Raw genomic sequence first — 57671 nt, forward strand, 5'->3', positions numbered from 1 at the left:
CCCGAGAAGAAGCTCGGCATCAAGGGCTCGCCGACCCGCGAGGTCTACCTCGACAACGTCCGCATCCCCGCCGACCGCATGATCGGCGCGGAGGGCACCGGCTTCGCCACCGCCATGAAGACCCTGGACCACACCCGGGTCACCATCGCCGCGCAGGCCGTCGGCATCGCGCAGGGCGCGCTCGACTACGCCAAGGGGTACGTGCAGGAGCGCAAGCAGTTCGGCAAGGCGGTCGCCGAGTTCCAGGGCGTCCAGTTCATGCTCGCCGACATGGGCATGAAGCTGGAGGCGGCCCGCCAGTTGACGTACGCCGCCGCCGGCAGGTCCGAGCGGGGCGACGCCGACCTGACCTACTTCGGCGCGGCGGCCAAGTGCTTCGCCTCCGACGCCGCCATGGAGATCACCACCGACGCCGTGCAACTGCTCGGTGGGTACGGCTACACCCGCGACTACCCGGTCGAGCGGATGATGCGCGACGCCAAGATCACCCAGATCTACGAGGGCACCAACCAGGTCCAGCGCATCGTGATGGCCCGCCAGCTCCTCGGCGGCTGACCCGGCCGGCGACTCCCCGGCCGGCGGCCCTGCCGACGCCTGACCGGCGGCCGGCCCGGCCGGCGGTCAGGCGTAGAGGCCCTCCAGCACCATCGCGCTGAACTGGCGCGCCACCTCGTCGACGCTGAGCGGGCCGCCGACGTTGAGCCACTGGTACGCCCAGGCGCACATGCCGACCAGCCCGAACGTGGCGATGCGCGGGTCGACGTCGGAGCGGAACGCCCCCCGGGCGACGCCGTCGGCGATCATCCCGGCGAAGGCCGACTCCACCAGGCCCCGCTTGCGGGTCACCTCGGCGAACAGGTCGGCGGTGAGGTTGCGCCGCTCCTGGTAGAAGATCGTCACGTGCGCCCGGTATTCGGCGACGCTGGTCAGGCTGAACCGGATCAGCTCGGCCACCCGCACCTTCGGGTCGTCGCTGCCGGCCTCGATCTTCGCGATCGCGGCGAGCTGCGCCTCCAGGTACTCCTCCTGGATGTGGCGCAGCAGGTCGTCCTTGCTCTCGAAGTGGTGGTAGAAGGCACCCTTGGTGAGCTTGGCCCGGTCGGCGATCTCCTGCACCGACGTGCGGTCGAAGCCGCGCCTCTCGAACAGCTCCAGCGCGCTGGCGATCAACGACTTGCGGGTGTTCTCCGGGTCGTAGCCGTCGGGCCACCGCTGCCGGCGACGGGTCGACTCCGGCCGGTTGGACGTGGCACGCACCATTGATGGCCTCCTATAGCCTGCGCAGCCCCACAATGCTACCGTCCGGTCGGAAGGAATGGGGTACGCGGCCCAGGGCGGTTCGCGCCGCGCCCCGTCGGTCAGGCCGCGCCCCCGTTGACGTACACCACCTGGCCATTGATCCAGCGGGCCGGGCCGGCCAGGAACGCCACCACCTCGGCGGTGTCGGCCGGGTCGCCGAGCCGCCCCATCGGCGACATCGCCGCCATCGCGGCGATCTTCTGCTCGTCCTTGCCCGCCAGGAACAGGGCCGTGCCGGTGGCGCCCGGCGCGACCGCGTTCACCGTGACGTCACGCCCGCGAAGCTCCCGGGCCAGGATCAACGTGATCGCGTCCACCGCCGCCTTGCTGGAGGCGTACGCGGCGTAGCCGGGCATGGACAGCCGGGGCGTCGTGCTGGAGATGTTGACCAGCGCGCCGCCGGGCCGGATCCGGCGGGCCGCCTGCTGGTCGACCACGAAGGTGCCACGCACGTTGACGCGGTGCACGCGGTCCAGCTCCGCCAGATCCAGCTCGGCCACCGAGGCGTACGACGCCACCCCGGCCGAGTGCACGACGACGTCGATCCCCCCGTACGTCCGCTCGGCGACGTCGAACAGCTCCGCCACCGCCACCTCGTCGGCGACGTCGGCCCGCACCGCTACGGCGTCCCCACCGGCGGCGACGATCCCCGCCACGACCTGCTCCGCCACGGACTTGCCGGTGACGAAGTTGACCACCACCGCGAAGCCGTCCGCCGCCAGCCGCTGCGCGATGCGCCGGCCGATGCCCTGGGAACCACCGGTCACGATGGCGACACGCTGCGGGACGGTCATGACGGTTCTCCTGGTCCTCACGGGGCCGGGACGGCGACGGCCGCCCCGGAGATCGAATTAGATCAGACGGCGTACGTCAAACGCTGCCCCCACGGTCGCCCCGCACCAGGCGCCGTGGGGGCAGCGGTCCACGCCGGGGCCGCCCACGGATCAGCCGGTCGCCGGCGCCACCCAGGAGGACCTGATCAGTTCCCGCTCGGTGGCGGCGAGGTGGGCGGTCGCGGCGAGCCAGGCCCAGGCGTACCGGTCCGGGTCGGGGTCGGTGAGTCGCCCGAACGCGTCCCGGCCGCGCCGGTCCGACTCCGCCACCAGCGCCGACGCCACCGCGGCGGCGGTGGCGAAGCCGGCCCGGCGCAACGGCGCCGCCAGCGAGGCGGCCTCGTCGCGGGCCGCCTCGGCCACCGCCCGGCGGCCACCCGAGACAGCCAGCTCCACCAGCCGACGCACCCGCCACAGCGGGGACTCCGCGACCGCGTCGACGGCCGGCGCCGACTGCGCCGCACCGGCCTGCGCACGGGGCGGCAGGTGCGAGCCCTGGATCTGGTCGTAGCCCAGGTCCGCCCGCCCGTGCCACTCGGGCGGCAGCCGCAGGGTCTCGGTGGCACCCGGCACCGCGCCGACCGCGAGCGGGCGCAGCGTGCCGGCCCGGTCGGGGTCCAGCCGGCCGACCGCCCGGATCCGCAGGCCCGGCCAGGACGCCAGCCGCCGCAGGTTGGCCACGTGCGCCAGCACCGGGTGCGGGTTGGCCGGCGCCAACCGGATCACCGGCCCGTCCGGCACCGGCGCCCGGTCCGCCCCCGCGCCGGGGGCCAGCTCGCGGGCCAGCACCTGGTCGCCGACCGCGCCGACCACCACCAGGTCGGCGCCGAGCAGCGCCGTGCCGGCCCGCCCCGCATCGGCCGGGTCGTCGACGGCGAGCTGCCCGGTCACCACCTCCGCCAGCGGCCGGGCGAACAGCTCCGCCAGCGCGCCGGTGGACCAGTCGGCCCCGGTGAGGGGGGTGGCCCGCACCCCCGCGCCGGCACCGAGCCGGCCGTCCGAAGAGACCGTGCTGCCGGTGATCCGCAGGCCGCCCCGGGCCAGCGCCGCGTGGTCGACCGAGGCCGCGCCCATCTCCGTGACCGCGTGGGCGCAGTCCCTGGCGCGGTTCGGGCCGCCCGGCTTCACGTCGGCGAACGAGAGCCGACGGCCGTCGGCGGCGACCAGGTGGGTGACCACGCCGGCGTACCCGGTCGCGCTGATCACCGGTTCCCGGCAGACGCCGTACACCTCCAGCGTGCCGTCCGGCTCGTAGGCCCGCCGCAGCACGCCGACCAGCGCCGGATCGGGATCGCCGGCGGCGAGCCGACCCGCCGCGTACAGCAGGTCGTGCAGCACCTCGACCAGGTCGGCGAGCCGGTGGCCGGTCTGCCGGGACCGGTGCGCGCGCAGGCCGCGCACCAGGCGCAGCGCGGCGGCCTCGGCGCGCGGCAGGCCGGCCAGGCGGGCGCCGTGCGCGGCGCGCAGCAGATCGGCCTGACCGACCGCGCCGGCGGCCGGGACACCGGAGGCGAGCACCGCGGCGGCGGCCCGCCACAGGGCGCTGGCGGCGGCCCGCTGCGCCTTCGTCGGCGCGCCACCGGCGACGGCCGGGCCGGCCGCGCCCGCCCGCCCGGCCCTTCTGGCCCGCCCGGTGCCGTCCGGGGTGGACGGCGCGGCGGGTGCCGGATCGGGGTGGCTGGCCGGGTCGGCGACCGGGCAGGCGGCCAGGACCGCCGCGAGGTGCAGGCAGCGGGGTGCCAGCAGGCAGTCGCACCGGGCCTGCTCCGGGCCGGTGACCGCGCCGGTCGGGCCGGGCCGCAGCACGACCAGGGCCTCCGGCCCACAGTCGACCGACACGCCGCCGTCGACCTGGCCGACCGGCAGCGCGGCCAGCCGCTCGACGGTGGCGTCCAGCCGCCGGCGCAGCCGCGACGGCAGGGCCGCCACCGCCGCGGCGGCGACCGCCGGCGACACCGGCGGCAACCGGTCCGCGGCCACGGCGGTGGGGGTACGGTTCGTCAACGTGATCCTCCCCGGACACGGTCGCCCACCCAGCGGGCGAGTTCGAGCGGGCTGAGCGCGGCGACCGGCATCCCGGCCGCGACGAGCTGCTCGGCGACCGGCACCGAGTAGCAGGGCAACCCCCGGTCGTTGAGCGCGGCGCAGCCCAGCAGGTGCACGCCGGCCGACGCCAGGGTGCGGACCTCGCCGAGCAGCCCGGCCAGCGGGTAGCCCTCCTCGAAGTCGCTGACCACGGCGACGATGGTGCGGCTCGGCACGGTCACCAGCGAGCGGGCGTGGGCCAGCCCGGCGGCGATGTGCGTGCCGCCGCCGACGCGCACCTCCAGCAGCAGCGACAGCGGGTCGTCGACCCGGTCGGTCAGGTCGACCACCTCGGTGGAGAAGGCGAGGAAGTGGGTCGACAGGGTGGGCACCCCGGCCAGCACGGCGGCGGTCAGCGCCGACCACACCACCGACGCCTCCATCGAGCCGGACACGTCGACCACCAGCACCAGCCGCCAGTCGGCCTCCCGGCGGGTGCGGGTGTGGAACACCGGGCGCTGCGGCACGACCACCGTCCGGCCGTCGCCGAGCCGCCGGGTGTGTGCCAGGTTCGCCCGCAGCGTACGGGCGAGGTTGATCCGCCCACCGGGGCGGCGGGTCGGGCGCGGGCTGGTCAGCCCGGTCAACGCCGGCCGCGCCTGGTTGGCCAACCGCGCGGTCAGCTCCTCGACCAGTCGCCGCACCAGGGGCCGCAACGCGGCCAGCTTCGCCTCGGGCAGGCCGCCCGCCAGCGACAGCACCGACGCCAGCAGCTCCACCGAGGGGCGCACCGAGGCCGGGTCGAGTTCGCTGAGCACGTCGGTGCGGCCGTTCTCGGCGGCCCGGGCGATGACCTCCTCGCGCACCGTCGTGCCGAACAGCGCCTCCAGTTCGTCGGCCCACTCGCGGGCCGTCGGGAAGGCGGGCTCCTGCCCACCGCCTGCCGAGGGGCCGAGGTCGATGCCACCCTCGCCGCGCCCCGCCCCGTACAACTCGTCGAGGGCGCGGGCGTAACGGCGGGCGTCGGCCGGCAGCCGGTCGGGTTGCCGGCCGAGCAGCAGCCGCCACCGGTCGGCCGGGGTCAGCCCGCCGCCCGGCGCAGCCGCCGCCCGGTCCCCGCCGCCGACGGGGGCGTCGACGGCACCGGCGTCCGGGCCCGGGAGCGGCAGGGCGCGGGCGAGTAGCACGGCCCGGCCGGCCGCGTCGGCGGTGGCCCACCGGGCCAGCAGCTCGGGCGGGGCGGACAGGGACAGGTCGAGCCGGTCGCCCAGCCGTTCGGCGACGGTGTCCAGCAGCCGCTCCCGGGCCGCCGGGGTGAGCGCGTCGAACCCGCCCCGCAGCGCGGGCAGCCGGTCCAGGAACTCGGGGTCGGTGAGTCGTTCGACCCGGTCCAGCAGCGGGTCCAGCGCGGCGGGCGCGGACTGCAGCAGGGGGTGCGCTGCGGTGAGCAGGCCGCCGAGCAGCCGGTGCAGGTGCCGTCGCGTGTCCGGCCCGGTGGCCGCGTCGACCCAGCCGGCCACGCGGGTGCCCAGGGTCGCCAGGTCGGTCAGGTCGAGCAGCACCCGGGCGGCCAGGGCGGCGCCCTGCATCAGCGCCGAGCCCGACCGGGTCAGGTCGTCGAGGGCGGCGTCCAGGCGCAGGCCGATCCGGTTCTGCCCGGCCCGCACGGCGAGGTCGACCAGGGCGGCCGCGTCGTCCGCGGCGTCGCTGCCGGCCAGGCCGGGCAGCCCGCGCACCGCCGCGTCCAGCAGCACGACGGCCAGCTCGGCCGCCCGGTCCCGGCTCTCGGCGGTGGTGCCGGGCAGGTGCTGCCGGCGCAGCGCCTCCAGCAGGTCCAGTGCGGCCAGCAGCTCCGGCAGCGTGCCGGTGGCGGGCAGCACGGCGGCGGCCAGGTCGAGCCGGTCGGCGACCAGCTCGGGCAGGTCGCACCGGGCGGCGTCGCGGAGCCCGGCGAGCAGCTGCGCGGCGGTGGGCCCGCCGTCGGCGACCTCGCGGCGGAACCGCTCCCGCAGCGTGCCGGTCGCGGCCAGCGCCGCGGTGACCCCGCGCACGCCGACCAGGTCCAGGCGGGCCGCCACGGACGGGGTCCAGGCCAGCTGCCAGCGGGTGGTCAGGGCGGCCCCGTCGCCGGTGCCGGTCACCGCGACGGGTTCGCCGTAGCCGACACCGCAGACGTGCAGGCGGTGCAGCAGGACCTCCCGCCGCCGGTCCAGGTCGGTGCGCAGCGGGTCCAGGCGGACCTCGCGGGCCTTCGGGCTGTCGGGGTGGGGCAGGCGCAGCGCGGCCAGCGCCGCCTCGACCGCCGGGCCGAGCCCGGAGCGGGGCGTGCCGGGGGCCGTCCGGCCCCGGTCGGCGCCGACCAGCACGGTCTCCAGCGCACGGGCCAGGGCGCGGCCCCGGCCGAGCAGCTCGCCCTGGCCGAGCACGGTGGTGACCGCCTCCAGCACCTCGCCCCGGCCGGGGGCGGGCAGGCCGCGCAGCCGGGCCAGGTCGTCGGCGAGCCGCACCGCCTCGGCGGCCTCGCCGGTGCCGGCGGTGTGCCCGGCCGCGCGCAGCTCCCGGCACACGTCGGTGACGGCGCGGGCGGCGGCGGCCCGGATCCGGTCCGGGTCACCGGCGGCGGCGAGGACGGCCTGCTGCCAGCGCGGGTCGCGGATCCCGGCCGGGTAGCCGGACCGGGAGTCGAGCAGGTCGAACGCGTAGGGCACCAGCGAGGTGGCGACGGCGTCGCCGGGTGGGGCGCTCGACCGGTCGGCCGCCCCGCCCAGCGGGCCGTCGGTCGACCGGGCCGGGCCGCCGGTGGCGGGGCCGGCGTGACCGGCGGCGTCGGGCGCGAGCAGGGCCGGGGCGTGGAAGGCGCCGACGACGGCGGCGACCCGCCGGCCGTCCGCGCCCGCGTCGGCCAGCACCCGGCGCATGTGCTCCTCGCGGGCCAGGTCCCGCGCCGGTACGCCCTCGTCGCCGGCGCTGTCGGCGCGCATCGCCCAGCCCACCCCGAGGGCGGCCCGGCGCACGGCCTCCGGCGGGCAGCCCGGGGCGCGTACCTCGACCACCCGGTCCCACATGTCGTCGCCGTCGCGGCCGGTGCCGCTGGCGCCGAGCCCGGCGGCGTAGCGCGCCGGGCGGGGGCCGGGCACGCCCTGGTCCGCGTCGGCACCGCCGACGGTCGTCGGAGCCGCGCCGGTGGCCGTCCAGCCGGGATCGGCCAACGGCAGGTCGCAGCAGATCACCTCGACGCCGCGCTGCCGGGCCCAGCGGATCGCCGCCAGCTCCGGCGAGAAGTCGGCGAACGGGTAGAAGCCCATCGGCCCGTCCGCGCCGTGGCTGCCGACCACGGCCAGCGGCGCCCGGGCGGCCGGGTCGGACAGGTACGGCAGCCAGTGCTGGAAGTCCGCCGGCAGCTCGACGGCGACCACCTCGGCCCCGGCGGCGTCCAGCAGGGCGGGGACCACCGACGCCAGGGCGGGGCTGTGGTGCCGCACCCCGATCAGGTAGGGCCGCGCCGAGGCGGCGAGGGCGTCGACCACGGCGCGCGGGTCGGCGGCCGACAGGTCGGTCGCGGCCGGGCCGCCTGCCGGCGGGTCGAGCACGGCCGGTGCGCCGGCCGGGCCGGCGGGTTCGCGGGACGGTGGCGTCACCGCAGGCTCGCCCGCAGGTCCCAGAGCCGACGCCACATCGCCGAGCCGTCCTCGGCGCGGCGGCGGACCGGGCCGTCCCAGTAGCCGAGCAGCCGGGCGTGGTCGTTCTCGTCGTCCTTGCGGACCACCCCCAGCAGGTGCCCGGGGACCAGGTCGAGCGGGTCACCGCCGGGCAGGTACGCGGCGGCCAGCCCGAGCGACGCCGCCACCTGCACCGCCTCGGCGGTGGACATCACGGTGCCGGGCCGCTCCACGTCCCAGCCCTCGCCCGACCGGCCGGTGCGCAGGTCACGGAACACCGTGATCAGGGCGTCGAGCACCGCGTCGTCCACCGTGTACGGTGCTCCGGCGCGCTCGACGGCGGCGGTGGCCTGCCGGCGGACCAGGTCGGTCTCGGTGCCCGCGTCGGCGATCGGGTGGACCGTCTCGAAGTTGAACCGGCGCTTGAGGGCCGAGGACATCTCCGACACGCCCCGGTCGCGCAGGTTGGCGGTGGCGATCACGGTGAACCCGGGCGTCGCACGGATCAGGCCGTCCCCGGTGCCGGACAGCTCCGGCACGTTCATCCGCCGGTCGGACAGGATGGACACCAGGGCGTCCTGCACCTCGGGCAGGCAGCGGGTGACCTCCTCGATCCGGGCCACCCGGCCGGTGCGCATCGCGGTCAGCACCGGCGAGTCGACCAGGGCCTGCGGGGTGGGGCCCTGGGCGAGCAGCAGCGCGTAGTTCCAGCCGTACCGGAAGGCGTCCTCGGTGGTGCCGGCGGTGCCCTGCACGGTCAGGGCGCTGGTGCCGCAGATGGCGGCGGCCAGCAGCTCCGAGAGCATCGACTTGGCGGTGCCGGGCTCGCCGACGAGCAGCAGGCCCCGCTCGCCGGCCAGGGTGACCACGCACCGCTCGACCAGGCTGCGCTCGCCGACGAACTTCGGCGCGATGGTCATGCTCGCCGGCAGCTCCACGCCGCCGGGGCGGCTACGCCGGTCGGCCGGCAGCGACAGCGCCTCGCCGTCGCTGCCCCGGATGAAGGTGACCACCGCGCGCGGGGTCAGCGCCCAGCCCGGCGGCCGGGCCCCGTCGTCGTACGCGGCCAGGAAGGCCAGCTCGGCGGCGTACCGCTGCTCGGCGGAGAGCACCTGGGCGGCGGCGTTGTCCGGCGCCGCGGTGGGGCGGACGTGTTCCGTCACGGTCACGGGGTTCCTCGATCTCTCACTGGTGTCGGACGTGCGGGAGGTCGGTGGTGGGGCCGGCGGCCCCACCACCGACGCGGGGATCAGCGCGGGGCGCGGGTGGCCGGGGCGTCGAGGCGGGGCGGGTCGCCGTCGCACGACCGCCGCCAGGCCCGCCGGTACAGGTCGGCGACCGGCTCGCCGGGCACGGTGACGCCGAGCGCGGCCGTGCCGTCGGGGGCCAGGTCGAACAGGGTGGCCTTCCAGCCCTCGATGGGGGCCTGCCCGCCACCGCGGGCCAGCCACGGGCCGGGCAGGAACAGCGACCGACCGGCCCGGGGCCGGCTGGCCGCGACGACCAGGCCGGTGCCGGCCAGCTCGGCGCGGGCGGCCTTGAGCCGGGCCGGCTTCCAGCCGGTCCACGTCGCCGTGTTGCGGTCGGTCGGGTCCGGCATGGCCAGCAGCATCAGGTACACCGCCGCCGCGTCGGCGCCCAGGCCGTGCGCCGTGGCCACCTCGGCGACGAGGTCGGGCACGGACCGGGTCGGGTCCTGCGGCCACCACGTCCCGTCGGCGGCCCGCTCGCCGCCGGCCGGGTCGCCGGGGTCGGCGAGCAGCGCCGCGAACCGCGGGTCGCGGACCAGCCGCAGGGCCACCTCCATCGGGTACGGCCGGGCCGCGTCGTAGCGCAGCGTCGGCAGGTACGGGTCCGTCCCGTCGGCGTCGAGCAGGTCCGGTCGCAGCGCGGGCGAGGGCTGGTCGTCGTGGGTGGCCAGCACGATCGCGCCGTAGCGTTCCCAGCCCTTCCCGGTCTCCGACGGGGTGCCCGCCACCTGGCGGAAGTTGGGCAGGGAGACGTACCGGTCGAGGTCGAGCAGCAGCTCCGGGTTGGCCAGCCGGTCCCGGATCGCGGCCAGGGCGGCCGGCAGCGCGGCCCGGCACGCGTCGCCGGCCGGCGTGTGGTGGGCGACCCAGGCGGTCAGGGCGACCGTCGAGGTCAGCACCGCGCCGGTGAAGCCGGTGGCCCGCTCGTCGACCGGCCGGGCCCGGTCGCCGCTGATCCGGAAGGCCAGGTCGGTGCTCAGCGCGACCGACCGGGCCGGGTCGAGCAGCGCCGGCAACGCCTGGGCGGGGCTCCAGGCCGCACGGACCGCGCGCACCGCCGCGGCGAGCAGGTGCTCGGGCACCACGACCCGGCGGCCGAGGGCGGCGTTCCAGACCGCCGCCGCCGCGTCGACGTCCGGCCCGTCGGTCCACAGCCGGGCCGGGTCGGCGGGCAGCAGGGCCGCGACCACGGCCCGGCGCAGCGGCGCGGCGGCCTCGTTGAGCACGCCGAAGGCCAGCTTGACCTCGGCGACCTGCCGGATGCCGAGCGCCCGGCGTGCCTCGACCGGCACGGGGGTCGCCGAGTCCGCGTGCGGCAGGCCGGCCAGCACCAGCTTCGCGGCGGTGGGGGTGACGCCGGTCAGCTCGGCGAACCGTTCGGCTGCCTCCGGCCGCCACGGCAGTGGGCCGCGCGCGGCCCACTCGGTGCGGAAGCGGGCCAGCCAGCCGGCCGGCCGGGCGTCGCCGACCGGGGTCGAGGCGTCCACCGTGTACGGCTCGGGCACGGCGAACACGCCGGCCGGGTCGTGGTACAGCGCGTCGAGGTGGTAGCCGGTGCGGGTGCCGCTGGCGGCGAGGACGGCGAGGAACGCCCCGTCGGGCAGCGGCAGGATGCCCGGCCGGGGATGCCGGCGCTTGCCCTGCGCGTCGTTCAGGTCGTCGTCGAGCAGGTGCAGCCGCAGCCGACGCCACCGGACGGGTTCGGTGGCGGTGGTCAGGTCGAGCCGGTCGAGTTCGGTGAGCAGGGCGGCCAGGTCCTCCCGCTGCTCGTCGGGGGTGACCGCCGCGACGGCCCGGTAGGCGACGGCCGCGACGCCGTCGAGCACCGGCCACCAGTGCAGGGCGCCGGGCAGCACCGGCCCGTCGATGTGCAGGCGCACCCCGGGGTCGACGCCGCCGGTGGCGGAGCGCTGGGCGTCCAGCGCCTGGAACTGGGTGAAGGCGTGGGCCAGGTCGGCCTCCCCGTAGGCCGTGCCGCGCAGCCCGTCGAGCGCCGCGCTGAGCCGCCGGTCGGTGGGGCCGGCGGCGGTGGCCACCGGGGCCTGCGCCGGCGCGGAGAGCGCCCGGGTGAGCCGCCCGGTCGCCGCGTCCAGGTCGGTGCGGACGCGGGCGGCCATCCGCAGCACCCCGGCGACCCCGGCGAGCAGGGCCTCGTGGCTGATCGCCGGCACCGCCGACCGGATCAGCGCGACCAGCGGGTCAGGGGCGGTGGTGGCCGGCCCGCCGGCCCGTGCCGGGGCGGTCGCGCCGGGGCGGCTGGCCGCCGCCTGCGTCGCCGCCGCGTCGGCCAGCTGGGCGCGTCGTTCGTCGACGGCGGCGGCGAGCAGACCGGCGACGGCGTCCCGGTCGATCCGGCGCAGGGCGGCGGAGCCGGCCTGGTCCCGGGGCAGCAGGTTGCCGAGGAAGTCCACGCCGGGCAGCGGCACCGCGCCGGGGGTGTAGTCCCGGCCGGACTCCCCGGCCACGGCCGACGCGACGCCGTCCGGGCCGAGCAGGGCGAGGTTGCCGAGCACAGCGCGGGGCCGCTCGTCGCCGGGCAGCACCAGCGCGGCGACCGGCTCCTGTCCCGCCGGCACGGTGGCGGCGCGGCCGGCCAGGTCCTCGCCGCGCACGGAGCCGTCGGGCCGGGTGACGACCCGCCAGCCGAGCAGGCCGTCCACCGGCGCGGCGGCCGGGGTCGCCTGCGGCGACAGGGCGGGCCGCAGCCAGCTCGTCCGCTCCGTGAGGCGCTCCCCGGCGGGCAGGTCGGCCAGGAACCGGGGCAGGCTGCGCCGGCCGTGGGCGCCGCTGGCCGGGTCGTGCTCGCGCCAGCCGTGGTCGCCGTCGTCGTCCCTGCGGTAGACCCAGCAGGTGACGCCGTCGGTGATGACCGGCAGCTCGTCGGGGACGGCGGTGTCCCCGGCGTGCAGCACGCCGCCGCCGGTGGTCCGCCCGCCGCCGGCCAGGGGCAGGGTGATCGTGTTGCGTCGCGGCTGGCTGCCGCGGGTGCGGCCCTGGAGAGGCTGCGGCTCGTCGGGGGCCGTGTGCCAGTAGCCGCGCAGGTTGTAGTCGAGCTCCTGGGAGCGCCAGAAGACCAGCAGGCGGCCGTCGACGTAGTGGTAGCCGGGCTCACCCCACCGGTCGCCGGCGGGGATGCGCAGGTCGTGGCGGAGCACGATGCCCTCGGCGCCGATGACGCGGACGGTGGTGGGGCCGCCGAGGATCACGTAGGGCCAGGCTTCCTGCCGGGTCGTCTCGATTCGGTGGTCGCCGCCGGTCACCTCCTGCCAGGCCGTCTCCCACTCCGGCCAGCCCAGCTCGTCGAAGATGCCGCCGCGCAGGCTGGCGGCGACCTGCTCGGCGAGGTCGACGCCGAGGGCCCACCCGAGGTCGCCACCAGGGCCGGCGTCGGGCCCGTCGGCGTCGTCGGTGACCAGTCGCAGCGCCTCGGCCGGGAGCCCGCCCAGCCAGCCCACCGACTCCCGCAGGTACGGCAGCCCGGCGGTGAACCGGTCGCGGACGCGGCCCCGCAGCCAGTCGGCCAGCAGGGGCCGCAGGCCCGGCGTGTCGGCCAGCCGGCGCAGCGTCTCCGACTCGTTGTCGAGCCGGGCCAGCCCCCGGCGCAAGGGCTCGGTGAACCGGTCGTCGCCGGCCAGCGCGCGCAGGTCCCGTTCTCCCCCGGTCCTGGCCCACTGCGCCAGGTCCAGGGTCTCGCGCTGCCGCGGCGCGGCAACCGGCAGGTCGAGGGCGAGCAGCAGGTCGAGCAGGTCCAGGTCCTCGCCGATGGCGAGGGTCTCGCCGCTGTCGGCCAGCTCGGCGCGCAACCGGTCGGCCATCCGTTCGACCAGCGGATACAGCGCCGCAAGCCGAGGGGGACGGTAGCCGGAGGTGGCCCGGTCGAGGAAGCGGCGCAGCCACCCGGCGGCACCGTCGCGGGGGCGGGCCGCGTCCGGCACGTCGGGGTTCCACAGCCCGGTGAGGGCGCCGGTCTCGGTCAGCAGGGCCAGCCAGGAGACCAGGTCGTCCCGGTCGGTGGGCATCAGGTCGAGCAGGTTGCCGCGCACCGCCGGCTCCCGGCCGGCCAGCGCCGCCACCGCGGGCAGGTGCGCCCGCCACCAGCCGGCCGGCGCCCCGGCGACGGCGGGCAGCCGGAGCAGCTCGGTCAGGTAGGCGGCCACCCGGTCGGCGGCGCCGGCGTCGGCCTTGCCGGCGGCTCGGGCCAGCCGGTTGACCGCGGTGGCCGACTGGGTGGACGGCACCACGCCGGTGGTGGCGGCCCGCAGCGCCAGCCGGCAGAACCGGTCCAGGGCCTCGCCGGGCGGCAACTGGGCGGACAGCTCCCGCGCGTAGCCGGCCAGCGCGGCGCCGGACACCACCTTGGCGGACGCGAACTCCAGGTAGACCTCGTCGAGCCGGTTCAGGTCGATGGGCAGGCCGTGCTGCGCCTCCGCCCGGCGCGCCTTGTTGAACAGCTGCGTCGCGTAGGTGTCCTGCCCGACGGCCAGGAACACCCGCGCCGCCTGCTCGAAGAACGTCGGCAGCACGTGCGGCAGCGTGCGGGCGAACCGCTCGGCGACGGCCAGGTGCCCGTCCAGGGCGACCTTGGGCCGGGACCGGGCCTGCCGGGCGAGCTTGCGCAGCTCGGGCACCACCGCCAGGACGTGCCGGCCGTCGGCCGGGTGGTGGACCAGCACCCACTCGGGGAACGCCAACGGACGGCGGGGGCCGAGCCCGACGACGGCCGGCTCGGCGGCCGGGGCGAGGCCGAGGAAGCCCACGGCGGCGTCCTCGCCCTCGCCGAGGGCGGCGTCGACCAGCCGTACGACCGGCCGGTCACCGAGGACCGGGTGCCCGTAGCTGCGGGCGGTCAGCGGCACCGCGACGTCGCCGGCCCCGGCGGCGCCGGTCGGCAGCACCGCCCCGGCGGCCAGCAGGCTCTCCGCCGACGGCGGGGCCGCGGTGGTGGTGGTCGCGGTGGTGGTCGCGGTCATGCCGTCCTCCCCGTGGTGGTCGCGGCGCCGGACAGGGCCGTGGCCATGCGCATCCCCTCCGACCAGGCGACCGGCCCGACCTCGGCCAGCCGCAGGGTCGGCCCGTCCACGACCGTCCAGGACAGGCCGCCCAGCGTCGCCTCGGAGTCCCAGTAGTCCTCGTCGAAGCCCAGGGCGGCCTCGACCGTGTGGCCGCCCTCCCAGACGCGGCACCTGACCTGCGAGCCGGAGACCCGGAAGCCGAACGTGGCGGCCCGGACGGCCAACCGGTTGGGCACCTTCGTGCCCCGGAAGTCGATGACGGTGGTGTCCCGGTCGGTCTGGGTCGCGGGCCGGGACCAGGTGCCCCGGTGCAGTTGCTCGACGCGCTGGGTGATGTCGAGTTCGTCGGCGAACTCGCGCAGGTCGGCCAGGGCGGGCAGGTGCGCCGGGTGGGGCAGCCGGGCAGTGGTCGGCGACAGCCGGACGGTCTCCCCGTCGAGGTCGACCATCCGCAGGTCGCCGCCGTCGGTGACGTCACGCAGGAAGCCCGGCGCGGCCGGGTCGTCGCCGAGCACCACGAGGTCGCGCAGCGCGTCCCGCCAGGCCGGGTCCGGCCAGACCCGGGCCAGCAGCGCGGTCGGCACCGGCAGCGAGGACACCACCCAGGCGTCGACCCGGGCCAGGCACTCGGCGGCGTGCCGGTCCAGCCACTGGGCGAGCTGCCGCAGCCGGTCGACCTCCGGGTCGTCCCGCAACGCCTTGGGGAGGGTCTTCAGTGGACGCCCGGTGGCCCGTGGGCCGGCCGACCGGGCCGCCACCTTTCCGTCCACGAGGGAGATCTCGTACGAGTCTCCCACCGCTAGCCAGCCCATCAGGAACACCCTCCGCAATGGCGAAATCACCAGATTCCCCAAGGAATCCGTCATGATCGACGACGCACGGAGGCTAACAGTAGCGACCGACAAGATCGCTGGGGTCGGTCAGGGAGCGGTGCCGGACCAGGCCCGGGCGACGCCGGGAGCGGTTGTTGCGCCGGCCAGCCGGGCGAACGCGCCACCGGCGGCCAGCAGCACCCCGGGCGGCCCGCACTCCACCAACCGGCCCCCGTCGAGGACCAGCACCAGGTCGGCGTCGGCGACCGTGGAGAGCCGGTGCGCGATCACCACCCGGGTCATGGGCAGCGCGCGCAGGCCGGCCTCGACCGCCGCCTCGGTCACCGTGTCCAGCGCGCTCGTCGCCTCGTCCAGGATCAGCAGGGCAGGTTCGGCCAGCAGGGCCCGGGCGAGCGCGACCCGCTGCCGTTGCCCGCCGGACAGGCCGGCCCCGCCGTCACCGAGGCGGGTCTGCAACCCCATCGGCAGGGCCGCCACGTCGTCGTGCAGCGCGGCCAGCCGGATCGCGCGGGCGATCGCCGCGTCGGAGGCGTCGGGCCGGGACAGGGTCAGCGCCTCGCGCAGGGTGCCCGCGCCGACGTACGTCTCCTGCAACACCACGCCGATCTGCCGGCGCACCGAGGCCAGCTCCAGCGTGGTCAGGTCGACGCCGTCGAACCGGATCTGGCCCTCCGTCGGCGCGTACAGCCCGGTCAGCAGGCCGACCAGGGTGCTCTTGCCGCTGCCCGAGCCGCCGACCACGGCGACCTTCTCCCCCGGCCGGAACACGGCGGTCACCCCCCGCAGCGCCCAGGGGGAGCGCCGGTCGTACCGGAAGCCCACCCCGGTGAGGGTGACCAGGCCGATCAGCGCGGGCGCGGGCCGCCCCGGGGCGGGCTGTTCGACGGGTGCCTGGGCGATGTCGGCCAGCCGGTCCACCGTGGGCGTCAGCAGCGTGAACGACGGCAGCCGCTGCGCCAGCGCCACCGCCGGGGTGATCGCGGCGACCGCGAGCGCGGCCAGCCCGGCCGCCCGCCCGGGTGAGTCGGCCAGCCGGGCCGCCACCAGGAGCATGAGCACCGGGCTGGCCACCGACCACGCGGCGAGCAGCGCCTCCCCGGCCGCCGAGAGCCGGGCCAGCCGGTACGCCGCGTCGACGCCCCGGTCGAACGACTCCTGCCACCGCCGCAGCACCCGCCGCTGCGCCCCGGCGACCCGGATCGCCGCCATGCCCTGCAGCGCGTCGGTCAGCCGGGCCGCCTCCTCGCCCGAGGCCAGCAGCTCCTCCCGTTGCAGGGCGCTGGCGCGGCTGCCGATCCACGCCGCCGTGCCGACCTGCACGGCGATGACGCCGGCGGCCACCAGGCCCAGCAGCGGGGCCAGCACGGCCACCACGGTCAGGTAGCCGACGACCAGCAGCGCGTCGAGCGCCGTGGCCACCAGCGACGACGCCAGCAGGTCCCGCACGGAGCCGACCGCGCGCACCCGGTCGATCAGGTCGCCGGCCGAGCGGCGTTGGAAGTACCGGTAGACCACCTCAAAGAGCCGGGTCACCGTGTCGATGCCGAGCCGGGTGCCGATGCGGCGTTGCAGGGCGGTCACGGCCAGGCCCCGCGCCAGCGACAGCGTGCCGGTGACCGCCGCGAGCACGGCGACGGCGGCGAGCCACGACGCCTGCGGGGGCGCCGCGGCGTCGATGATGGCCGCCGTCGCCCACGGCACGGCCAGCCCCGCCACGGTGATCAGCAGCGACGCCGCCGCCAGCACGGCGAGCAGCCCGGTGTGCCGGCGGAGCACCGGCGCGAGCAGCTGCCGCACCGGCCCTGGGGTGGGGGTGACCGGCGGCGCGGGGCCGGCGGGCTCGGCCAGCAGCACCACCCCGGTCGAGCCGGCGCAGAACTGGGCGGGCGTCAGCCGCCGCCGCCCGACGGCCGGGTCGACGACGTCGACGCCGCGCCGGCCGACGCCTTCCACCACCACGTAGTGGTCGCCGTTCCAGTGCGCCACCAGGGGCAGCGGCAGCTCCCGCAGACGGGTCGCGTCCTGCCGCAGGGCCGGCAGCGCGATCGCCCGGCAGCGCAGCCCGAACTCGTGCGCCGCGTCCCGCAGGTCGCGCAGGCTCAGCCCGTCGCGGCCGACGTCGAGGTGGGCCCGCAGTCTCGCCACGGGCACCGTCCGGCCCGACGCGGCCAGCAGCATGGCCAGCGCGCTGGGGCCGCAGTCGGTGGCGGCGACCTGGAGCACCACGGGCACCCGCCGCCGGCCGGTCACCGGGGTCGCGCCGTCCGGTCCCGGGGCAGCCAGAACCACTCGACGTCCGTGGCCGCCCGCCGGTCGGCCAGCCACCCGTCGAACACGGCCCGCTCGACCAGCGGCCGGACGGCGTCGTCCAGTTCGGCGGGCTCCCGGGCCACCACGACGGCCGTCACCCGCGTGCCGGCGACGACGGTCGGCACCGGCCCGCAGGCGGCGCGCACCTCCGGGGCCGCCGCGGTGGCGACCGTCCGCAGCACCCCGGCGGCCCGGCCGGCGCGCACCGCCCCGGCCACCGCCGCGAGGGCCGCCTCCGGTTCGGCGGGCAGCGCCGCGTCGGCGGCCCAGGCGACGACGAGGGTGTCGAAGTCCGACCGGTGCCGGGCGAACCAGGCCGGCAGCCGGTCGGCCACCACCCGCTCGCGCAGCCGGGCGACCGCCACCGTGTGGGCGACCAGGTCGGCGAAGTCCGCGGCGGACAACCCCCGCTCCGCCAGCCACCGCGCGGTCGACGCCGGGTCGAGCAGGCCCTTCGCCCGGCGGTACGCGTCGGCCGCCGCCTGCAGCTCGTCGTCGGTGACCGCCACGGGGTGCAGTTCCAGCTCGGCGGCGAGCACGCCGGTGTCGACCAGCCGGGCGAGCACGTCGTGGTCGTACCAGAGGAAGTCGAGCGCGGCCAGGGCCTCCCCCACCAGCAGCGTCCGGGTGCCGACCCGGACGAGGTGGTGTTCGGAGTGCCGGATCGCCCCGCGCAGCGGCCACGGCAGCGCCGGGGCCGGGCTGTACGCGACGGAGACCGTGCCGGCGGGCTCGCGCAGCAGCACGTCGAAGGAGACCGAGCCGTCGCTGCTCTCCTCGTCCCGCACGAGCGCGGGGTCGGCCTGCGGCCAGCGGTGTCGCAGGGACGCGAGCCGGTGCTGCCCGTCGCGCAGGCTGGCCCGGGTGCGGGTCAGCTCCCGCGCCAGGGTGAGGGCCTCGTCGAGCAGGGCCGGGTCCAGGGTGCTCATGCGGCGGCTCCGGTGGTGGACGCGACCCCGGTGAGCAGGTCGACCACGGCTGCCGTGATGGGCAGCCCGGTCTCCTCCTCGACCCACAGGTACTGGCCGCTGGGATTGATCTCGATGTACACGTACCGGCTGTCGGGGGTGACGATCAGGTCCAGGGCGCCGTAGCACAGGCCGAGCGCGCGGGTCAGCGCCACGCAGCGCGCCGCCACGTCGGCGGGCAGGTCGTACGGGCTCAGTGGGGTGTTGCGGCCGTCCTGCCGCCGCCAGTCGTGGCGGGCGTGGTTGGAGCGCTGCGAGTCGATGGCCGCGGTGAACACCCGGTCGCCGACGACGGTGACCCGCAGCTCCACCTGTTTGGGCACGCGGGCCTGGGCGATGAACGGGCAGTGCCGTACCCCGTCGACGTGTCCGATGTCGCGGTGGGTGACGGGCTCGGTGAAGCGCATCAGCTCGTTGCCGATGTCGGTCAGGCCGACCTGCTTGGCGATCAGCCGGCCGCCGGTGTGGCCGAACAGGTCGAGCACGGCGGCCGGGTCGTTGCCGACGACGGTGGCCGGCACGTCGAAGCCGAGGCGCACCGCGAGCTGGAGCTGGCGGACCTTCTGCTGGGCCCGCAGGACCACCGGGCGGGGCGCGGGCAGGGTCGGCACCTCGGCGAGGGTCTCCCAGACGTCGCCGACGAACTGCCGGCTCTCCTCGGCCACGTACCGCGCGTACGGGTCGCCGAGGTGGGCGGGGGCGACCGGGTTGCCGGGGCGGCGGAACCAGACGGCCGTCACCGCGTCGAGGTCGACGACCTGCCGGGCGGCGGGGTCCGCGCCGGGGTCGGACGGGTCGGGGTGGCGCACGAGGGTACGGGTCAGCCGCCCGCCGCGGACGGCGACCGACAGCGACGCGCGGGCCGGCACGTCGGCCGGGTCGAAGCGGACCCAGGTCTCGCCGCGGCGGCGCAGCTCCACCTCGGCCGCGTCGGCGTGCACGTCGTCGGGGGCGGTCAGGATGAGGATCATGGAGGCTCCGGACGAGGTCGCCGCCGGGGGGGCCGGCGGGTGGCAAGCAGTGTCTGCCGGCGGGGGCCGGGGGGACACCGGGGAAATCCCGGGCTTGGACCCCGGTTCTACGCTCACCGGCGTGTCTACCGAGATCGTGGCCGAGCGTCTCCTGTCGGCGGCCGACAGCGCCGACCCGGACCGGGCCGCCCGGCTGGCCTTCCGGGCGTTCGTCGCGCTGTCCCGCACCGCCGACAGCCACCAGATGCTGCCGTTCCTGGCCCGCGCGCGGAAGGCACACGACGCGGTCCGCTCGCCACGGACGGAGCTGATCCACTGCACGCTCGCGGGCACCGCGGCGACCCGGGCCGGCCTCGCCGACGGGCCGGACTACCTCGACAAGGCCCTGCGGATCTTCGACCAGAACGCCTTCGGCGACGATCCGGTGCTGGTCGAGTGCGCGCTGACGGCCGCGCTGACCCTGATGCGCCCGCAGGAGGCGCGGCGCTTCGCCCCGCTCGTCGCCGCCCTCGACCTGGCACCGCTGGACCGGGCCCGGCTGCTCGCGCTGATCGGCGCCGGTGACGCGTGGGCCGGCAACCTGGTCCGGGGGCAGGCCGAGCTGCGGGAGGCGGTGCGCCTCGCCGCGCTCTGCGACAGCCTGGACGTGCAGGCCGAGGCGACCTCGTGGCTGGCCAAGTGCGACGCGCTGCGGGGCGACCTGGACGAGGCGGCGGACCATCTCGACCAGGCCCGGGAGCTGGCCGCGCGGGTCGGTTCGGCCTGGGTCGCCCGGCATCTGCCCGAGTGCACGGTCGCGCTGGCGTTCGCGCGCGGCGACCACGACGCGTGGGTGGGGCTGCTCGAACTCGTGGTGGCCACGGACGCCGGCGTGACCGCCGGCCTGCAACACGAGCACCGCTGGGAGCTGGCGACCCACCACGCCCTGGCCGGCCGGCCCGGGCTGGCCGCCACCCTGCTCGCCGACGTCGCCGACCCGCCCGCCTCCTGGCCGGGCGGCCCGGTGCTGCCGGCGTGGCGGGCCTGGATCCTCGATCCGGACTCGCCGGCGACCGCGGCGGCGCTCACGGCCGCGCTCGGGAGGCTGACCCGCCCCATCGAGCGGCTGCTGGCGGCCCGCGTCGCCTGGCTGCTCGGCGCGCACCACGGCCGCTCCGGGCGGCGCGGCGAGGCGGCCCGGCTGCTGGAGCAGGCGTCCGCCGGCTACGCCCGCGCCGGTGCCGCCGGCCTGCTCGCCCTGGTCCTCAAGGACCTGCGGCTGCTCGGCGGCCGGCCGCCCACCACCGGGCCCGGCGGCGCGGGCCCGGCCGGCACGGACCCGCCGCCGGCGCCGGCGTTCCCGGTCGCGGCGGGTCGGCCGGCGCTGACCGACGCCGAGGCCCGGGTCGCCGCCGCGATCGCCGACGGGCTCAGCAACCGGGAGGCGGCGCAGCGCCTGTTCGTCTCGGTCAAGACGATCGAGTTCCACCTGGGCAACATCTTCCGCAAGCTCGGGGTGCGCAACCGCACCGAGCTGGCCGCCCGCCGGGCGCGGACCGGCTGAGCCCGGTCCGGCACGACGGGGCCCGGTCGAGTCTCCCGGGCCCCGTCGGCGGGTCAGCGGTAGCCGGCGGCCACCACGTTGGCCTGCACCGCGTTCTCCGTCGCGTCGGACGGGTAGCCGGCGACCATCGCCCCCTCGTAGAAGGTGCCGGCGCTCAGGTTCGCGCCGCCGTCGGGCTTGCAGCAGTCCCCGCCGCTGCCCAGGATGATGGCCCCCTGCTTCTTCATCGGGCTGTAGCCCGACGGGAGCGCGCCGTCCCAGAGCGTGTAGAGGCCGCCCGACTGGGCGTTGCTGCCCTTGATCGCGAAGCGGCTCGTGCCGTTGTTCTTCAGCGTCGCGGTGACGAACTTGCTGGTGAACGCCCGCTGGTTGGGGTTCCAGGAGCTGCTCCCGCCGGGGAACAGCCCCCATTCGAGGTCCGCCTGCACCCACGGGCCGGTGCCGGAGCAGCCGCCGAACCAGCACTGGGTGCCGAAGTTGATGGCGTCCATCGCCCCGGCGGCGTCGGCCTTCCTCGTCGTCTCGCTGTTGCCGTAGTCGAAGCAGCAGCCGTTGTTGACGTGGGTGCCGCTGGTCACCATGTACATGCCCTCGGGCGCGGCGCCGGTCGGCACCCCGGTCAGGTGGCCGTCGCGCCAGTAGCTGTTTCCGGGGTTGATGTAGAGCGAGTACGCCTTCGCGCCGCCCACCGTGAGCGACTCCGAGGTCGCGACCGCCGGCTTGCTCTGCGGCGAGCCGGGCACCACGCTGGACCCCTGGTACCACAGGTCGTTGCCGCGCCCGGACTGGTCGTAGACGACGGTGATCACGCAGGTCGTGCCGGCGCAGAACGAGTCCTGCGTCGCCGCGTTGGCGGTGCCGCCCGCGCCCGACAGGCCGATGTTGCGGGTCGTGTTGTCCGACGAGCGCCGCACCTGGTAGAGATTGCCGTTGTACGCCGCGTAGAGCGCCCGGGTCGTGCTGTGCGCCGCCACGCACGGGGTGCCGCCGGAGGCGTAGATGTCGCAGGGCCGCCCTCCGGTCGGCGGCGGGCTGGTCGTCGGCGGGGCGGTCGGCGACGTCCACTGCTGGTTGGCGCCGCCGTTGCACGCCCAGAGGATGAGCTTCGTGCCGTTGGCCGTGCCGGCGCCGTTGGCGTCCAGGCAGAGCCCGGACTGCGCCCCGGTGACGGTGCCGTTGGCGTTGACGTTCCACTGCTGGTTGGCCTGGCCGTTGCAGTCCCAGATGATGGCCGCCGTGCCGTTGGCGGTGCCCTGGCCGGAGGCGTCGAGGCACTTGTTGCCGTACACCGTGAGTTGCCGGCCCGACGTCCAGGTCCAGGTCTGGTTGGCGCCGCCCTGGCAGTCCCACAGTTGGGTCTGGGTGCCGTTGGCCGTGCTGGAGTTGGGGACCTCGAGGCAGCGGCCGGACTGGACGCCGACGATCGGGGCGCTCTGCCCCGGCTCGATGGCGGCCACCGCCGACGCCGCCTCGGCGGCCGGGAACAGGGCGGCGGGCGCGGCGGCGCCGACGACGAGGAGGCCGAGCAGCGCGCCGGCCAGGACGCCGAGGCGGCGCGGGCGACGCCGCCTCGGTACGGGTTCGCGGGCCGGTCCTGGCCCGCTGGGGGACGGAGTTCGCACGGGGTCACTCCTTCTGTCGGTGGTGGGGGGAAGGCGGGACGGCTACCGGCCCCAGATCCGCCACGTCTGGTTCAGCGGGCTGCTCTGGCCGACCGGTTTGCAGGTCCACTGCAGGATCCGCGCCTGGGCGGCGGTGGAGACCCCGTTGACGTCGACGCACTTGCCGCTGTGCCGGGCGACGAGCTGGTAGTCGTGGGAGTCGTTGCCGGCGTAGGTCACCCTGCGGAGGGTGAACTGCTGGCTGGGACTGTTCTGGCAGGTCCACTGCTGCACGGCCGCGCCGTCGGCGGTGGACGCCCCGCTGACGTCGAGGCACTTGCCGCTGCCCTGGTTGACCACGGTGTAGGTGTTGGCCACGCCGTCGACCGGGCGGAAGTTCCACAGTTGCTGGTCCCCGCCCTCGCAGTGGTACTGCTGCTGGGGGTTGCCGTCGGCGGCGCCCAGCCCCGTGTTGTCCAGGCACTGCTGGGAGTGCTGGGCCACCGCCACCGACTGGAAGCCGGCGTCCGAGGGCGGCAGCAGGGTGACGGTGTAGGTGTCGGTCTGGTTGCCGTACGGCAGGGTCACGGCGATGTTGTTGTTGGCCACGTTGACCACGCTGTTCGAGACCGTGACCGGCCCCTGCACCGCGCCGCCGCCGTTGTGGGGGATGCGCTGCGTGAGGACGCGCACCTGGTTGTTCTGCACGATGCCGCTGGTGGTGTCCAGCCGTTGCAGGTTGACGGTGAGGTTGCCGGTGGTGCGTCCGCCACCGACGAGGACCTTCGCCGCGCCGGTGGCCTTGGTGGCGTACGCGTCGTAGGACTGGCTGGCGGTCACCGAGACGGCCTGCCCGGTCTGCGAGGCGTAGTAGCGGTAGGCCCACCACTCGCCCTTGGGCTGGTGCTGGCCGGCCGAGTTGCGGACCAGCAGGTTGCCCAGGTCGTTGTGCAGGTTGCCGCCGCCGGCCCAGTTGGCCCGCAGGCCGTCCGCACGGGCCCGTTCCAGGCGCGCGATGTACCAGGCGCCGTCGGCCGGGTTCTGCTCGTCGGTCGCGCCGTACTCGTTGATCTGGTACGGCCGGGGGTGGGCGATGCCGCGCGGGTCGAGGGTGGCGTTGGCGGCGGCGACGTTGGCGACCGGGTCGCCCGGCAGCGAGTGCCAGCTGACGATGTCCGGCACGGTGTTGGTCGAGCGGACGAAGTCCAGGTACTGGTTCCAGAAGGCGTGGTTGGTCGACGGCACGCAGGCGCAGCTCGGCCCGACGATGAGCTGGTTGGGGAACTCCGAGCGCAGGCGCTGGTAGGTGCGCCGCCACAGTTCGAGGTACTGGGAGATCGGGCGGTTCCAGAAGATGGTGATGTTGGGTTCGTTCCAGATGTCCCACTGGACGGTCAGCCCGGCCGCCCGGACGTCGCCGATGAGCCGGGTGAGGAAGTTGTCGTAGTCGGTCCAGTTGCCGTTGTCGCCGGGGAAGCGGGAGATGCCGGCGCCGTCGGCGCCCCACAGGTCGTGCGGCAGGATGATGAACTGGCCGCCGAGGGCGGCGGTGCGGCGGGCCTGGGCGAGGGTGGAGTTCCAGCGACGGTCGTAGTTGCCGCCGACCCAGCCGCTGCCGGGCAGTTGCGCGCCGCCGGCGCGCATGTACTGGAACTTGACGTCGCGGTAGAAGTGGTCGGCCGGTCCGCTGGCGTTCTCGGTCATGCCGTAGATCCAGCCGGACGCCCGGTAGGTCGGCGTGCCGGTGGTCGTGGCGAAGTTGACGGTGATCGACTCGTCGGCGGCCCGGGCGGGGGATCCGGCGACGGTCACGGCTGCGGTGGCGGCGAGCAGGCCGACCACGAGGCGGGCGACGAGCGCACGGGCTCCTCCTGGCCTGCGGCGGGACGGGGTTTTCACGGGCGGCTCCTTGGTGGGGCGTGGGGACGCACTCCGGAGGGCAGCGCTTGCGAACCGATTCGCAGGGATCGTAGGACCAGACGTCGATCAATGTCAATGAAGTGACAAGGCGGTGACGACGCGGTTTCCCACCTGGTAGATCCGTCGCGCCCGGCGACCCTTGACCGCCGGCCATAGACAGACATATTTTCGTCCGAACCGGTTCGTCGAATCGGTTCGCCGACTGCGAAGCGTTCAGAGAAAGGGCACTCGCCGCCCATGACCGTCGCCCCGTCCGGCCCGGAGTTCCCCATCCAGGACATCCCGTTCAGCTACCGCGGATCCTGGCTCGACGTCTCCCCGGTGATCGCCGAGAAGACGTACGCCGACGACCTGCACCTGGTCTCGCACCAGACCGGGCTGCACGCCGTGCTGCGCCTGACCCCCGCCGGGTCCGACACCACGGTCGTCGCCACCCCCACGCTGCTGACCTGGCGCGACGGCACCGGCCGGATCGAGGCTGGCTACGCCGGGCCGGACACCCTGCGGCTGCGGGGCCGGGGGCTCGGGCTGCGGATCGCCGCGGCGGCGGCCACCCTCACCCCGTTCAGCGGCACCTACCTCTACCTCGACCCGCTCGACGGCTCGCATGTGTTCACCTCGTACGAGACCGGCCGCCGCTACCGGGTCACCGTGCTCTCCGGCGCGCTGCGGCAGACCGCGGGCACCGAGGCGCTCGGCACCGCCGACCGGTTCCTCGACCTCCCCGGCGACCAGCCGTGGGAGGTGGCGATCGAGGAGTACGAGACCGCGCGCCCGCCGTACGCCGCGCCCGTCGACTTCGACCGGCTGTGCCGCGACCGCAGCGCCGAGTTCGCCGCCTTCGTCGACGCGGTCGCGCCGTGGCGCGGCGCGGACACCCCGGCCGCCGACCTGGCCGCGTACGTGCTGTGGTCGGCCACCGTCGCCCCCGCGGGCTTCGTCACCCGGCCCGCCGTCCTGATGTCCAAGCACTGGATGGACAAGGTGTGGAGCTGGGACCACTGCTTCAACGCCATCGCCCTGGCCGCCGGCGAGCCGGAGCTGGCCTGGCACCAGTTCCAGCTGCCCTTCGACCACCAGGACGCGGCCGGGGCCCTGCCCGACTCGGTCACCCACTCCGAGGTCCTGCACAACTACGTCAAGCCGCCCATCCACGGCTGGGCCCTGCGGCACCTGCGCCACCGCCTCCCCGCGCCGCCGGACCGGGCGGCGCTGGCCCAGACGTACGACCGGCTGGCCCGCTGGACCGGGTTCTGGCTGGACGCGCGCCGGGCCCCCGGCCAGGACCTGCCCCACTACCAGCACGGCAACGACAGCGGCTGGGACAACGCCACCACCTTCGACGGCGGCCGGGTCCTGCAGACGGCCGACCTCGCCGCGTTCCTGGTGTCCCAACTGCGCTGCCTGGCCGACCTCGCCACCGAGCTGGGCGAGCCCGCCGGCCGCTGGTCCGCCGAGGCCGACCGGATCCGCGCGGCCATGCTGCGGGACCTGTGGGACGGCGGGCGCTTCACCGCCCGCGACCCGCGTACGGGGCGGCGGCGGGCGAGCCGCAGCCTGCTCGACCTGATGCCCGTCACGCTCGGCGCGGACCTGCCCGCCCCGGTCGCCGCCGCGCTGGCCCGGGGCGTCGAGGCCCACCTGACCACGCACGGGCTGGCCACCGAGCCGCCGGACTCGGCCCACTACCTGGCCGACGGCTACTGGCGCGGCCCCATCTGGGCCCCCTCCACGGTGCTGGTCGAGGACGGGCTGCGCCGGGCCGGGCACACCGCGCTCGCCGACGAGGTCAGCCGGCGCTTCCTCGCCCTGTGCGAGAAGTCCGGCTTCGCGGAGAACTTCGACGCCGAAACCGGCGCCGGGCTGCGGGACCGCGCATACACCTGGACCGCCAGCGGCTATCTCATCCTCGCCGCCGCCCAGGAGCAGCGGCGGGCCACCGGCGGGTAGCCGGCCCGGTCAGCGCGGCCGGGCCGGGCCGGTGCTGGACCGCAGGGAGACGGGCGGGCTGTAGAGGCGGTGGCGCGGCACGGCGTCGGGCGCGGCGATGATCTCCAGCAGCAACGCCACCGCCTCGGTGCCCATGTCGACCATCGGCACGTCGGCGGCCGTCAGCGGCGGGGAGAAGTCCTCGGCCCAGTGCTGGGCGGCGACCCCGGTGACGGAGAAGTCCCCCGGCACGGCCAGCCCGGCGCCGGCCAGGGCGCGCTGCACGCCGGGCAGCGCGGCCTCGTTGATGGTGGCCATCGCGGTGAGCTGCGGGTACGTCGCGAGCAACTGCTCCACGCACGCCTCGCCGGAGGCGGCGTCGTCGCCGCAGCAGACGTCGACGCCGACCAGGCCCCGCTCCGCCACCGCCGCCCGGAAGCCGGCCAGCGCCCGGTGGCTGGGCCCGTAGCCGGAGGCCACCAGTTCGGCGGAACGGTTCACCAGGGCCACGTGCCGGTGCCCCAGGTCGGCCAGGTGGTGCACGCACCGGGCGATCAGCCCGGCGTAGTCGACGTCGATCCAGCTCATGCCGTGCGGCTCGGCCGTCCGGCCGATCGTGACGAACGGCAGGCCCACCTTGGCCAGCCGGGTCACCCGGTCGTCGGCCAGCCGGATCTCCATCAGGACCACGCCGTCGACCCGCCTCCCGGCGACGATCCGCTCGAACGAGCGGTCGTGGTCGCCGCCGGACGGGGACAGCAGCACGTCCAGGTCGTGCCGGGCCGCCGCCTCGACGACGCTGGCGACGAAGCCCAGCTGCATGTCGGTCAGCCGCTGGCTGGCCGGGGGGATCACCAGCCCGAGGGTGCGGGTGCGCCCCTCCTTCAGCGCACGGGCGCTGGCGTTGGGCCGGTAGTCCAGCTCGTCGATGACCGCCTGGATCCGCTGTCGGGTCGCCTCCGACACGGTCCGCTTCCCGCTCAGCACGTACGACACGGTGCTGCGGGACACCCCCGCCCGCCGGGCGATCTCCCCGATGTTCATCACACCGCCCTCGACTCGACGCCCGCCCCGGCGCGGGGGACGGGCCATGCTCCGCGCCGAAGCATAGCCCTCCCCGTTCCCGGGCCGGGCCGCGACAGTGTCCGGGCCGTCACGCCGGGTGCCCGGCCGGACGGCCGGGCGGGCGAGGCGTGCCGGCCCGTCGGGAGCCGGCTACCGGACGCGCTGCGCGGGCAGCGGGAAGGTGACGCCGGTCAGCTCCTCGGAGACCGTCCACAGGCGACGGGCGACCCCGCCGTCCCGGGCGGCCTTCGACCGGCCGACGAGCTTCGGCGCACCGCGCCCCTCAAGGAAGCCGCCCGGACCGGCGTAGCTGCCGCCCGGCACGTCGACCACCGCCGCGTAGAGCGTGGGCAGCGCGCCGTCCTCGTCGCTCTGCGCCAACCGGTTGGTCACCGCCGTCTGGAGCCGGTGCAGCAGGGAGCGGTCGTGGTCGAGGTGGCCGAGCAGGTTCGTGGCCGCGAGGCCGGGGTGGGCCGCGGTCGCGCGCACCGGCGAGCCGGCCTCGGTGAGGCGGCGCTGCAGCTCCGCGGTGAACAGCAGGTTCGCGAGCTTCGACTGCGCGTACGCGGGGAACGCCCGGTAGGGCCGGCGCTCCCAGTTGAGGTCGTCGAAGTCGATCGTCCCCGCCCGGTGCGCGGTGGAGGAGACGGTGACCACCCGCCCGCGGATCCGCGGCAGCAGCAGGTTGGTGAGCGCGAAGTGCCCGAGGTGGTTGGTGCCGAACTGGAGCTCGAAGCCGTCGGCGGTGCGGCCGAGCGGCGGCACCATCAGGCCGGCATTGTTGATCAGCACGTCGACCGGCTCGGTGCAGCCCTCGGCGAACGCGCGGACCGAGGCGAGGTCGGCGAGGTCGAGCCGGCGTACGTCGACGTCGCCGGTCATGGTCGCGGCGGCGGCGCTGCCCTTGGCGGGGTCGCGGACGGCGAGCACGACGCGGGCGCCCCGGGCGGCGAGCGCGCGGGCGGCGGTGCGGCCGATGCCGCTGTTCGCGCCGGTGACGACGACGGTGCGGCCGGTCATGGCGGGGATCTGGGCGGACGCGAATGTTGTCATGAGAAACAATGTATGCGGCGACAACAATGTTGGCAACGACGACATCGCCGGGCTACCATGGCCCGGTGCCCGCGTACCACCATGGGAACCTCCGCCCGACGTTGCTCGCCGCCGCCGAGCGCAGCCTGCGCCAGCACGGCGCGGAGCAGCTCTCGCTGCGCGAGCTGGCCCGTGCGGTCGGCGTCAGTCACGCCGCGCCGCGCCGGCACTTCCCCGACCGTCAGGCGCTGCTCGACGCGCTGGCCGAAACCGGGTTCGCCCGGCTGCACACGCAGCTCCGCGCGGCGCTCGCCGCCGCCGGGGGCGACTTCGGGCCGCGTCTGCATGCCATGGCGGCGGCCTACCTGCGGTTCGCCACCGAGGACGCCGCGCTGCTGGAGCTGATGTTCACCCGGAAGCACCGCCCGGGAGCCGATCATCTCGTCGAGGCCGCCGCCGCGCCGTTCGGGCTGATGCACGATCTGATCGTGCAGGGGCAGGCGCAGGGCGTGCTGGAGGCCGGCGACCCGGAGCGCGTGGGCATCGTGCTGTTCGCGACGTTGCAGGGCATCGCCATGCTGGTCAACGGCAACCTGGTGGCGCCGGAGCTGCTCGACGGGATCGCGCAGACCGCCGTCGACCAGTTCATCCGGGGATCGCGCCGCCGTTAGCCCGCGGCCGGCCCGGACGTGCGGCGCGCAGGTCCGGCGACGGCCGGCCCTACGCGCCGGTTGCTCAGCTCCGCAGGCTCCACTGCTGGTTGGCGCCACCGTTGCACGCCCAGAGGATGAGCTTCGTGCCGTTGGCCGTGCCGGCGCCGTTGGCGTCCAGGCAGAGCCCGGACTGCACCCCGGTGATCGTGCCGTTGGCGTTGACGTTCCACTGCTGGTTGGCCGGGCCGCCGCAGTCCCAGAGCTGGGCCTGGGCGCCGTTGGTCGTGCTGGAGCCGGTGACCTCGGCGCACCGGCCCGACTGCACCCCGACGATCTGCGCACCCTGCGGCGAGGGGTTGGTGCCGCCCTGCGGACCGGCGTTGGCCATCACGGTCTGCGCACCCGAGGGCCAGTTGTTGTTGCTGACGACCGTGTTGTTGTTGACGACGTTGCCCCGGTCGCCGTTGGTCACGTTGGTGCTGTTGTTGGTCGACCAGTTGTTGGTGACGGTGAAGTTGCCCATGTTCTCGGCGTACCAGTAGTTGGCGGTGGCCCAGGTGCCGGTGCTGGAGAACACGTTGGTGCGGGCGGTGTAGTAGCGGGACCCCTCGTCGAAGTAGAGCCCGAACCAGCCGTTGGTGCGCAGGCAGTAGTTCTCGTTGATGGTCGCGCCCGGGTTCGCCGACAGGGTGCAGATGCACCCGCCGTCGGTCATCTGCTGCATGACGTCGTGCACGTAGTTGCCGATGACCTGGGTGTTGGAGGCGGTGGTGGCCGTCGTGTAGCGCGGCTGGTAGTTGTACAGCCCGCGGTTGGCGTAGTGGTCGCTGCCGCCGGCGTCGTTGGCGCCCCAGCCGTAGCCGACCGACAGGCCGGTGTACGGCATGTTGTAGACCTCGTTGTGGGAGACCAGCGAGGTGCTGACGTAGGTGGTCAGGATCGACACGACGCCCCGGTACTCCAGGCCCAGGTCGTGCACCCGGTTGTTGCTGATGGTGACGTTCCGGTTGACCATCCGCTGGTCGGCGGGGTGGTGGGCGTCGGCGCGCACGCCGCCGACCACGATGCCGCCGGCCGAGTTGCGGGCGATCTCGGAGCGGGTGACGGTGATGTTGCTGGTGCCGAGGCCGACCCCGCTGGCGTGGGCGTTGGCGTCGTTGCCGATGCCGATGGCGGTCTGCCCGAGGTTGACGAACTGGGAGTCGCTGAAGGTGATGGTGTTCGCGGCGGACACCTGCACGGCGGCGGGCATCTGGTTCCAGTGCGGACGGGTGGCCTCGAACTGCGGGCAGCCCTCCTGGCAGGAGGTCAGGGCGTCGGCCGGGCGGGCCCAGGTGCCGGTGATGTGGGCGCCGGTCTGCTGGTCGGCGAAGCCGTTGCTGCTGCTGGGGCCGAGCCAGCTGGTGCCGGTGAAGGTGATCCCGCTGAACGAGATGTGGTGCGCGGGGGCGTCGTAGGTGCCACCGACGTTCACCAGGGACTGCAGCTGCGGCAGCTCGACGCTGACGCTGCTCATGCTCTGCCCGGCCAGCGGGATGTAGTTGAGCTGCCCGCTGCCCGGGTTGAGGTACCACTCCCCCGGCGTGTCGAGGAACTCGTACGCGTTGGCCAGGTAGAACGGGCCGGCCCGGTGCGGCTTGGAGAGGGTGTCGAAGCCGAACGTGTTGTTGTTCCAGGCCGGCTGCTGCATGGTCAGGACGTTGCCGCTGATGCTCTGCACCGGGGAGTACCGGTCGGTGAACGAGCCCACGCTCTCCACCTCGACCCGGTTCTGGTTGCCCAGGTTGTTGAGGTAGTTGAGCGCGCTGTTGCTGAACCGCAGGCCGGTGGTGGTGAAGGTGAAGTCGGCCCGGTTCACGGCGGTGCGCGCACGGGTGGCGACGGCGCCGTTGACGTAGAGCTGCCGGCTGTCGAGCCCGGCGGGGACGCTGGCCCGCCAGATGTTCCTGCCCGAGTCGACCAGCGACCAGCCGGTGACCGCCCGGGCGCCGCTCACGACGGGGCGGGCGGACGCGGCGGCCCGCCACGTCACGGTGTAGCCGTTGGTGCCGGAGTCCGCGGCGGTCATCCGCAGCGGCGCGGCGAGCCGGTACACGCCGTCGGCCAGCTCGACGACGATGTCGCCGGACATCGACGCGGTGCGGGAGCGGACGGCGTTCTGCGCCTCGGTCAGGGAACACGGCTGGCTGGCCGAGCACGCGGTGCCGCTGCCGGCGGGGGACGCGTAGAGGGTGGTGGTGGCCGCGAGGGCGGGTGTCGCCGCGGCGAACACGGCGGCCGCGGCGGCGAGCGTCGCCGCGGCGACGCCGGCCAGCACCGGCCGACGCCTGCTGGGGGATGACGGGACGGGCACGGGCGGGCTCCTATCGTGGTGGGGTGGCGGCCGGGGTCAGGGCCGGACGGCGGGCGAGGCGCCGTCGTGGGTGTGTGCGGGCGCGCCGGGCCGGACGGTGGCGTGCGGTCGCGCCGTGGCGTGGGCGTGGTCGGCCACCGCCAGCAGGCGTCGCCCGGCCCGTTCCGGCCGGACGTTGGGGCCGTCGGCGGCCGGGGCCTGCGGGCGGCGGTGGGGCGGGCGGATCTTCTCCTCGGCGACCGTGACGCCCAGGCCCGGCGAGTCGCCGAGGACGAACGCGCCGTCGGAGACGTGCAGGTCGAGGCTGACCCCGACCGGGGCGTGCAGGTCCTGCAGCTCGCTGACCAGGTGGTTCGGCACCGACGTGGCGGCGTGCAGCAGCCCGATGGGGCTATTGCCGATCGGGCTGACCGGCAGGTCGAAGGCGTGCGCCAGGGCCGACACCCGCAGGAAGTGGGTGACGCCCCACACCGCGGCCGCCTGGACGACGTCGACCGCCGCGGCGGCGAGCAGCGGACGGTACTGTTCGAGGCCGGTGAGGTTCTCGCCGGTCGCGACCGAGGCGCGGATGCCCTGGCCGACGGCGGCGAGGCCCTCAGCGTCCCACCGGCGCACGGGCTCCTCGATCCAGACGAGGTCCAGGGTGCGTTCGAGCTCGCAGACGTGCCGGACGGCCTGCTTGCGGGTCCACGCCTCGTTCACGTCGAGCATCAGGCCGGGCCGCTGCCCGTGCGCGGCGTCGGTCAACACGTCCCGCACCAGGTGCAGGCGGTCGCGGTCCCGCTCGATGTCGAGGCCGCCCTTGAGCTTGGCGGCCCGCAGGCCGTGCCGGGCGTAGTCCTCGTACGCCGCGACCAGTTCGTCGTCGCCGAGCCCGATGTCCAGACCGGACGCGTAGGCGGGGACCCGCCGGTCGCGGCCGCCCAGCAGCCGCCAGAGCGGTTGCCCGGCCGCCTGCGCCTTGATGTCCCACAGGGCGGTGTCGAGCGCGCCGATGGTCCCGAACACCGAGCCGGCGTGGCCCGCCTTGAACGTCTGCCGCAGCATCCGGTCGTACAGGCTGGTCACGGCGCGGGGATCCTCGCCGTGCAGCGCGGCGAAGATGTTCTCGATGTCCCCGTGCGGGCCGAGGCCGACGCCGGTGATGCCCTCGTCGGTCTCCACCAGGACGATCGGCACGGCGGTGACGCCGTCGGCGAAGACGCCGTTGGCGTCCCCGACGGGGCGTCCCCATTCCTGGCTGGTCGTGAGGGTCCGGTATCCGGTGATCCGCATGTCAGCCCTTCGTGGAGCCGGCGGCGACGCCGTCGGCGATCTGACGCTGGAGGAAGAGGTAGACCACCAGGACGGGGATCGCGGCGATCAGCACCCCGGAGGCGAAACTGGGAATGTCGGCGGAGTACTGCCCGCGCAGCGAGGTCACCCCGACCATGAGGGTGCGGTGCTCGGCCGAGGGCATCAGCAGCAGCGCGATCAGCACGTCGTTCCAGCAGAACAGGGCGTTGAGGATGCCGACCGACAGCAGCGCCGGGGCGCCCAGGGGCAGCATGATCCGCCGGTAGACGCCGTAGACGCTGTTGCCGTCGATGCGGGCCGCGTCGACGATCTCCGTCGGGATGGTCCGGTAGTAGCTGGTCATCAGGAAGATCGTGAAGGGGAGGAACTGCGCGACGTAGGCGAGGACGAGGCCGGGATAGGTGTCGACGAGCCCGGCGTCGGCCATGATCCGGTTCAGCGGCACCATGATCACCTGGAACGGGACGAAGAGCGCCGCGAGGCAGCCCAGGAACAGCACCGACGAGCCCCGGAAGCGCAGTTGGCTCAGCGCGAAGCCGGCCATGGAACCGAACAACAGCAGCAGGACCACCGAGGCCGTCACCGTGCCGACCGAGTTGGCCAGGTAACGGCCCATGTCGACGGTGTTCCACGCGGTGGCGATGTTCTCCCCGCGCAGGGCGTCGGCCAGCGAGAAGCGGTCGAGGACGTACTCGCGGCGGGTCTTCATCGCCACGTTGGCGGTGAAGACCAGCGGATAGATCGTCGCCAGCGCCAGGAGGGCCATCGGGAGGGCGAGCAGCCACCTGCTCGGCCGGACGCGGGACATCACGCCTCCCGCACCCCCCGCCGGAGCAGGCTGATCTGCAGCAGCCCCACCACGAGCATGACGCCGAACAGCACCGTCGAGGCGGCCGAGGCGAGCGCCGGCCGGTTCATCTGTCCCTGCTGGATCCAGATGTAGTACTCGGGCAGGTAGGTCGAGCCCTCCGGGCCGCCGCTGGTCATCACGTAGAGCAGGCCGAACATGGAGGTCAGCATCCCGATCATGGTGGTCACGAAGACGAACTGGATGGTGCGGGAGAGGCTGGGGACGATCACGTGCCGGATGGTCTGGGGCAGCGACGCGCCGTCCACCCGGGCGGCGTCCAGCAGTGTGGCGTCCAGGGTGGCGAACCCGGCGAGGAACACCACCAGCGCCATGCCGAAGGTCGCCCAGACGTGCACCCCGACCACCACGAACATCGCCACGTCGGGGTCGCCGAGCCAGTCCGTGGGCCCGATGCCGACGCCGCCGAGCACGGTGTTGAGCGGGCCGTCGAAGGCGAGCAGGAGGTTGAAGATGGCGCCGACGATGACCGGGGAGAGCACCGCCGGGAAGAAGTAGACGCTGCGGTAGAAGCGGTGCCCCGGCACGCGCAGGTAGATGAAGGTCGCGAGCAGGCCGGGAATCGCCACCGCCACCGGCAGCAGCAGCACGAGCAGCCCGACGTTGCGCAGCGCGCCCCGGAACAGCGGGTCGGCCAGCAACTCCCGGTAGTTGTCGAGACCGACCATCGTCCCGTCGCGGTCGCCGTCCCCGGTGAAGGAGAAGTTGACCCCGAGCAGCAGCGGCCACAGCCGCAGCAGCACGATGATCAGCACGGCCGGGGCCAGCAGGACGTAGGGGGCGAGGCGTTCGCTCCGCCGGGCGCCACGGCCACGCCGGGCCGTGGCGCCCGGCGGCGCCGGCCGCTGGTGTCGCGCCCGGTCGGTCCGCCCGGCCACCACCGGACGGACCGACGTCAACGGTTCTCCACTCGGCACGGGTCAACCGGCCTGGTCCGAGGCCGCCAACTGCCGCACGGCCTCGTCGACGGTGATCGAGCCGCTCAGCAGCTTCTGGGAGACCCGGCCCATCAGGTCCAGGGTGCGCGAGGAGAGGGCCACGTGCAGGGCGGGCTTGCCGCTGGCGAGATCGGTGACGATCGTGGTCACGGCCGGGCCGCCCTTCGACACGTCGATCGTCGTGTCGGCGGCGATGGCGCCCGCCTGCTCGTGGAAGGCCGTCAGGGCGTCGGTCGAGGTCAACGACCGCACCAGGTCGGCGGCCAGCTTCGGGTCCCTGGTCCACTTGGCGACCCCGTACCCGATGCCGCCGTCGAACGGCAGGCTCGGGGTGGCCCCGGGGACGACCACCGGTGCGCGCATCACGCCGATCTTGTCGGCCGGGAGGAACTCGCCGAAGTCCTTCCAGTGCCCGATGTCCGACATCAGGCCGATGACGTGGGAGGCCTTGGCGGACTGGAAGATCGCGAAGGCGTCGTTGAACATCGCCGTCGAGTTCGGCCCGTCGCTGTTGAGCTTCGCGTCCTGGGTCTCCTTCCACAGCGCGAAGATCCGCTTGACGTGGGGCGAGGTCCAGTCCCGCTTGCCGGCGATCCAGGCGTCGTACTCCTGCGGGGTGAGCACGCCCGATCCGAAGGCCGAGAGGAAGAACTGGATGCCGATGCCCTCCTTGTTGCCGAGGGCGAAGCACTTCGTGCCGGTCTGCTTCGTGATGGCGGCGCAGTTGGCGACGAACTCGGGCCACGTGGCGGCCGGCTTCGCCGGGTCGAGGCCGGCCTTCTCGTAGAGCGCCCGGTTGTAGTAGATCGGGTGGCCCTGAAGGGTCACCGGGCCGGCGTAGGTCTTGCCGTCCTTGGTGAACGCGTCCCAGCCGGCCAGCCGCTGCCGGTCCTCGGCCACGTACTCGTCCAGCGGCAGGAGCGCGTCCGCCCGGTCGCGGATCTGTCCGCCGCCGTTGAACAGGATGACGTCGGGCCCCTTGCCCGACTGGATCGCCGTGCCGAGCAGCGTGTAGTACTGGTCGTGTGGCTGGGCCACGAACTCGACGGTCACGCCGGGGTGCTTCCTGGCGAAGTCCGCCTTCGCCTTCTCGATGTACTGCGCGGCGGTGGCCTCGCCGGACTTCCAGTCCCAGACCACCAGTTTGGCGGCGGAGCCGCCGGGCGAGGAGCGCGTCCCCGAGGCGCTGCCGCAGCCACCCAGCACCAGTGCCGCGACGAGGATGGCTGGCCACACTGTTCGCTGCTTCATCGCTGCTCACCTTCGACTGTGCGAGTGCCGGAGAGCCGGCCGTCGATGCAAGAATTGACGAGAAGGTAACTCGTATGACGTATGACGTCAACACTGGGGCGTAGAATTTCCCGACGGCGCACGACCGCCGCCCGCGGGGGCACTGGAGGGGACATGACGGCAGCACAGGAGACCACCCCGAGCACCTCGGGCCCCTCGGCGTGGGCGCGGCGACCCGCCAACCTCGCCACGGCGGTCACCGCGGAACTGGTGGAGCGCATCGTCCGCGGGGTGCACCCCCCGGGGACTCCCCTGCCTCCCGAGCCGGCGCTGTGCGGGGCGTTCTCCGTGAGCCGAACGGTCGTCCGGGAGGCGGTGAAGATCCTCCAGGAGAAGGGGCTGGTGCAGGTCCGCCAGGGCAGCGGCACCATCGTCACCCCGCCGTCGACCTGGGACATGCTCGACGAACTCGTCCTCGCGGCGACCATCGCCGAGGACGACAGCCTGGCGATCCTCGACGACCTGGTCGTCACCCGCCGGGTGCTGGAGTCCGACATGGCCAACGTCGCCGCCCGCCTGGCCGACGAGGAGACCGTCGACCGGCTGCGCGCCCTGGTCGACCGGATGGACGAGCTGGTCGACGACCACGTCACGTACCACGAGCACGACCGCGCGTTCCACGACGTGATCATGCAGGCGTCGGGGAACCGCATCGCCCGTGGCGTGGTGCGGGCCCTGGAGAGCCAGGTCGTGAACACCGCCCGGTACATGGGTCGCACCAAGCGCGCGCTCTGCGTGGCGTCCAACCGGGGGCACCGGCGCATCTACGAACGCATCGCGGCCCACGACCCCGACGGCGCCGCCCAGGCCATGTTCACCCACATCACCGAGGCGTGGCTCGTCCGCCGCAGCGGGCCGGACACCGCACGGCTGGTGCGCTGACGGGCGCGCCGCTCCCGGGAGGGACCACCCTGGGGCGGCCCCTCCCGGACAGGCTCGGGCAGCGGTCAGCTCCGCGTCCACTTCTGGCTGTTGCCGCCGGTGCAGGTCGAGATGACCACCTGCGTGCCGTTGGCGGTGCCGCCGCCGGTCGGGGACAGGCACAGCCCGGACTGCACCCCGGTGATCGTGCCGTCCGTGTTGAGGTTCCACTGCTGGTTGGTGCCGCCGGTGCAGTCCCAGATGATCACCCTGGTGCCCGACGAGGTTCCCGCGCCCTCGGCGTCGAGGCACTTCGTGCCGTACACCTGGAGCTGCTTGCCGGCGGTCTGCGTCCACTGCTGGTTGGGCCCGCCGTTGCAGTCCCACAGCGTCAGCTGGGTGCCGTTCGTCTGCGACTGCGACGGGACGTCCAGGCACCGGCCGGCGTTGGCGTTGCGCAGCGAGACCTGCGTGCCGCCGCCCACGCCCGGGACGACGCTGAGGTTGTCGAACTGGGCGGTCTGGCCCTGGCTGGTGCCGAAGCCGACCAGGCCCGCGCCGAAGGACGAGTCGGTGGCCGTGCCCACGGTGACCCCGTCGACGGTGGCGGTGATGGTGCTGCCGGAGAAGCCCAGCGCGAGGCTGTGCCAGCGGTTGGTGCCGAGCGCGGCGACGGTGCCGCTGCGCAGGGTGGTGAGCTGGTTGCTGGTGTTGTTGCGCAGGATCGACCAGGCGCCGGCGTCGGTGACCCGCAGGAAGTACGCGTTCTGGGCGCTGACCGGGTCCAGGTTCTGGCTGCCGACCCGGCCCTCCAGCTGGACGTAGCCGGCCTTCTCCAGCAGCACGTCGGCCGAGACCGTGTAGTTGTTCCAGTTCAGGTTGCCGCCGTACGTGCTGGGGTCGGCCAGGGTCTTCCAGGTGATCGGCGCCATCGGCGACGACTGGCGCAGGCACCTGCCGGCACGGCCGCCGCCGCAGGTGGCGGTCTCGAACGCGCCCTGGTTGTCCTGGAGGTACCGGGCCAGCTTGCCGGCGGGGTAGCTGTCGAAGTTGTCGCTGTAGGGCAGGCTCAGCTGGCCCTGCGGGGGGCTGGTCGCGGTGCCCTTCCCGCCGCCGGTCGTGGTGGTGATCGTGTAGAGGTGGCCGGGCTGCACGGTCAGCGAGTAGTTCCCGCCGGACGGGGTGATGTCGGCGCCGCGGACGAAGTGGTCGGCGGTGTTGGTGGAGTTCAGGTTGGTCGACCAGACGCGCACGGAGCCGGTGGAGAGCCCGCCGGTGACGCTGAGGTTCAGCGTCTGCGCGGCGGTCGCGTCCATGGTCTCGACGACCGTGGTGTAGTCGGTGTTGTTCGGCGACTTCAGCGAGACGTAGCTGCCGTTGTTGCGCACGCCGCCGATGAAGCCGCTGGACGAGTCGAGATACTTCCAGCCCGGGGCGGTGAACTGGGTGGTGTGGGCGAGCGTCCAGGAGTTCTTGCCGACGGCGTACCAGCCGGACCAGGGCTGGTTGGCCAGCATCAGCCCGACGGTGGCCCAGGGGATGTTCGTGGTGGTCGCGCCGATCAGGTTCCAGTTGATGTACGCGGTCATCTTCCCGTCGATGTATCCCCGGTTGATGCCACGCGCCAGTGGCTTGGCGCCGTCGTTGTAGTCCTGCGAGCCGCCCTCGCTGTTCCACAGGGTCTCGCCGGTGGCGGTGGCGTTGGCCGACACGGTGCAGGTGGTCTGCGCGGCCAGGTAGCCGCACGGGTAGTGGCCGCCGATGACGTCGATCGCGTTGCGCAGCGCCGCGTTGTTGACGGCCACGTTGGCCGGGTTCCAGCTGCCCGGGTAGTCGTCGCCGAAGATGAGCTTCACGCCGGCGTAGCCGTTGTTGTTGAGCGCGGTACGCAGGTTGATGGTCCAGTTGGCGTCGTACAACCGCTCGTTCTGGGCGGCGGTGAGGTAGTCGATGGTCAGGTTGTGCTGCTTGGCGCAGCCCAGCCAGGACAGGTGGTAGTCGATCGAGTCCTGGGACATGAAGGTGCCGTTGCCGATCCAGCCCGGCGCGCCCCAGGCCAGCCCGACGAGCGTGATGTTCGGGTTGCGGAGCTTGGCCTGCTCCATGATCCACCACTCGTAGCCGCGGTTGCAGTCGAGGTCGCCGCGGAAGTGGGAGTGGCTCGGCTCGGACCCGCTGGTGGAGTTGGTGTCGCCGCCGATCTCCACCTTGAGGATCTGCAACGAGGCGCCGTAGTTGGGCTTGAAGAGGTAGTCGAGGATCTGGCCGCGCTGGGGCTCCGGGTAGTCGATCAGCAGCCGGCTGTTGCCGCCGCCGCCGCTGACCGCGCCGAGGCCGTCGAACGTCTTGCCGCCCGACGCCCCGTTGATCGTGATCGAGGTGGCGGCCTGGGCCGGCGCGGCGAGCCCGCCCACCGCGCCGCCGACGGCCAGCAGAGCGCCGACGACCAGGAGCGCGAGGGTCGATGGGCGGCGGAGTAGCCGCCTGGTTCCTGACATGGGTCGGGGCCTCCCCGGGAACATGGCCCGGCCTTGCCACCCCGCTGGGACCGGCCCACGTGTGGTGGTGGTGCGGTGCGGCATCAGGGAGGATCCGGTCGCGCCTATCCATAGACGAACTTCGACTTATCAGTCGTCATACGTTATAGCTGTCGCGGCGGCGCGGGTCAACCCACCCCGGCTAGGCGTCCGCCGGCCCGACGGCGAGCACCCGACGCAGCCACGCCTCGGAGGTGTTGACGTGCATCAGCGCGCTGGCCTGGGCGAGCAACTGGTCGCGCGCCCGCAGCGCGAGGTAGATCGCGTGATGCTCGTCGATCGTCTGGTGCGCCGAGTTGCCCTCGATCAACCCGCGCCACACCCGCGCCCGCACCGTACGGCTGGACAGCCCGTCCAGCAGCGAGGTGAGGGTCTCGTTGCCGGTCGCGGCGACGACGGTGTGGTGGAAGGCGGTGTCGAACCGGATCAGCTTCTCGGCGTCGTCGGCCGCCGCCCGCATCTCCTCCAGGATCCGGCTCAGCTCGGCGAGATCCGCGTCGGTCATCCGCAGCGCCGCCAGGCCGGTCGCCACCGGCTCCAGCATCCGGCGCACCTCCATCACCTCCAGCAGGGTGTCGTCGCGCAGCAACTCCACCGCGACACCCAGGCCCTCCAGCAGCAGCCGGGGGGCGAGGCTGGTGACGTACGTCCCGTCGCCCCGCCGCACGTCGAGCACCCGGGCGGACTCGAGCACCTTCACCGCCTCCCGCACCCCGCTGCGCGACAGCCCCATCTGCGCGGCCAGCTGCGGCTCCGGTGGCAGCCGCGCGCCCGGCGGCAGCTCGCCGCTCTGGATCATGCTCCGGATCTTCGCGATCGCGTCGTCGGTCAGTGCCACCCCGGCCCCCTCAGCACCCGCCGCCATGCGCCGACGGCATGGGACCCGGCACCCACGCCCAGTGGGTGCCGGCAGCACCCCACTATAGGAGACGTCACATGTTTGCCACCCGGCGCGAGCACGGCGGGCGACGCGCCGCGCCGGTGCCACGCCGGGAGCACGACGAGACCCCGGGGCGGCGGACCGTGCGTCCGCCGCCCCGGAGCCGGGGTACGCCTGCCGCCGTCCGGCGGTCAGGAGGCCGTGCAGGTGGGGGCCTGGGTGGGCGCGGTGCCGTTGCCCTGGAACCCGAACTCCGTCACCTGACCGGCGGCGAGCTGACCGTTGTAGTCGACGTTGGCGAACCGCACCGTCCCCGAACTACCACTGGCCGTCGCCGACCACGTACCCGTGACACTCGTGCCACCCGGCAACGTCACACTCACGCTCCAACCCCGAGTACCACCAGAACCCGCGGTCACCTTCACCGTCGCCACGAAACCACCCGTCCACGAATTCGCCGACACCGTCGCCGAACAACCCGCCCCACCCGGCGGCGGAGTCGTCGGGGGCGGAGTCGTCGGCGGCGGAGTGGTCGGAGGCGGGGTCGTGGGGGGCGGCGTGGTCGGGCTGGCCGCGTCGAAGCCGAGGAAGCGGATGGCCTGCGCGGTGTCGAAGGGGATGGAGTGGCCGTACCCCTGGAAGCTGATCGCCTCGACCGGCGCCGTGCCGCCCGTGCCGCCGTAGCGGGTACGGGTGGCGCTGGTCTGCGGGTAGTCGGTGTAGGCCGGCGTCTGGGACACACCGAGCACGTTGGTCCACTGCTTGATCTGCTCGCCGAAGTTGACGTAGCTCAGCGTGGTGTCCGTGGTGCCGTGCCAGATCTGCATGCGGGGGCGCTTGCCGGTGTAGCCGGGGTAGGCGTTACGCACCAGGTCGCCCCACTGCTGCGGGGTCTTGACGATCCGCCCGCCGGAGCACTCGCTGTTCCACTCCGAGCCGTTCGTGGTGGCGAAACAGCCGAACGGCACGCCGGAGGAGCTCACCCCGGCGTGGAACACGTCCGGGTAGAGGCCGGCCATCACGTTGGTCATCATGGCGCCGGACGAGAACCCGATGACCCCGATGCGGCTCGCGTCGACCGGGTAGCGGGCCCGGACGTAGTCGATCATGGACTTGAGGCCGACCGGGTCGCTGCCGCCGTCACGCCGCAGGGCCTGCGGGGAGGAGACGTCCCAGCACTTGCTGCTGCGGGTCACCGACGGGTAGATCACGATGTAGCCGTAGCGGTCGGCCAGGGAGCTGAGCTGGTAGCCGGTGTGCAGCGCCGGGCCACTGCCGGTGCAGTAGTGCAGGGCCAGCAGCAGCGCGGGCCGGGCCGCCACCCGGTCCGGCACGTACAGGTGCATCTGGAGGTTGGTCGGGTTGGTGCCGAAGTTGGTGACCTGGGTGAGCGTCGCGGCCGACGCCGGGGTGGCGGCGGTGATCACGGCCGTCGTCGTCGCCAGGGCCGTCGCCAGCGCGGCCGCCAGCAGGGCGATCCTTCGTTTCATCGGCGGTTCCTTCGTGGTGGTGGGTGCGGCGGCAGGGCAGGGCAGGGCAGGGCCTGGTCGGGCCGGGCACCGGTCGCCGGGCCGGCCCGACCAGGGGCGTCGGCCCGACCCGGAGCACCCCGGGTCGGGCCGACGGTGGATCAGCTGGCGGTGCAGGTGGGGGTCTGGGTGGGCGCGGTGCCGTTGCCCTGGAACCCGAACTCCGTCACCTGACCGGCGGCGAGCTGACCGTTGTAGTCGACGTTGGCGAACCGCACCGTCCCCGAACTACCACTGGCCGTCGCCGACCACGTACCCGTGACACTCGTGCCACCCGGCAACGTCACACTCACGCTCCAACCCCGGGTACCACCAGAACCCGCGGTCACCTTCACCGTCGCCACGAAACCACCCGTCCACGAATTCGCCGACACCGTCGCCGAACAACCCGCCCCACCCGGCGGCGGAGTCGTCGGGTTCGGCGGGGTGGTGGTGGGGTTCGGCGGGGTGGTCGTCGGGTTGGGGATGCCGGTGCCCGCGTTGAGGGCGTTGAGGACGGAGTCGTACGCCGGCTTCTTGTTGCCGTTGCAGTCGAACAGCAGGGCGTTGTCGGACCCGCGCCACGAGTCGCAGTCCCGCACGCCCCACACCGTGATGCCGGTGCAGCGCGACACGTTCATGCAGGCCCGGGTCACCGCGCCGAAGATGTTGGCCTGGTTGCCGCCGGTCATGACGTCCAGCTCGGTGATCTGCACGTCGACGCCGAGGTCGGCGAAGCGCTGGAGGTTGGCCTGGTAGTCGCTGGCCAGGGTGGTGCCCAGGTGGGACTGGAACCCGACGCAGTCGATCGGCACGCCCCGGGACTTGAAGTCGCGCACCATGTTGTAGATGCCGGTCGACTTCGCGTTGACCCCGTCGGTGTTGTAGTCGTTGTAGCAGAGCTTCGCGCCGGGGTCGGCAGCCCGCGCGGCGCGGAACGCCGCCTCGATCCAGTCGTTGCCGGTGCGCTGCAGGTTGGAGTCACGCCGCCCGCCGCTGCCGCCGTCGGCGAACGCCTCGTTCACCACGTCCCAGGCGTAGATCTGCCCCTTGAAGTGGGTGGCGACCTGGGTGACGTGGTTGATCATCGCGCTGCGCAGGGCGCTGCCGGACATGTTCTGCGCCCAGCCCGGCTCCTGCTGGTGCCAGAGCAGGGCGTGGCCACGCACGCTCATGCCGTTGGCCCGGGCGTGGCTGACGAGGCGGTCGCCGCCGCTGTAGTTGAACACCCCCTGCTGCGGCTCGGTGGCGTCCCACTTCATCTCGTTCTCGGCCACGACGCTGTTGAACTCGCGGTTGAGAATCGTCGTGTACGTGCTGTTGGAGAGCTTGCCCGTCGCGACCGCGGCGCCGAAGTAGCGGCCCTTCTCGGCAGCGGCGGCCCGCAGGGTCGTGCCGGCGCTCGCGGCGGGGGCCATCGTCACCAGCACGCCGGCGGTGAGTGCGCCGGTGACCGCGAGGGTCACCGTCGTCAGGAGGACTCTCTTGCGTCTCATGTCGATTCCTTCTCCGGGTGGATTGCAGCGGTGGTGGTGCGCCCGGATGCGCTTCGCAGAGGAGATCCGGGCGGATGATCCTGGAGGGTCACTGTTGCCGCACGAGGCCCGTCCCGCCGTCGCCGGCGGCGCTGTGGGGGGGTGCTGACACGACGCCCGCATGCCCTGTCGGGAAGTCGCGATCCCGAGGTGCGACCAGCAGGCCCGCCCGGTGGGCCATCGACGCTGGCTATCCTCGGCATCGACTGTGAACGATAACAAGGTCGTTCGTCAAGTCCTGCCGAATCGCACCAGTTCGGGCCGCCACTCGGGGCAGCCGAACTGCCCGCGCCGGGTCGGGTCGCCGGTCGCCACGCCGACGCCGCCGGCCGCCGCGCAGTAGGATCCGGCCGTGGTCGGTCGTCGGCGCCGCGTCCTCCGCCGGGCCCTGGCGGCCGGGCTCCTGGTCGTCGCCGCCGCGCTACCCGCCGCGGCACCGGCGTCCCCCGTCACGTCCACGACGCTCACGGTGCTCCAGCTGAACCTCTGCAACAGCGGCCGGGCCGGCTGCTACACCGGCCGGGCGGTGCCCCGGGCCGCCGAGGTGATCCGCGCCGAGGCACCGCAGCTGGTGTCCCTGAACGAGATCTGCCAGGGCGACGTGCCCGAACTCGGGCGGGTGTTCGCGCGGGTCCACCGCGGCGGCACGGTGGTGGCGGAGTTCAGGGCCGCCGGCGACCGCCCGAGCCGCGGCGTCACCCGGTGTCGCGACGGCCAGCCGTACGGCATCGGCCTGCTGGTCCGGCTGCCCGTGCCGCACCGGGGACACACGGTGCACAGCGGGATCTACCCGGTGCAGGACCTCGCGGACCCGGAGCTGCGGGCCTGGCTCTGCGTGCACGTCCCCGACGTCGTCAACGCCTGCACCACGCACCTGGCGGCGTTCAGCGCCAGCACGGCGCTCGCCCAGTGCCGCCACCTGTTCGACGCGGTCGTGCCGGCGGTCCTCGGCCGCGCCGGGCACGCGCCGACCGTCCTGGGCGGCGACCTGAACCTCCGCGCCGGCGGCTCACCCGACCTGCGGTCGTGCGTGCCGCCGGACCGTTCCCGGGTCGACGACGGCGCCGTGCAGCAGATCGTCGCCACGGCGGGCGTCACCGTCGGCGCCGGCCGGTCGGTGGACATGCGCGACGCCACCGACCACCCGGGACTGCTGGCCACGCTCACGATCGAGCACGGCCGGCCGTCCCCGGTCAGGAGACCGCGGCCCTGACCAGCTCGACGACCTTCCGCTCGACGGCGGGGCTCCACGCCCGCAGCGCGTACGCCACCGGCCACAGGTCCCCGTCGTCGAGGTTGGCCGCGTCCTGGAAGCCGAGGGTCGAGTAGCGGTAGTTGAACTTGCCCGAGTCCTGGAAGAAGACGACGATCTTGCCGTCCGCGTTGGCGTAGGCGGGCATCCCGTACCAGGTCTTGGGCGACAGCTGCGGGGCGGCGGCGGTCACCGCCACGTGCACGCGCTCGGCGAGCGCGCGGTCCTCCGGCGCCATCTGCGCGATCCGGTCGAGGACCGCCTGGATCCCGTCGGCCTTCTTGGCGCCCTTCCTGCCCTCGGCGCGCAGCTCGGCGGCGCGCTCCTTCATCGCGGCACGCTCCTCGGGGGTGAAGCCGTCGGACGCGGTCGTGGAATCCGTGGGGGACATGCGGGGGCTCCCTTTGCGCCGTTGCGGGCCGGCGGAGTGCCGGCTACCTGGCAAAAGGCTAGGCCGGACGGCGTGGCCGTGCTTCTCGATTCCTGATCTCCTCCGCCGGGCGGGCGGGACGCCCCGCCGCGCGTCCCCGCGACGGCGGTGAGGTCACGGCGCGGGCGGCGCGGCGGCGCATTCGCCGGCGAGGAGGTCGGCGGTGGTGTGGGCGGCGATGCCGGGCTGCGCGCCGTCGGCGAACCGCGCGACGACCGCCCGGACGTGCCGCTCGGCGGGTGCGGCGAGGCCGTCGTAGACCGCCGCGAACAACTCCCGGGCCCGTTGCCTGGGCCACCCCTTCGGCAGCAGTTCCAGGGGCAGCTGCGGATCGAGGACGGGAAAGCGCCGGTAGGTGTCCATGACCTCGGTGCGCGCCCGCACCGCCGCCGCGCCGTCGATCCGTCCGGACCGCACCCGGGGCAGCAACGGGGTCCACCGCCGCAGGAACGCCTGGTAGTGCCGGCTGATCACGTCGATGTCCCAGGCGTCGACGGGAGCCCGGTGGCCGAGCGCGTCGAGCGCGGCCTGCCGACCACGGAACACCGTGACGGCGCCGGGGGTGAGCTCGGCGAGGTGCGCCCGCGCCTTCGGCGTCAGGTCGTGCGGCGAGATCCACAACCCGTCGTACAGCGGCGCGTAGCCGAGCCAGCGGAGCTGGCCGCGCAGGGCCCGCCGCTGCGCGCTGCGCTCCTGCGGCAGCGAGAAGGCCACGATCGTCCAGCGCCCGTCCCACGGCACCGCCGTGGCGGTGGAGGCCACGATCCAGTTCCCTCCGGCGGCCAGGTTCGCGGCGGCGAGAGGGCTCAGCCGGTAGGCGCTGCGCCGGCCCTGGCGGCTGCCCTCCAGCACGCCCCGGCGGGCCAGCCGGCTGATCGCGGTCCGCGCGCCGGCCGTGGACACCCCGGCCTCGGCGAGCAGCGCGACGATCGCGGCGGACGGGAGCGCGGCCCGGCCCCGCAGGGTGTAGTCCGCCAGCAGGGTCACCGCGACCCCCTGGGGCGAGTTGCCGGCCTGCCTCCGGGGCAGCCGCAGCGGGCGCCCGTCGTCCGGATAGATCTCCTCGATGCTGAACGGGCTTGCCACAGGCGCTCCGGGCTCGAAGTCTCGGGGACAACCCACGACTGTAGACGGATCTCCCGACGGGCCGGCTCGCCGTGCCGGGCGCCGTCGGTGCGGCAGAACGACCCGGCGGGCCCGCCGGGTCCGGATCGACGACCCACAATGATCGAGACATGTCGATTGACACTTGTGTGCCCCGGGGGAACACTAACTGCTACGCGATGCCCTACGGAGCCGGGCGGGCGAGCACACGCAGTGGGCGACACGCATCCCACGGGGCCGGGCGACCCCGACCGGGACGCGTGGCCCGACCCAGCCCGCACACCCGCACAGGTGACCGAAGGAGTCGTCCCCGTGAGAATCAGAAGGAAACTGCTGCTCGGCCTGGCCACGACCCTGGTGGCGGCCGGCCTGGTGGCGCCGACGTTCCAGCCCGCGTACGCGGCGTCGCTGGTCGAGGTGACCAGCTTCGGCAACAACCCGGGCCGGATGCGCATGCACGTCTACGTGCCGGACAACCGCCCGGCCCACCCGGCGACGGTGATCGCCATGCACGGCTGCGGCGGCTCGGGCCCCGCCTTCTATTCCGGCAGCGAGTTCGCTTCCCTCGCCGACCGGTACGGGTTCATCGTGATCTACCCGACCGCGACCCAGCAGGCCGGCTTCGGCAACTGCTTCGACACCTGGTCGGACGCCGCCAAGCGCCACGACGGCGGCAGCGACCCGGTGTCGCTCGTGTCGATGGTCCGCTACGCACAGCAGCAGTACGGCGCCGACCCCGAGCGGGTCTACGCCACCGGCAGCTCGTCCGGCGGCATGATGACCAACCACATGCTGGCCGTCTACCCCGAGGTGTTCAAGGCCGGCGCCGCGTTCATGGGGGTGCCCTACAACTGCTTCGCCGGCGCGGCGGACTACCCGCCCGGCAGCAGCCAGTGCACCGGCGGCAGCATGAACCGGACCCCGCAGCAGTGGGGCGACGCGGTCCGCCAGCAGGCGTACCCCGGCTACTCCGGCCCGCGCCCGCGGGTGCAGGTGTGGCACGGCACCGCCGACACGCTCGTGCCGTACAGCCTGCTCCAGGAGTCGATCGAGCAGTGGACGAACGTGTTTGGCCTCAGCCAGACCCCCACGTCCAGCGACACCCCGCAGGCCGGCTGGAACCGCCGCCGGTACGCCGACGGCAGCGGCACCGTCCAGGTCGAGGCGTACAGCATCCAGGGCGCCGGGCACAGCCTGCCCGCCGGCGGCATGGCCGCGGCGGCCATCGCGTTCTTCGGCCTGACCAGCACGCCGAGCCCGACCACCACGCCCAGCCCCACCGTGACGCCCACCCCCACCACGCCCCCCAGCCCGACCCTGCCCCCCACCACGCCGCCGGCTTCCGGCGCCTGTCGCGTGACCGTCGCCGTCAACGCCTGGAACACCGGGCTGACCGCGAACCTCACCATCACCAACACCGGCGCCAGTGCCGTCAACGGCTGGTCCCTGGTGTTCGGTCTGCCCGCCGGGCAGACCATCACCTCCGGCTGGAACGCCACCTACTCCCCCACCACGGGGCAGGTGACGGCCAGGAACCTCGCCTACAACGCGGCCATCCCCGCCAACGGATCGATCGACATCGGCTTCCAGGTCACCCACGGCGGCAACGCCGCCAAGCCGACCTCGTTCGCCCTCAACGGCGCGTCCTGCACGGTCGCCTGACAAAGCCGCGCTCCGGGGAGGCGTGCCCCGGCATGTCTCCCCGGAGCACCGGCGGGTGTCACCACCGCCCAGGCGAACGAACCGGCGGGCCGCGCCCGCCCCCCTGTGCCATCTCCATCATATGGGCCGGTCAAGCCGCCCGAATCGTCCGGGATGCCGATCTTCTGTCCCCGGCCGACGCATAGTGTCGACCCGTCCGCGCCGGCCGCGCGCGCCGTGAGGCGCGCGGGCCGCAGCCGCCGCGCGCCTGTCGACCCGGCACGCGCACGCCGAGGCGCCCGGCCAGGGCCGCGCGGGGCGACGCACGCAGGAATCGGGGGGCACCGTGTCGGAAGCAGCACACCAGATCGCCGTCGAGCAGCAGGTGGTCGACCGGGTGTACGCGCGCCTGGAGGTCATGCGCGAGCAGACGAGGCAGCTGAGCGCGGAGGGACACCGCCGCGCCGACTCCGGGCCGGTCACCGGCCTGGTCGAGCGGGACGCCATGGTCCTGGGCGCCGCCGCCAGGCTCGCGGAGCTCGACGGCCAGGAGGAGGGCATCGTCTTCGGCCGGCTGGACTTCGACGACGGTTACACCTACCGCATCGGCCGGCTCGGCGTACGCGACGAGGACCGGGAGCCGCTCGTCGTGGACTGGCGCGCGCCCGCCGCCGCGCCGTTCTACCGCGCCACCCCGGGCGAGCCGCTCGGGGTGGCACGACGCCGCGTCATCACCTGCGCGGGTGACCGGGTCGTCGGCCTCGACGACGAGGTCCTCACCACGCGGGACGTCGACGGCGTGGTCGGCGAGGGAGCCCTGCTCACGTCGCTGACCCGGGCGCGCGGCGAACACATGCGCGACATCGTCGCGACGATCCAACGCGAGCAGGACGAGGCGATCCGCGCCCCCGCGCACGGCGTCACGCTGATCACCGGCGGGCCGGGCACCGGCAAGACGCAGGTGGCCCTGCACCGCGCGGCCTACCTGCTCTACACCGACCGGGGCAGGCTCACCGACGGGCGGGTGCTGGTGGTCGGCCCGTCGACGGTGTTCATGGAGTACATCGGCAAGGTGCTGCCCGGGCTCGGCGAGGACAGCGTCCACCTGCGCGCGATCGGTGAGCTGTTCGACGGCGTCGTCGCCACCCGGCGGGACCCCGCCGCCGTGGCCCGGTCCAAGGGCGACCTGAAGATGGTGCGGGTGCTGGCCGACCTGGCCTGGGACACCCCGCCCCACGCGCCGGAGCACCTGCGCGGCCTCACCGCCGACGACCTGGCGAAGGCCCGCGTCGAGATCCGGCGCAGGTGCGAGGCCAGGGGCGTCACCGTCAACGGTGCGCGGGCCGAGGCCGCGCGGGTGCTCGCCGAACTACTGGACGGCCGGGAGGCGCCGGAGGCCTTCCTGAACGCGTGGTGGCCGCCGCTGACCCCGCAGGACGTCCTGCCCGCGCAGGACGGGCAGTGGTCGGTCGACGACGTCCCGCTGCTCGACGAGCTGGCCGAGATCCTGGGCAGGCCGCCGGAGCCGACCCGGGCCAAGCCGGAGTGGCAGCTCCGTGAGCTGCGCAGCGGCGCCCGCCTCGCGGAGACCTTCGTGCTGAGCTGGAGCCTCAACGACGGCTGGCAGCTCTTCGCGCCCGGCCTGGCCACGCCGATGGCGTCGTCCGGCCAGTCCATCGACCACAACGGCTACTGGTCGGCGCAGCGGTGGGCCGCCGCGATCATCCTGCGCGAGGGCCACCAGGTGGTGAGCTGGGTCGACGGCTTCGACCCGTACGGCGAGGAGGGCTACGTGCCGGTGCTGGCCGAGCCGTTGCCGGTGGCCGAGACCGAGGAACCCGTCGACGACGCCTACCTGCACGTCATCCTCGACGAGGCGCAGGACCTGTCGCCGATGGAGTGCCGGATGATCGCCCGCCGCGCCGCGCACGCCTCCATGACCATCGTGGGCGACCTCGGCCAGGCCACCCACCCGCTGGCCGCCGACTCCTGGCCGGAGCTGGTGCGGCGGCTGGGCAAGCGCGAGGCCAGGACGCTCGACCTGCCCACCGGCTACCGGGTGCCGCAGGTCATCGCCGACTTCGCCGCCCGTGCCCTCGCGCCGGGGATCCCGCCCACCCGGTCCTTCCGGCCCGACGGCAGCCTGGAGATCCGACAGGTCGACGACCTGGCCGAGGCGGTCGCCCGCGAGACGGGCACGGTCATCGCCCCCGACCACCTGGCGGACGCCCTGGACGCCGTACCCGTCAGCCAGGTCAAGGGCCTGGAGTACGACCGGGTGGTGCTGGTGGAGCCGGCCGACATCGTCGCCGCCGAGCCCCGCGGGATGAACCGCCTCTACGTCGCCCTCACCCGGGCCGTCGCGGAGCTGGTCGTCCTGCACACCAGGCCGCTGCCGGAGAACCTCACCGTCGGCGGGCCGCAGGCGGGCTGACCCGACCCGCCCGGCGCTCAGAAGACGGACATGAACTCGATCGGCCCCATCCTGGCCGACGCGAGGCGGCGGACCGACTCCGCCCCGTCCCGCACGGCCGCCACGAACAGCTCCTCCAACCGCCGGGCGTCGTCCTCGGCGAACACCGCCGGGTCGACGTGCACCTGCCGCAGCTCGCCCAGCCCGGACAGGGTCACCGTCACCAGTCCCCCGCCGGCCCGGCCCGTCACCGACGTGCGGCCCAGCTCCTCCTGGGCGCTGGCCATCCGCTGCCGCAGCCGCTCGGCGCGGTCCAGCACGGCCCTGACCTCAGCTTGCACGCTCGCCTCCTGCGGGTTGCCGGGTGATCTGTTCCGCCGCCGCGGCCCGGCTCAGCCGGGGGCCCTGCGGCAGCACCGCCAGCAGCTGGCGGGGAAAGGGGACGGGCGGTCGCCCGCCGAGTTGGAGCGCCGCCACCGCCTGCGCGTCGGCGAGCGGGAACGCGACGCCGCCGTCGGAGATCAGCGACATCCCGGGCGCAGGGCCCGTCCCGTCGCCCGGGACGGCGACGACGAGCATGCCGGAGGCGGGTCCCGCGTGCACGAAGCCCCGCCCCCGGGCGTCGACCGCGGCCTGCTCGCGCGGGGCCAGGACGACCGTGCTGGCGTACGTGCTGGCCGACGTGGGCTGCTGCCGCAGGCACAGCACCCGGCCGCCCGGGTCCTGCCACCCGGCCGCCGACAGGTCGGGCAGGCGGGACAGCAGCGAGCGGTCCGCCGACCTGGGCGCCCCGGCCAGCGCGGCGGTGTCCAGCTCGATCGCGGCCCCGGCCGGCCCCGCCTCCAGGAACAGGGCCTCGGTGCGGTTCACCGGGGCGAGGCCGTCGGCGCGCAGCACGAAGTAGCGCCGCTCGCCGGAGGCCAGCTCCTGCCGGTACAGGGTGCCGATCGGGCGGCTGCGGCCGCCGACCTGCGGGCCCGCCGCGCCGGCCCCCGCGATGGTGGCCGCCCGCAGCGCCGGGCCGTCCGGGAGCCAGTCGAGCCACCGCTGCGGTGCCCGGACCGGGCGGGCGTCGAGGGCGCCGAGCGCGACCGGGACCACGTCGTCGAGCACCCGGTGCTTCACGCCGGCGTGGATCAGGAACCGCGCCCCGTCCGGCCCCCGCACCAGCAGGAACCGCCCGGCGGGCAGCGGCTCCGCGACCGCGCGCGGGTCGAGGTTGACGCCGAGGGACTCGCCGGGGGTGTCGACGACCGAGCCGGGCAGGCAGGCCAGCCACGGACCGGTGGTCAGCTCGGCCGGCGACGGCACGAGCTGCGGGGCGTCCGCGATCCCCAGGGCCGGGCCGCGCGGGACGTCCCGCAGCGAGTTGCGGGAGATCAGCTTGACCTTCGCCTGGCCGCCCTGCAGCAGCATCGCCGACGCCAGGTTCGGGGTGGGGTGCAGCACCCCGTCGAGATAGACGTACCGCGTGCCGGACTCCTTCTCGACGAGGATCGCGCCCCTCTCCCGGAAGGCCGCGCTGCCGCCCGGGACGATCCAGCCGTAGACGCCGAACCCGGCCGCGACGAGCACCGCGACCAGGATGCCGAAGCCGAGACCGGTCAGGGCCCGCCGGGCCGGGAAGACCGCCGTGCCGGGGTCGCCGAGCACGAGGGCGCAGCTGAGCCGGTCCATCATGAACTGGTACGCGTGGACGTGGTCCCGCTGGGTCTGCATCCCCGCCCCTAACCGAACAGGCCCCGGGCCCAGGCGTAGACGCCCAGGACGTGCGCCAGCAACGGAAGCACCGCCAGCCCGGTCGTGACGTCGAAGAACGTCGCCAGGTACTCCCAGATCGGCAGCATCCGGCGCGGCCACGGCCGGATCGCCGCGAGCACCAGCGCCACGACGAGACAGGCCAGGGCGACGAGCAGGCCCAGCCGTGCCCCCGGCGTCGCCCGCGCGGCGAACATCATGACCACCAGCAGGAGTCCCGATCCTCCGGCGGCCACCAGCGCCACCCGCTGCCACAGGCCCGTGAACGTCCGGGCCCGCAGCAGGACCGCGCTGGCCAGGACCGTCACGAGGGTCCAGCCGACCCAGCCCGGCGTCGCCATGACGAACAGGAAGAGCACCGGCAGCAGCAGCGCCGCGACGACCATCGTCACGGTCAGGTAGGTGTCGGCCAGGTAGGTGCGGTCCCGGACCTCGTCCGACGGCGCGGGCTCGATGTCGACGGTCATGTCGGCACCCGTCTTGGGCAGCTGCGGCCCCCGCAGCCCGGACATCCGGATCGCCGCCCTGGGTGCCAGCACCACGGCGACGACCACCGCCGTGGCCGCCACCGCCGCGGCCCGCTCAGCGCTCATGCCCATCGTGGCGTGCAGCGAGATCACGCAGACCACGACCAGCGCGGCGACGATCACCACGAGGAACGGCGCGAGCGGCAGCGCCGGGGCGACCGTACGCTGGGCGACGATCAACAGCACGGCCACGGCGGTGGCGGCCACCGCGGCGGCGCTGCCGGCCTCCGCCGTGACCGCGATCCGCTCCGGCGCGCCGTCGACGGCCGCGGCGGCGGCCAGGGCCGCGAAGGCCGCGGACGCCACGGCGAACACCAGCGACAGCGCCGGGTCGGCCAGCCGTCGGGCGATCCGCAACGCGGCGGCGCCGCAGGCGACGGCCAGCACGGCGGTGCCGGCCACCTGGGCCGGCAGCGGCCCGCGCGCCGCCGACGCGTACCCGAGCAGGCCGAGCGCCACGGCGGCGAGCGCGAGGAAGAGCCGGCGGCGGTGGTGCGGCTGCCAGCGGTCCGCGCGGCGGTTGACGCTGGTGGCGATGCCGTCGGCCAGGTCGTCGAAGTCCAGCTCCGGCAGCGGGTCCTCGGCCGGGCGCAGCACGAGTTCCTCGCCCTCCAGCCAGTCGAGGCTCTCCGGCGTGCCGGCCAGGTCGAACGGGGCCTCGCCGACCCGCTGCAACACCCACCCGGGCGCGCCGTCCGCGTCGGTGGCCGGGCCCGCCGTCGCCGTGTGTCGCAGCAGGATCGGCAGCAGCGTCGCGACCGGGGTGCCCGACGGCACGGCCAGGTCCACCTTCCGCCGCGGGCCGGTCACGGTGATCCGGCAGAGGTCGTTGTCCAGTGTGCTGTTCACGTCATCTCCCGGTGGTCACGAAGCCGGTCTGGACCAGGCGTACGCCGCGCCGGGTCACCAGTTGGGCGCGGCCGGCCGGCAACTGTCGCGGTGTGGCCTCGCCGAGGAACCTGCCCTCCTCCTTGGGGTAGGAGAACAGCAGGGCGGGGCTGCCGAGCTCCCACAGCCGGCGGATGACCGGGTCCATCATCGCCCGCATCGCCCCGGACGTGCTCCGGGCGACGATCAGGTGCAGGCCGATGTAGGCGCCCTGGGCCAGCAGCGGCAGCAGCGGGTCGAGGGTCGAGCCGGCGCCGACGCCCCTGGTCATCAGGTCGTAGTCGTCGACGACGACGAACAGCTCCGGGCCCTGCCACCAGTCCCGGCGGCGCATCCGCTCCGACGAGACGTCCGGGCCGGGGATGCGGCGGCTCATCGACACCGCCGCCTGGCCCGCCAGCTCCAACAGCCTGTCGCCGGTGAGGCCGGTGCCGACCTGGTAGTCGGCCGGCAGGGCGGTGTCCAGGTCCCGCCGGGTGTCGCCCAGCACGACCTTCGCCTCGTCCGGGCCGTAGCGGCGGCGGACCGCGTCCAGCACCAGGCGCAGCGCGTTGGACTTCCCGGTCTCGGCGTCGCCGAACACCAGCAGGTGCGGGGTGGTCAGGAAGTCGTGCCACACCGGGGCGAGGCGCTGCTCGTCGCGGCCCACGCACACCCTGAACTCGGGCTCCGGCGGCGGAAGCTGGGCGACGGGCAGCCGGGTGGGCAGCAGCCGCACCTCGGGGGCGAGGCGACCCGGCCAGAACACCCGGATCTCCTCGGTCACCGCCTTGGTGGCCTCCGCCAGGTCGTCGACCGCCGAGCTGCCGTCCATCCGGGGCAGGGCGGTCAGGAAGTGCAGGCCGTCCGCGGTGATGCCGCGCCCCGGCTGGTTCGGCACGGTGGCCGCCTTGCGCGAGCCCACCTCCGACTCCATCGAGTCGCCGAGACGCAGCTCGATCTTCGTGCCCAGCAGGTCCCGCAGCCAGGTCCGCAGCTCCGACCAGCGGGTCGCGGTGACGACGAGGTGGATGCCGAACGACAGGCCACGGGAGGCCAGCTCGCCGATCCGCTGCTCCAGGTCGGGGTAGTCCTGCTTCACCGTGTACCAGCCGTCGACGACGAGGAACACGTGCCCGAACGGGTCGTCGATCGCGCCCGCCGCCCGCTGCGCCAGGTAGGTGGCGACCGAGTCGATGCCCCGCTCGCCGAACTCGGCCTCCCGCCGCTCCAGGACCTGCCGGACCTCCTCGACGGTGCGGACCACCCGGTCGCGTTCCAGCCGGGTCGCGACGGAGCCGACGTGCGGCAGCCCGGCCACCGCCGCCAGGCCGCCGCCGCTGAAGTCGAGGCCGTAGACCTGCACCTCCTCGGGGGTGTGGGTCACCGCCAGCGACAGGATCAGGGTGCGCAGCAGGGTCGACTTGCCGCTCTGCGGCGCGCCGGCGACGCCGACGTGCCCGTCGGCCCCGGACAGGTCCGCGACGAACAGCTCGCGGAGCTGGTCCTGCGGCCGGTCGACGATCCCGACCGGCACCCGCAGGCGTCCGCGCAGCGCCGGGTCCCCGACGGTCGCGCCCCGCGCCGGGTCCGGGACGACGCTGGGCAGCAGCGTGTCCAGGCTGGGCGGGTCGGACAGCGGCGGCAGCCACACCTGGCGGGCCGGCGGGCCCGACCCCGCCAGCCGGCCGACGAGGACGTCGACGAGGCTGGGGCCGGTGGCCTCCTCGTCGGGCACCGCCCCGTCCGCCGGCTCGGCCACGGGGGCGTCCGCCCGCGCCGGGTCGTGCCGGACGCGGGCCTGCCGGGTGCCGAACAGGACCACGTCGGCGGGCTCCCGGGCCTGCCGGCCGGGCTCGGCCACGACCGGGCGCCCGCCGGTGTACGGGCCGGACACGTACGCCGACTTGAACCGGACCAGGTTGCTGGTGTCGACCTTCAGGTAGCCGTTGCCCGGCTCGGACGGCAGCTCGTAGGCGGAGCCGACGCCGATGACGGCGCGGGACTCCATGGTGGAGAACGTCCGCAGGGCCAGCCGGTAGGACAGGTGCCCCTCGACCCGGTTGATCCGGCCCTCGTCGAGCCGCTGCGAGGCGAGCAGCAGGTGGACGCCGAGGCTGCGGCCCAACCGGCCGATGGAGACGAAGAGGTCCATGAACTCGCTCTTGCTGGACAGCAGCTCGCTGAACTCGTCGACGACGACCAGCAGCACCGGGAACGGCACGAGCGGGGCGCCCGCCGCGCGGGCCTTCTCGTAGTCGAACAGCGACGCGTGGCCGCTGGCCCGCAGCACCTCCTGCCGCCGCGTCAGCTCGCCGTTGAGCGCGTCCTGCATCCGGTCGACCAGGGGCAGCTCGTCGGCCAGGTTGGTGATGACGGCCGAGGTGTGCGGCAGCCGCTCCATGCCGAGGAACGTCGCCCCGCCCTTGAAGTCCACCAGGACGAGGTTGAGGATCTCGGAGGAGTGGGTGGCGGCGAGCGCGCAGACCAGGGTACGCAGCAGCTCGCTCTTGCCCGAGCCGGTGGCGCCGATGAGGAGCCCGTGCGGGCCCATCCCGCCCTGGGCGGACTCCTTCAGGTCGAGCTCGATGACCTCGCCGTCGGCGGTGACCCCGATCGGCACGGTGAGCCGGGACCGTTGCGGCTGCCGGCCGCGCCACGACGCCTGCACGTCGAAGGTGTGCGCGTCGCGGATACCGAGCAGGGTGGTCAGGTCGAAGCTCGACTCCAGGGGCTTCTCGACCGCTTCGAGGGTGCCGCTGGTCCGCTTCGGCGCGATGACGCGGGCCAGCGCCTCGGCCGGCACCACGCCGAGACCGTCACGCTCGGCCGACCGCGTCTCGTCACCGGCGGGGAAGGCGACCTCGGTGTCCCGCACGTCGAGCCGCAGCACCCTCGGCCCGCCGGGCAGGGCCCCGGTCAGGTCGAGCAGCACGACGTTGCGCAGCCCCGCGCCGTACAGGCGGGAGCTGTCCGGAAGCCGCGCCAGGTAGGCCAGGATGACGACGAACGGCTCCGCCGAGCTGGGCCGGGCCGACTGGTCGTGGTCGCCGCGGTCGACCACCTCCTGCCCGAGCAGCTCCATCAGCTCGTCGTGGCCGGCGGCGAAGAGCCGCGCCGGGCCGGCGGCGTCGTGGGCGGTGGGGTGCGCGTTGTGCGGCAGCCACTTGATCCAGTCCCATTCGGCGCGGTGCTCCTCGGCGGCCAGCACCGCGATCCGCAGCTCGTCGGGGGCGTGGAACGTGGCCAGCTGGGCGAGCATCGCCCGCGCCAGTTCGGCCGCCGGGCCGCCCTCACCCTCGAACTCGATGCTGGTGAAGCTGCGCAGACCGACGGCGATCGGCACGCCCGACACCGTGCGGTACGCCTCGGAGAAGCGGCGCAGGGAGATCGACGAGAGGGGTTCGAGATCCTCGATCGGCTTGGTGGTCGGGGGCAGGAACCGCATCATCGCGTTCTGCCGGCCCAGGCCGATCCGCACCCTGCCGAAGTCGTCGTGGCTCGGCCGGCGTTCCCAGAGGCGGCTGCTCATCGCCACCGACCAGAGCGTGTCCGGCTGGGGGTTGTCCCACAGCACGGCCTGCCGGTGCTGGTTGGCGGCCTTGCGGGCCTGCCGGCGGAGCTGGGTGACGTAGCGCAGGAAGTCCCGCCGTTCACCGCGCATCTTGCGCTTGCGGTCGGCGGCGGCCCGGCCGATCTGGACCAGCCCCATGAACAGCATCCCGGCGGCCATCGCACCGCCCATGACGTACAGGATGGGGGTGCGGTTGAACAGGCCGAACATCATCATCATGCCGCCCATGCCCAGGCCCATCGGGACCATCATGGCGAACGACCGGAAGTCCAGCGGGGCCTCCTCGGCCATCAGCGGGGGCTCCTGGAGCTCGACCTCCCCGTCCGGGGCCTCCGGTCCGGCGGCACGCGGCGGCCGCTTGACGGTGATCGTGTTCACGTGCACCCTCCTCGGGTCCGGCTGCTCATCCGCCGCCCCAGGCGTCGTCCTCCCGCAGCAGCGTGACCGCGTACCGCGTGTCCTTCCCGGCGTCCTTCGCCGGCTCCTCGCCCATGGGGTCGTCGGCGGCGACGTCGGCCGGGCCGGCGGCGGGCCGGCGTCCGGCGCGCCCGGCCGCCCTGCGCTCCTCCGCCTCCGCCTCGGCCCGGGCCCGCCGCTCCGCCTCGGCCCGGGCGCGCAGCTCGGCCCGTTCCGCCGCGGTGTAGTCCGGCCCGCCGCAGCGGGGCGGCTGTTCCTCGGCGAGGGGCGTGCCCCGCCGGTCCCACCGCCAGGTGCGGACCGGTTCCGGCCGGCTACGCATCCGTCCCCCGGTCCGCCCGGTCCGGGTCGGCGGCCGGCAGGTCCGCGCCGGCCAGCCACCACCGTTCGCCCGGCGCGTCCCAGGCGCTGGTGTCCTCAGGCTCGCCGGTCGGGCGTACCACCGGCACCCGGTCCGGAGCCGGCGCGTCGTCGGCGGCCCAGCTCGCCGGGGCCTCGATCAGCAGCTCGGCGGCCTCGGGCCGCTCGGCCTTCTCGCGTTCTCCGGGCCCGGGCACCGAACCGACCGGTGCGGCCGCCCACCCCGGCCGCACCGGCGCGGCGGGGCCGCCCGGTGGGTCGACGGCGCGCTCCGGGCCGGGGACACGCTCCGGGCCGGCGGCACGCTTCGCGCCGGGCTTGCGCTGCGGCTCGGGGTCACCCTGCGGGCCGGCGGCCCG

At 74.7% G+C, this 57671-nt stretch carries 39 protein-coding genes (1 of these 39 running past the window's edge); 8 read left to right on the forward strand and 31 right to left on the reverse strand.

Translation table 11 applies throughout. The features are described from left to right. A partial coding sequence (locus GA0070558_RS18220; protein WP_256092003.1) for an acyl-CoA dehydrogenase family protein occupies window positions 1–555 on the forward strand: 555 nt, incomplete at its 5' end. A 66-nt stretch (window positions 556–621) separates the two neighbouring features. Here the strand turns inward: GA0070558_RS18220 and GA0070558_RS18225 are convergent. The 10 genes from GA0070558_RS18225 to GA0070558_RS32870 all read right to left on the reverse strand — a co-directional run bounded on the left by GA0070558_RS18225 (window position 622) and on the right by GA0070558_RS32870 (window position 19160). Continuing rightward, window positions 622–1260, reverse strand: a complete 639-nt coding sequence (locus GA0070558_RS18225) for a TetR/AcrR family transcriptional regulator (RefSeq protein WP_091281606.1) — start codon at window positions 1258–1260, stop codon at window positions 622–624. 98 nt (window positions 1261–1358) lie between these two features. Then, the gene (locus GA0070558_RS18230) at window positions 1359–2093 is read right to left on the reverse strand and encodes an SDR family oxidoreductase (protein WP_091281610.1); all 735 of its coding nucleotides are present in this window, start codon (window positions 2091–2093) and stop codon (window positions 1359–1361) included. A 150-nt stretch (window positions 2094–2243) separates the two neighbouring features. Next, on the reverse strand, window positions 2244–4136 hold the full coding sequence (locus GA0070558_RS18235) for an SWIM zinc finger family protein (protein ID WP_218107019.1): 1893 nt from the start codon (window positions 4134–4136) through the stop codon (window positions 2244–2246). Continuing rightward, the gene (locus GA0070558_RS34470) at window positions 4133–7795 is read right to left on the reverse strand and encodes a DUF5682 family protein (RefSeq protein WP_256092004.1); all 3663 of its coding nucleotides are present in this window, start codon (window positions 7793–7795) and stop codon (window positions 4133–4135) included. Before GA0070558_RS34470 ends, GA0070558_RS18235 begins: the two co-directional genes overlap by 4 nt. Beyond that, on the reverse strand, window positions 7792–8985 hold the full coding sequence (locus GA0070558_RS18245) for an ATP-binding protein (protein WP_091281614.1): 1194 nt from the start codon (window positions 8983–8985) through the stop codon (window positions 7792–7794). Before GA0070558_RS18245 ends, GA0070558_RS34470 begins: the two co-directional genes overlap by 4 nt. A gap of 80 nt (window positions 8986–9065) precedes the next feature. Continuing rightward, complete coding sequence (locus GA0070558_RS18250) at window positions 9066–14036, reverse strand: hypothetical protein (RefSeq protein WP_091281617.1); 4971 nt, start codon at window positions 14034–14036, stop codon at window positions 9066–9068. Next, a complete protein-coding gene (locus GA0070558_RS18255) occupies window positions 14033–14890 on the reverse strand; it encodes a DUF4132 domain-containing protein (protein ID WP_091281920.1) in 858 nt (285 codons plus the stop codon). The genes GA0070558_RS18250 and GA0070558_RS18255 overlap by 4 nt, the downstream gene beginning before the upstream one ends. Window positions 14891–14998: 108 nt before the next feature. Then, window positions 14999–17200, reverse strand: coding sequence for a peptidase domain-containing ABC transporter (locus GA0070558_RS18260; RefSeq protein ID WP_176734260.1), 2202 nt, complete (start codon window positions 17198–17200; stop codon window positions 14999–15001). After that, window positions 17158–18150 (reverse strand): TIGR04500 family putative peptide maturation system protein, encoded by a 993-nt coding sequence (locus tag GA0070558_RS32865; RefSeq protein ID WP_141722239.1) that lies wholly within the window; start codon window positions 18148–18150, stop codon window positions 17158–17160. The genes GA0070558_RS18260 and GA0070558_RS32865 overlap by 43 nt, the downstream gene beginning before the upstream one ends. Next, window positions 18147–19160 carry an ATP-grasp domain-containing protein gene (locus GA0070558_RS32870; protein ID WP_141722240.1) on the reverse strand — a complete coding sequence of 338 codons (1014 nt, stop codon included), beginning with the start codon at window positions 19158–19160 and terminating at the stop codon, window positions 18147–18149. Before GA0070558_RS32870 ends, GA0070558_RS32865 begins: the two co-directional genes overlap by 4 nt. A 121-nt stretch (window positions 19161–19281) precedes the next feature. Between GA0070558_RS32870 and GA0070558_RS32875 the strand changes: the two genes are divergently transcribed. Next, entirely contained in the window at window positions 19282–20703 is a 1422-nt protein-coding gene (locus GA0070558_RS32875) for a helix-turn-helix transcriptional regulator (RefSeq protein WP_141722241.1), read from the forward strand. A 53-nt stretch (window positions 20704–20756) separates the two neighbouring features. On the opposite strand, the gene GA0070558_RS18275 is transcribed toward GA0070558_RS32875, so the two are convergent. Further along, entirely contained in the window at window positions 20757–22325 is a 1569-nt protein-coding gene (locus GA0070558_RS18275; RefSeq protein ID WP_218107020.1) for an arabinofuranosidase catalytic domain-containing protein, read from the reverse strand. Window positions 22326–22367: 42 nt separating this feature from the next. After that, on the reverse strand, window positions 22368–24203 hold the full coding sequence (locus GA0070558_RS18280; protein ID WP_091281623.1) for an RICIN domain-containing protein: 1836 nt from the start codon (window positions 24201–24203) through the stop codon (window positions 22368–22370). Window positions 24204–24461: 258 nt separating this feature from the next. On the opposite strand from GA0070558_RS18280, the gene GA0070558_RS18285 reads away from it, so the two are divergent. Continuing rightward, on the forward strand, window positions 24462–26174 hold the full coding sequence (locus GA0070558_RS18285) for an amylo-alpha-1,6-glucosidase (RefSeq protein ID WP_091281629.1): 1713 nt from the start codon (window positions 24462–24464) through the stop codon (window positions 26172–26174). 9 nt (window positions 26175–26183) lie between these two features. On the opposite strand, the gene GA0070558_RS18290 is transcribed toward GA0070558_RS18285, so the two are convergent. Then, window positions 26184–27197 (reverse strand): LacI family DNA-binding transcriptional regulator, encoded by a 1014-nt coding sequence (locus tag GA0070558_RS18290; protein ID WP_077937404.1) that lies wholly within the window; start codon window positions 27195–27197, stop codon window positions 26184–26186. Window positions 27198–27368: 171 nt separating this feature from the next. Next, entirely contained in the window at window positions 27369–28271 is a 903-nt protein-coding gene (locus GA0070558_RS18295; protein WP_091281632.1) for an oxidoreductase, read from the reverse strand. Between the two features lie 65 nt (window positions 28272–28336). On the opposite strand from GA0070558_RS18295, the gene GA0070558_RS18300 reads away from it, so the two are divergent. After that, window positions 28337–28921 (forward strand): TetR/AcrR family transcriptional regulator, encoded by a 585-nt coding sequence (locus GA0070558_RS18300; RefSeq protein ID WP_218107021.1) that lies wholly within the window; start codon window positions 28337–28339, stop codon window positions 28919–28921. A gap of 64 nt (window positions 28922–28985) precedes the next feature. On the opposite strand, the gene GA0070558_RS18305 is transcribed toward GA0070558_RS18300, so the two are convergent. From GA0070558_RS18305 to GA0070558_RS18325, 5 genes are read right to left on the reverse strand one after another with little or no spacing between them, the layout of a single operon-like run. Then, on the reverse strand, window positions 28986–31256 hold the full coding sequence (locus tag GA0070558_RS18305) for an RICIN domain-containing protein (protein WP_091281642.1): 2271 nt from the start codon (window positions 31254–31256) through the stop codon (window positions 28986–28988). Between the two features lie 36 nt (window positions 31257–31292). Further along, on the reverse strand, window positions 31293–32531 hold the full coding sequence (locus GA0070558_RS18310) for a mandelate racemase/muconate lactonizing enzyme family protein (RefSeq protein ID WP_091281646.1): 1239 nt from the start codon (window positions 32529–32531) through the stop codon (window positions 31293–31295). 1 nt (window position 32532) lies between these two features. Continuing rightward, a complete protein-coding gene (locus GA0070558_RS18315; RefSeq protein ID WP_091281650.1) occupies window positions 32533–33360 on the reverse strand; it encodes a carbohydrate ABC transporter permease in 828 nt (275 codons plus the stop codon). Next, entirely contained in the window at window positions 33360–34319 is a 960-nt protein-coding gene (locus tag GA0070558_RS18320; protein ID WP_256092005.1) for a carbohydrate ABC transporter permease, read from the reverse strand. The genes GA0070558_RS18315 and GA0070558_RS18320 overlap by 1 nt, the downstream gene beginning before the upstream one ends. Window positions 34320–34340: 21 nt before the next feature. Continuing rightward, window positions 34341–35609, reverse strand: coding sequence for an ABC transporter substrate-binding protein (locus tag GA0070558_RS18325; protein WP_091281653.1), 1269 nt, complete (start codon window positions 35607–35609; stop codon window positions 34341–34343). 153 nt (window positions 35610–35762) lie between these two features. Here GA0070558_RS18325 and GA0070558_RS18330 point away from each other — a divergent pair, with 153 nt between their 5' ends. Then, complete coding sequence (locus GA0070558_RS18330) at window positions 35763–36530, forward strand: FadR/GntR family transcriptional regulator (protein ID WP_091281656.1); 768 nt, start codon at window positions 35763–35765, stop codon at window positions 36528–36530. Window positions 36531–36595: 65 nt separating this feature from the next. Here GA0070558_RS18330 and GA0070558_RS18335 read toward each other — a convergent pair whose 3' ends face one another. The 4 genes from GA0070558_RS18335 to GA0070558_RS18350 all read right to left on the reverse strand — a co-directional run bounded on the left by GA0070558_RS18335 (window position 36596) and on the right by GA0070558_RS18350 (window position 42930). Then, window positions 36596–39007, reverse strand: a complete 2412-nt coding sequence (locus tag GA0070558_RS18335) for a ricin-type beta-trefoil lectin domain protein (RefSeq protein ID WP_256092006.1) — start codon at window positions 39005–39007, stop codon at window positions 36596–36598. 181 nt (window positions 39008–39188) lie between these two features. Next, window positions 39189–39884: a FadR/GntR family transcriptional regulator gene (locus GA0070558_RS18340; protein ID WP_091281663.1), complete on the reverse strand. Its 696-nt coding sequence runs from the start codon at window positions 39882–39884 to the stop codon at window positions 39189–39191. 233 nt (window positions 39885–40117) lie between these two features. Further along, the gene (locus GA0070558_RS18345) at window positions 40118–41416 is read right to left on the reverse strand and encodes an extracellular catalytic domain type 1 short-chain-length polyhydroxyalkanoate depolymerase (RefSeq protein ID WP_091281667.1); all 1299 of its coding nucleotides are present in this window, start codon (window positions 41414–41416) and stop codon (window positions 40118–40120) included. Window positions 41417–41556: 140 nt separating this feature from the next. Continuing rightward, a complete protein-coding gene (locus GA0070558_RS18350) occupies window positions 41557–42930 on the reverse strand; it encodes an endo-1,4-beta-xylanase (RefSeq protein WP_091281670.1) in 1374 nt (457 codons plus the stop codon). 391 nt (window positions 42931–43321) lie between these two features. On the opposite strand from GA0070558_RS18350, the gene GA0070558_RS18355 reads away from it, so the two are divergent. Then, window positions 43322–44182, forward strand: coding sequence for an endonuclease/exonuclease/phosphatase family protein (locus tag GA0070558_RS18355; protein ID WP_176734261.1), 861 nt, complete (start codon window positions 43322–43324; stop codon window positions 44180–44182). Here the strand turns inward: GA0070558_RS18355 and GA0070558_RS18360 are convergent. Together GA0070558_RS18360 and GA0070558_RS18365 are read right to left on the reverse strand one after the other, a co-directional pair. Continuing rightward, window positions 44163–44612, reverse strand: coding sequence for an iron chaperone (locus tag GA0070558_RS18360; protein ID WP_091281674.1), 450 nt, complete (start codon window positions 44610–44612; stop codon window positions 44163–44165). The genes GA0070558_RS18355 and GA0070558_RS18360 overlap by 20 nt on opposite strands. A 153-nt stretch (window positions 44613–44765) precedes the next feature. Further along, window positions 44766–45737 (reverse strand): PaaX family transcriptional regulator, encoded by a 972-nt coding sequence (locus tag GA0070558_RS18365; RefSeq protein ID WP_091281678.1) that lies wholly within the window; start codon window positions 45735–45737, stop codon window positions 44766–44768. 330 nt (window positions 45738–46067) lie between these two features. Here GA0070558_RS18365 and GA0070558_RS18370 point away from each other — a divergent pair, with 330 nt between their 5' ends. After that, entirely contained in the window at window positions 46068–47417 is a 1350-nt protein-coding gene (locus tag GA0070558_RS18370) for an extracellular catalytic domain type 1 short-chain-length polyhydroxyalkanoate depolymerase (RefSeq protein ID WP_091281682.1), read from the forward strand. Window positions 47418–47742: 325 nt separating this feature from the next. Then, window positions 47743–49830 carry a HelD family protein gene (locus tag GA0070558_RS18375; protein WP_091281685.1) on the forward strand — a complete coding sequence of 696 codons (2088 nt, stop codon included), beginning with the start codon at window positions 47743–47745 and terminating at the stop codon, window positions 49828–49830. Window positions 49831–49847: 17 nt separating this feature from the next. On the opposite strand, the gene GA0070558_RS18380 is transcribed toward GA0070558_RS18375, so the two are convergent. The 6 genes in view from GA0070558_RS18380 to GA0070558_RS33445 are tightly spaced (at most 25 nt apart) and all read right to left on the reverse strand, a layout consistent with a single transcriptional unit that may run on beyond the window. Next, window positions 49848–50150: a YbaB/EbfC family nucleoid-associated protein gene (locus tag GA0070558_RS18380; protein WP_141722242.1), complete on the reverse strand. Its 303-nt coding sequence runs from the start codon at window positions 50148–50150 to the stop codon at window positions 49848–49850. Beyond that, on the reverse strand, window positions 50140–51528 hold the full coding sequence (gene eccB, locus GA0070558_RS18385; RefSeq protein WP_091281691.1) for a type VII secretion protein EccB: 1389 nt from the start codon (window positions 51526–51528) through the stop codon (window positions 50140–50142). Before eccB ends, GA0070558_RS18380 begins: the two co-directional genes overlap by 11 nt. Window positions 51529–51536: 8 nt before the next feature. Next, on the reverse strand, window positions 51537–52943 hold the full coding sequence (eccD, locus tag GA0070558_RS18390; RefSeq protein WP_091281695.1) for a type VII secretion integral membrane protein EccD: 1407 nt from the start codon (window positions 52941–52943) through the stop codon (window positions 51537–51539). A gap of 1 nt (window position 52944) precedes the next feature. Next, window positions 52945–56913 (reverse strand): type VII secretion protein EccCa, encoded by a 3969-nt coding sequence (eccCa, locus tag GA0070558_RS18395; protein ID WP_091281698.1) that lies wholly within the window; start codon window positions 56911–56913, stop codon window positions 52945–52947. A gap of 25 nt (window positions 56914–56938) precedes the next feature. Then, window positions 56939–57274: a hypothetical protein gene (locus tag GA0070558_RS18400; protein WP_141722243.1), complete on the reverse strand. Its 336-nt coding sequence runs from the start codon at window positions 57272–57274 to the stop codon at window positions 56939–56941. Further along, a protein-coding gene (locus tag GA0070558_RS33445) for a hypothetical protein (RefSeq protein ID WP_176734262.1) crosses the window boundary here: on the reverse strand, window positions 57267–57671 show its final stretch. The gene runs 2028 nt beyond the window's last position; the window shows 405 of its 2433 coding nt (coding positions 2029–2433); its start codon lies off the right edge, out of view; its stop codon occupies window positions 57267–57269. Before GA0070558_RS33445 ends, GA0070558_RS18400 begins: the two co-directional genes overlap by 8 nt.

This window comes from Micromonospora haikouensis (assembly GCF_900091595.1).
Taxonomy (GTDB): Bacteria; Actinomycetota; Actinomycetes; order Mycobacteriales; family Micromonosporaceae; genus Micromonospora; species Micromonospora haikouensis.

Excerpts from the sequence above, each read along its gene's own strand:
- GA0070558_RS18225 (WP_091281606.1), bottom strand. The coding sequence starts at position 1,260 with ATGGTGCGTGCCACGTCCAACCGGCCGGAGTCGACCCGTCGCCGGCAG.
- GA0070558_RS18230 (WP_091281610.1), bottom strand. The coding sequence starts at position 2,093 with ATGACCGTCCCGCAGCGTGTCGCCATCGTGACCGGTGGTTCCCAGGGC.
- GA0070558_RS18250 (WP_091281617.1), bottom strand. The coding sequence starts at position 14,036 with ATGACCGCGACCACCACCGCGACCACCACCACCGCGGCCCCGCCGTCG.
- GA0070558_RS18255 (WP_091281920.1), bottom strand. The coding sequence starts at position 14,890 with ATGGGCTGGCTAGCGGTGGGAGACTCGTACGAGATCTCCCTCGTGGAC.
- GA0070558_RS32865 (WP_141722239.1), bottom strand. The coding sequence starts at position 18,150 with ATGAGCACCCTGGACCCGGCCCTGCTCGACGAGGCCCTCACCCTGGCG.
- GA0070558_RS32870 (WP_141722240.1), bottom strand. The coding sequence starts at position 19,160 with ATGATCCTCATCCTGACCGCCCCCGACGACGTGCACGCCGACGCGGCC.
- GA0070558_RS18285 (WP_091281629.1), top strand. The coding sequence starts at position 24,462 with ATGACCGTCGCCCCGTCCGGCCCGGAGTTCCCCATCCAGGACATCCCG.
- GA0070558_RS18290 (WP_077937404.1), bottom strand. The coding sequence starts at position 27,197 with ATGAACATCGGGGAGATCGCCCGGCGGGCGGGGGTGTCCCGCAGCACC.
- GA0070558_RS18295 (WP_091281632.1), bottom strand. The coding sequence starts at position 28,271 with ATGACAACATTCGCGTCCGCCCAGATCCCCGCCATGACCGGCCGCACC.
- GA0070558_RS18310 (WP_091281646.1), bottom strand. The coding sequence starts at position 32,531 with ATGCGGATCACCGGATACCGGACCCTCACGACCAGCCAGGAATGGGGA.
- GA0070558_RS18315 (WP_091281650.1), bottom strand. The coding sequence starts at position 33,360 with ATGTCCCGCGTCCGGCCGAGCAGGTGGCTGCTCGCCCTCCCGATGGCC.
- GA0070558_RS18325 (WP_091281653.1), bottom strand. The coding sequence starts at position 35,609 with ATGAAGCAGCGAACAGTGTGGCCAGCCATCCTCGTCGCGGCACTGGTG.
- GA0070558_RS18330 (WP_091281656.1), top strand. The coding sequence starts at position 35,763 with ATGACGGCAGCACAGGAGACCACCCCGAGCACCTCGGGCCCCTCGGCG.
- GA0070558_RS18335 (WP_256092006.1), bottom strand. The coding sequence starts at position 39,007 with ATGTCAGGAACCAGGCGGCTACTCCGCCGCCCATCGACCCTCGCGCTC.
- GA0070558_RS18345 (WP_091281667.1), bottom strand. The coding sequence starts at position 41,416 with ATGAAACGAAGGATCGCCCTGCTGGCGGCCGCGCTGGCGACGGCCCTG.
- GA0070558_RS18350 (WP_091281670.1), bottom strand. The coding sequence starts at position 42,930 with ATGAGACGCAAGAGAGTCCTCCTGACGACGGTGACCCTCGCGGTCACC.
- GA0070558_RS18360 (WP_091281674.1), bottom strand. The coding sequence starts at position 44,612 with ATGTCCCCCACGGATTCCACGACCGCGTCCGACGGCTTCACCCCCGAG.
- eccB (WP_091281691.1), bottom strand. The coding sequence starts at position 51,528 with ATGCAGACCCAGCGGGACCACGTCCACGCGTACCAGTTCATGATGGAC.
- GA0070558_RS18400 (WP_141722243.1), bottom strand. The coding sequence starts at position 57,274 with ATGCGTAGCCGGCCGGAACCGGTCCGCACCTGGCGGTGGGACCGGCGG.